We start from the raw sequence: 57,671 nt of genomic DNA on the forward strand, positions 1-57,671 counted from the left end.
ACGTTTAGCGCTTTCTGTCGGTATCGCTTCGACGGCCGCCATGGCTCAGGCACAGGACGCCGCTACCAGCAAGGACGCATCGAATACGCAGAACGCGCAGAACACACAAGGCCAGAGCACCAGCACCACCGAACAACCGAAGCAGTCCAGCGCCAAGACCCTTACCGCCGTTTCCGTCACCGGCTCGCTGATTCGCCGTGTGGATGCCGAAACAGCCAGCCCGGTCGTGACCCTTGACCGCAATGCCATCACCAACAATGGCAGCCCCACCCTCGGCAACGTGATCCAGCAATTGCCCAGCGTCTCGGGTAACGCGACCAATACGCAGAACAACAGCAACGGCGGTGGTGTGGCCAGCCCAACGCTTGAAGGTGGCGACGGCGCGGCACGCGTGTCGCTGCGCGGCCTTGGCACCGAACGTACCCTGGTGCTGATCGACGGCCAGCGCCTGGCGAATGCCGACCTCAACATGATTCCGCAGAACATGGTCGAGCGCGTGGACGTGCTGGCCAATGGCGCTTCCACGGTTTACGGCTCCGACGCCGTGGGCGGCGTGGTGAACTTCATCCTGCGCAAGGATTACAAGGGCGCGGAGCTGAGCGTCAACGACGGCATCTCCTCGCATGGTGACGGCCAGCGCAAAGGTGCCCAGTTCACCGTCGGCGCCAGCGGCGACCAGGGCAACATCGTCGCCGGCATCGATTACAACAAGCAGGACCCGGTTGTCGCCACCCGCCGCAGCTTCTCCGCCCACCAGCTGTCACTGTATAGCTCGGGCCCACAGATCTCCGGCTCTCACACCGTGCCCACCGGCAAGTTCCAGCTGCCTGCAGGCAACCAGAACCTGCCAGCGGGCTGCAGCTCCGGCCTCCTCACGCTGGCCAGCGGCAACGGTAGCAGCCCTAGCGACTACCGCTGCTTCAATGGCGCCAGCGACGTCTACAACTACAACGCCTTCAACTACATCCAGACGCAATCCGAACGCACCAACGTCTTTGTGCTTGGCAACTACAAGATCAACGACTACGTGACGTTCTTCGGCGATGCGTTCTACAACCACACGCATTCATCCGGCCAGGATGCACCTGCACCGACCAGCGGCACCGACGGCTGGTCGGTGGCCGCCAACAATCCGAACAACCCGTTCAACGTGGCGTTCGGTGATCCGGCGGTGGCCGGCAACAACCTGATCAGCACCCGCCTTACCGGCGTGGGTAATCGCGTGCACACCTTCAGCACCGACAACGCCCAGGTCAACGCAGGCCTGCGTGGCAACTTCGGCCAGAGCAGCTGGATTTGGGACGCGAGCATCGACTACGGCCGCACGCATCGCGTACAGACCGACTACAACGAAGTGAACATCCCCGCCTTCCAGGCGGCGATCAATGCGGGCGCCAACGTCTTCGACCAGGCCGACCCCAGCGTAACGGCCCAGCTCAAGAAGGGCGTCAGCAATCCGATCTACGCCATGACCAACGTCATGAAGCAATTCCAGGCCAACGCCTCCGGCGAGCTCTGGGATCTCCCAGCGGGCGCCATGCAGTTGTCCACGGGCGTGCTGTATCGCAAGAACACGATGGATTACACCGTGACCAGCGATGCACTGCTCGACGTCCAGAAGGGCACCTGCGTCGTGCTGCAGGAAGCCTGCGGTTCGCCGGCCAGCGGCAACCAGACGGTGAAGGAGGTGTATGCCGAAACGCTGATTCCGCTGCTGAGCGAACAGCCCTGGGCCTACTCGCTGAACGTCGACCTTGGCCTGCGCTATTCGGATTACAACACCTCGGGCAACACCACCAACGGCAAGTTCGCGATCGAGTATCGCCCGATCGCTGACCTGCTCGTCCGTGGCACGGTTTCGCAAGTGTTCCGCGCACCGAACCTGGATGAACTGTACGACGGCCAGACCATCACCAACCCGACCGTCAATGATCCCTGCTACGGGCTGTCGGCGGCGCAGCTGCAGCAGCACGCAACGGCATGCCAGTTCATGCCGCCGAACACCAACTACACCAGCGTCCTCAACACTCAGATTGCCGGCCACTACTCGGGTGCGGTGCCGGTGGGCGCTACGTTGAAGCCGGAAAAGGGCAAGTCGTATGACGTCGGCTTCGTCTACTCGCCGAGCTGGCTGGAGGGTGCATCAACCACGGTCGACCTGTGGCGCATCACCCTGAAGGACATGCTGACCATCATCCAGGCGCAGACGGTGCTGAACCAGTGCTTCGCCGACAACGGTAGCCCGTACTGCTCCTACATCAACCGCTACGGCAACGGCACGTCGATCCCGGGTGGCATCAACTACGTCAACACGCCGTATGTGAATCTCGGCAACTTGAGCACCAGCGGCGTCGACTTCACGCTGAACTACGCCATTCCGCACTTCAACGTGGCTGGCGTGGATCCCGGCAACTTCAAGGCCTCGCTCAACACCACCTACATCGATACGTACAAGAACGACGCCACGCCGGGTGCACCGGGCGCGGCAACCATCAACTATGCGGGCACGTATACCCAGCAGTTCGGCAACATCAGCCGCTGGCGTGGCACGATGACGTTGAACTGGTCGCTCGGCAACTGGAGCGCCCAGTGGCAGAGTCGCTACATCGACCACCTGAAGAACCTCACGGCCTACGCCGATACCGGTGCATCCGTGGCAACACCGATGGGTGCCATCACGTACCACAACATCCAGGCTGGCTACGAATGGCCGACGCTCCACACGCGCTTCGACGTGGGCATCGACAACCTCACCGGCCGCATCCCGCCGCTGGTGTACCAGAACGGCCTGAACTACAACGTCGATACGGCAACGTATGACGTGATGGGCCGCTACTACTGGGCACGTGCCACCGTGAAGTTCTAAACGCTGGAAAAGCCTGTGGCCGCATCGAACGATGCGGCCACATGGCTGATAAGATCGAGCGATGATTACGCCTGCATCGTCTTCCAAAGCACTGGTCGAGAGCATGCTCGCCGCATACAACGCGGGCGACATGACCAACGTGCAGGCCATGGGCGAATCGGTTCGCGATCTCGCTTCCGCCGACGACATGGTTCTGCTTCTGCTAGGAGCGGCGCGCCAGGCAACAGGAAGCCCCGAAAGTGCAGTGGCTCTCTTTCGCCAACTCGTGCAGCGCAAGCCACACGTCTCCGAGTACTGGAATAACCTTGGCCTTGCCGCCAGGCAAGCGGGTGACTACGCGCTCGCCGAACAGGCACTTGACCGAGCCATCGAGCTTGCGCCATTGCAAGCCGAAGTGCATTACAACCTCGGTTTGTTGTATGCGCATCAGCAACGCTGGCTGACGGCACGCGAGACGCTGCTGCAAGCCGTGGGGCTGGCGCCGGACTTCATCGAAGCTCGATTGCAGGCGGCGTACGCCTGCCACTTCTGCGGCGACACGCGTGGCGCAGAGGTCATGCTCGACGGTGCCGATACGTGGCCACCACAGGCGGCCGATCAGGCGCTGATCCTTGCCACCATTCTTTCCAGCCTGGGCTACCAGGACACGGCGTTCCGCACGCTGGCCCAGGCGATCCTGCCTGAAGGGCCGGAACGGCCATCCATGGAAAGGCGCATCGTCGCCATGCGCGCCTCCATGTTTGAACGCAGCAACCAGATCGACGAAGCCTACGCCGAGTTGAGCCAGTTGCCGCTGGACGTCCTGACGTCTCTCTCACCTGGCGAGTGGGAGCTCCGCCACGCCGGCCTGCAGGTGCACGCGAACATCGCGTCCCGCCAGGGTCAGCTGGAGCAGGCGGCGACATGGTTCGAACAACTCCAGCACGAACGCAGCGATGTCCATCTGCAGGCGAATGCGGCCTTCAGCGTGGCCTCCATTCGCAACAAGCAAGGGCGCCACGCTGAAGCCTGGCATGCGCTGGACGCCGCGCACGCCGCCCAGCTGCGGTTCGCAAGCGACTTCGTGCCCGAGCTTCTGGCCGAAGGCAGCCAGCCGCTCGACATGGTGGAGCATGCCGTTGACCGGCGCGCCTACGATGGCTGGTCGGCGCTGCGCGCCCCTCGCAGCCAGGACAGTCCGGTATTCGTCGTCGGTTTTCCACGGTCGGGCACAACGTTGCTCGAACAGATGCTGGATGCGCACCCCGCCTTTCGGTCGATGGATGAGCGCGCATTCGTCTATGAGCTGATCAAGCGCATGCAACTGGCCGGCCAATCCTATCCGGCTGATCTGGCCTCGCTCACGCAGGCCAACACCGATCAGTTGCGGGACATCTACGCCGGTGTCGTCCGACGTGTCGTTCCGGATCTCGGCAGCCGCCAACTGGTCGACAAGAATCCGCTCAACATGCTGTGCCTGCCGATGATCATGCGGCTGTTCCCGGATGCCCGCATCATCATGTGCCTGCGCCATCCCTGTGACGTGCTCCTGAGTTGCTACATGCAGCCGTTCCGCTCGCCCGCCTTCATGGTGCTGTGCTCGTCACTGGAGCGACTGGCGCGAGGCTACGTGGACGCCTTCGAGCATTGGTTCCGCCACGTGGAAGTGTTCGCCCCTCGTGTGCTCGAGTGGCGTTACGAATCGGTGGTGTCGCGTTTCGACGAACATCTCGTACGGCTCGGCGAGTTCCTGCAGCTCGACGACAGTGCGCCCATGGCGCGCTTCGCCGAACATGCGCGCAGCAAGGGCTACATCAGCACGCCGAGCTATGCGCAGGTAACAGAGGGTATCCATCGCAAGGCGGTGGGCCGATGGCAGGCTTACCGCGATAAGTTCGAACCGGTTCTGCCGATACTCCGGCCGATGATGGAGCGGCTTGGCTACTCCGAATGACGCCCTGTGCGGCAACGCGCTGGCGCAAGGCACTTACCTATCCCATGGACGAAAACCCCATGCATTTTGAAGTCCCCAAAGTGAAGATGCATTCGCTGCGCGAATTCCTGCAGCACTACCTGATGATCGTGCTCAGCATCCTCACCGCGCTGGGCCTTGAACAGTGGATTGAGCATGCGCACCAGCGGCATGCCGCGGAGCATGCCAGCGCGCAGATCGATGCCGAGCTGACCAATACGCTGCACGATATCCAGGCCACCATCGACCTGGATGAGAAGAAGCTCGAGCCATTGGTCGCGCTGGATGCCGCCATCAACGAAGACGTGCGCAAGGGCTTGCCGGATGCGGAGATCAATAAACACATCCGCGAGCAGAGCAAAGGCTTCGCGCTCGCTATCAACTGGCCGGCCTTCAATAGCCAGGCATGGGATGTCGCAGTCGCCAACCAGTCGGCGACATGGATCGACGCGGAGCGCCTGCATCGTTATGCGGTCGCTTACGCTGCGTTGCGCGACGCAGCGAGCTGGACCACGCACAACGCCACTGTTGCGTTGAACGCACCACGCATGATCGATCTACAGACGCGCATCCGGCTGGGCAAGGATGTAGACCCAGTAGAGTTCCTCAGCGTGTCCCAGCAGATGATCATCAGCTCGAAGGGCACCATCGACTACCTGAAGGACGCATCTGCACCGATCAAGGCCGCGCTTGCATCCGCAGAAAAATGATCCGCCCAGGTAGCGGGCATCCTCAACGGCATCGCACCTCCATATAGCTGGTATCGCCTGGTGATGCTGAATGCGCCGCCCCAGGCGCACTGCACTTTCGCGACAGAACACCTGGCCGCAAGCCACCGTCGTCGACACATGATCCGTCTTGCCGTCGGCAGCATGTGCAGCACCGGAAGACTTCACGAGGCAATCACAACTTCGCCATGTCGTTCGGCGCGAAATGCAAATTGCATCACAGATATTTTCACCACATAGAAAGTGCCTATTTTCAAGCACTTTTTGAACACCCACGACAGCAATGAACGAGCCTTGCATTAGACCGTCGTGATGATGATTTTCACACTCGTGCTTTTTTGCGAGCACCCTTTCGCACGAGCTCGCGCGCAATGACGAAAGCGCGGACAGATTCTCTTTGTTCTCAAGGCCTCGCGTCGGTTTGATCGATGCAACGCTATCTGTCGCGTTCCTTACATCGAGCGACGTACTATTTTTCGATTTGCAAGTGCATGACGTATGGGTTACCAAACGCTGCAGAGTGCTTGGGGGTAGCGCTTTTTTCGGGCACTCGTGATCGAGATGTGATCGCTTCACCTTCTACCGTCCAGAAGGGGCCAATGAAACCGCAAGAGATTCGCTGCAACCCACCGGTTGCTGGCGTGTAGGTGAGTTGTTGTCTGTCATCGGCCGACGGAATCCTCCGCGGTCGAAAACCAATGACCAATTACGTTCCAGGGAGAATTCAATGCGTGCACAAACCAAGATCGCTCTTCTCGCCGGCCTGATCGCCGCCGCCTGTATTCCCGCCGTCGTATCCGCCCAGACTTCGAACCGGATCGGCACGCTGGTAGAACAGGCCCAGGGCAGCTGGCGCGAGAGCATGGCGCACATCGCCACGCCTTCGGAAGGCTGCTTTGAAGCCACGTATCCCAGCGTTATCTGGCATCAGTCCGCCTGTCACGAAGTTACGCCGCGTGTTGCGCCGGTGCCGCGTTTCAAGCTGTTCCACAACGGTGCCGCGCAGACCGCCGGCAACGGCAATGACTACACGATCCAGACCAGCAGCCTGATCACGCAAGCCGTGGGTAGCTTCCCGTCGGTGACGGGCGTGACGTCGGAGACCGGCGTTGGCGTTGCTGCGTATGGCGGCGGCGGCATCCTAGGCGCGAATGAGTACTCGCTGCAGATCAACTCCAGCTTCGACGACACCACGTCGGCCTGCAAGGGCCACTCCGGTTGCACCGTGTGGCAGCAGTTCGTCTATGCCCCGGACTACGAAGTACAGGGTTCGGCCGCGGTGTTCATGCAGTACTGGTTGATCGGCTACGGTGGTTCGAGCTGCCCGAGCGGTTTTGGCAGCGACGGAGCAGGCGACTGCTACAAGAACAGCGCTGCAGCCACCGCGCCGGACGTTGCAGCTACGGCGCTTGGCAACGTGAAGCTCACGGGCACCGTGACCAGCGGCGGCAATGACACCGTGGTGTTCACCAACGGCACCAAGGCTTACAGCTCCAGCGGCAAGGATAGCGTGCTGTATCTGGCCAAGGTGTGGGAAGTTGGCGAGTTCAACGTGGTCGGCAACGCTGGCGGCTCGGAAGCCCAGTTCAACAGCGGCTCGTCCATTACCGTGAAGCTGGCTGTGACGGATGGCTCCACTGCGGTGCCGTCGTGCGTGGCCAACTCGGGTTCCACGGGTGAGAGCAACAACCTGAACCTCGGCTCCTGTACCGCAACCGGTGGCTCGACGCCGTCTATCCAGTTCACCGAATCGAACTGATCGCGGCAAAAAAAGAGCCCGGGATTCCCGGGCTCTTTCTATCGTGTCACTGCCAGCCGATTACTTTTTCTTCTTCGGCATGTACAGGTCGGTGATGGTGCCTTCGTAAACCTCGGCCGCCATGCCTACCGATTCACCCAGCGTGGGATGCGGATGGATGGTGAGGCCAATGTCGGATGCTTCCGAGCCCATCTCGATCGCCAGGCAGATCTCGCTGATGAGGTCGCCCGCATGCGGGCCGACGATGGCGCCACCGACGATGCGGTGGGTTTCTTCGTCGAAGATCAGCTTGGTGAAGCCTTCGGTGCGGTCGATGCCAATGGCACGGCCGCTGGCCACCCACGGGAATTTGCCCACGCCGACCTTGAGGCCCTTCTCCTTCGCCTCGCGCTCGGTGACGCCCACCCATGCCACTTCCGGATCGGTGAAGGCGACGGACGGGATCACGCGTGCGTCGAAGTAGCTCTTCATGCCAGCGACGACTTCCGCCGCCACACGGGCCTCATGCGTGGCCTTGTGCGCCAGCATCGGCTGGCCCACCAGGTCACCGATGGCGTAGATGTGCTTCACGTTGGTGCGCATCTGCGTATCGACGTTGATGAAGCCACGGTCAGTGACGGCCACGCCGGCCTTGTCCGCACCGATCTTATTGCCGTTGGGCGAGCGGCCCACGGCGACCAGCACGCGGTCGAACACGCTGGTTTCCGGAATGCTCTCGCCTTCGTAGCTGACCTCGATGCCCTTCTTGGTGGCCTTGGCATCCACTACCTTGGTCTTGAGATGCACGCCCTTGAGCTTCTTGTTGAGGCGCTGCGCCAATGGCTTGATCAGATCGGCATCAGCACCCGGGATGATCTGGTCCATGAACTCGACCACAGTCACTTCGCTACCGAGCGCGGAGTACACAGTGGCCATTTCCAGGCCGATGATGCCGCCGCCAACGACGAGCAGCTTCTTGGGCACTTCCTTCAGCTCAAGCGCGCCGGTGGAATCCATGATGCGATCGTCATCCCACGGGAACGCCGGCAGCTTCACCGACTGTGAGCCCGCCGCGATGATGGCGTTCTCGAAGCGGATGAGCTTGGTGCCTTCGGCCGTCTGGACTTCCATTTCGTTCGGCGAAATGAAGGTGCCCACGCCCTGCACGGTGCGCACCTTGCGCTGCTTAGCCATGCTGGACAGGCCGCCGGTGAGCTTACCGACTACCTTGGTCTTGAAGTCGCGCAGCTTGTCGATGTCAATTTTCGGCGCGCCAAAGCTCACGCCGTGCGCGGCCATCGCTTCGGCCTCGTCAATCACGGCGGCGGCATGCAGCAGCGCCTTGGACGGAATGCAGCCCACGTTGAGACATACGCCGCCTAGCGAGGCGTAGCGCTCCACCAGCACGGTATCGACGTCGAGGTCGGCGGCGCGGAACGCGGCGGTGTAGCCGCCGGGACCGGAGCCGAGCACCACGAGTTTGCATTCGATATCGGGGGTGCGACCGGACACACCGGCCGCCTTCGGCGCAGCAGCGGCAACGGGTGCTGCGGCGGGAGCGGGAGCAGGTGCCGGAGCGGCGGCCTTGGGTGCATCGACCTTGGCGGCGCCATCAGCGACTTCCAGCACGGCGATCACCGCACCTTCGGACAATTCATCGCCTACTTTGACCTTGAGCTCTTTGATCACGCCGGCGGCACTCGACGGAATTTCCATCGTGGCCTTGTCCGATTCGAGCGTGATCAGGCTTTGTTCCTTGGCGACGGTATCGCCGACCTTCACCAGTACCTCGATCACCGGCACGTTGTCGTTACCGCCGATGTCGGGGACTTTGATTTCGATGGTGCTTGCCATGGGGAATCCTTTAGTTCTTTTCGCTACGCATGTGAGGGCGACGCAAGGCCGCCCCCTCACCCCAACCCTCTCCCGCGAGGGGAGAGGGAGCAATTACAGGAGCAGGCGGCGGATATCGCCGAGCTGCTGTGCGAGGTAGGAAGCGAAGCGCGCGGCGAGCGCGCCGTCGATCACGCGGTGGTCGTAGCTGAGCGACAGCGGCAGGATCAGGCGTGGCGCGAATTCCTTGCCGTTCCACACCGGCTTGGTGGCTGCCTTGGACACACCAAGGATGGCCACTTCCGGTGCATTGACGATCGGCGTGAACGCCGTACCGCCGATGCCGCCGAGCGAGGAGATGGAGAAGCAGCCGCCCGACATTTCCTTGGGGCCGAGCTTCTTGTCGCGCGCCTTCTTGGAAATCTCGCTCAGTTCTGCAGCGAGCTCCAGCAGACCCTTCTTGTCGCAGTCGCGGATCACCGGCACCACTAGGCCATCGGGCGTGTCCACCGCGATACCGATGTGGAAATACTTCTTGAGGATCAGCTTCTCGCCGGTTTCGTCCAGCGAGGCATTGAACTGCGGGAACTTCTTCAACGCCGCGACCACCGCCTTGATCTGGAACACCAGCGGGGTGACCTTGAGATCCTTGTTCTCTTCGCCAAGCTTCTTGCGGAAGGCTTCCAGCTCGGTGATGTCGGCGTCTTCGTGCTGGGTGATGTGCGGAATCATCGCCCAGTTACGCGCCAGGTTCGCGCCCGAAATCTTCTGGATGCGCGACAGCGCCTTCTCTTCGACCTCGCCGAACTTGCTGAAGTCGACCTTCGGCCACGGCAGCAGATTGAGACCACCGCCAGCAGCGACCGGCGCACCGGCCGGACGCGCGCCCGAGGCCAGCGCATGCTTCACGTAACCGGTGACGTCCTCGCGCTGGATACGACCACCGCGACCACTGCCCTTCACCTGACGGATGTCCACGCCCAGCTCGCGCGCGAAAGCGCGGATGGCCGGGCTGGCATACGGGGCGTCGCCCGGCATGACGATCTTGGAGTCGAATGGCGCGCGCGCCGTGGGCGCCACATCGCCTTCCGGCGCGTTACCCGGCAGCACGCTACGGCCGCCAACCGGCTCGGGCTTCTCTTCGACCGTGGGTGCTTCGACCCGGGCGGCAGCAGGCGCGGGAGCCGGCGCAGCGGCGGGTGCGCCACCGGCAGCTTCGACCAGCGCAATGAGGCTGCCCTCGGACAGCTCATCGCCGAGCTTGACCTTGATCTCTTTCACCACACCGGCGAACGGGGCCGGCACTTCCATCGTGGCCTTGTCCGATTCCAGCGTGATCAGGCCCTGGTCCTTGGCGATGGTGTCGCCCACCTTCACCAGAATTTCGATGACCGGCACGTTCTCGCTGCCGATATCCGGCACCTTCACTTCCTGCACGCCACCGCCGCCAGCGGCGACCGGTGCCTGAGCGGGAGCCGGCGCGGGGGCTGCCTTGGAGGGCGCCTCTGCCTTGGCCGGCGCAGCCTGCTTGGGAGCGGGCGCGGCCGCTTCGCCATCGGCCTCGATGATGGCGATAAGAGTGCCTTCGGACACCTCGTCACCCACCTTCAGCTTGATTTCCTTCACCGTGCCCGCGAACGGGGCCGGCACTTCCATGGTCGCCTTGTCCGACTCCAGCGTGACCAGGCCCTGCTCCTTGGCCACCTTGTCGCCGGGTTTTACCAGCACTTCGATCACCGGCACGTTCTCGCTGCCGATATCGGGGACGCGTGCTTCTTTAAGGTCGGCCATGGTTTCTCCTACGGATGGCGATGGCGAGCCGGCGGGGATGACGGCCGCATACATAAGGGGTTAATCATAGCGAACGAGACCCGGTTCCGGACGCTTTTGGATCGGTTGAAGGCACCATTCGCATACGTATGCACGACTTTTGTCTTAAGGTTTCGTACGGTCCATCGCGGGGTTGCGGAATGCGTCGCCCCATCCAGGGCTTCCGGTGCATTCCACTTGGTCAGGTGGTCTGCTCCGAGACGCGCCCCTGCACAACCGTCACTTGCCGCTGCGGGAACGGGATGCTGATGCCTTCGGCATCGAAACGCTCCTTCACTGCCCGCAGGAAATCGGTCTGGGCCGCCCAGGAGTCCGCGCAGCGGGTATGGGCCCGCATCACCAGCACCACCGCGCTATCGCCCAGGCTGTCCAGCCATACACCCGGCTCGGGATCGCGCAGGATGCGCTCATCGGCCGCAAACAGCTCGCGGATAAGCCCCATCGCCTTGCCGATATCGTCCTGGTAGCCGATGCCCACCTTCAGCTCGAAACGGCGCGTACCACGGCGGTTGAAATTGATGATGGCATCGGAGCCGATCTTGGCGTTCGGCACCACGGCCTCGCGGTTATCAGGCATCACCAGCAGCGTGTACATAAGGCTGATGCCCTCCACCGTGCCCTCCACGGCGCCGGCGCGGACGTAGTCCCCCACGCGCAGCGGGCGGAACAGGATCAGCAACACGCCCCACGCCAGATTGCTCAGTGTGCCCTGCAGGGCAAGGCCAATGGCCAGGCCACCTGCGCCCAGCGCCGCCACCAGCGGCGCCGATGGCACGCCAGCCTGTTGTAGCGCCATCACGATCAGCACCGCGACCAGCACGCCGTAGATCAGGTTGCGCAGAAAGCCGACAAGGGTTTCATCCAAGTTGGCGCGCTGCATGGCGCGACGCGCGATATTGGCTAGCCGCGCCGCCAGCCACAGGCCGATCAACAGCATCAACAGCGCAAGGCTGAGATTGATCAGCATGGTGATGGTGCGCTCGGAAAGCGGCAGGCGGGCCAGAAGCTGGTGCATGGATCACGGCTCTCTCGAAGGAAAAACCGGGCGAGCCTAGCAGCACGCCAATCAAGGTTCTGTTGTTCCCGTACATGCAAAAGGGACCATGCCGGGGGAACCAGCATGGTCCGAAAGTCGTGCTGGGGAGCCCCGACGATGGATCAGTGCGCGGAGTCGCCTCTGCCGGCGCGCGCACCATCCGTGGCTGTGAACAGCTTCTTGTTGTTGTCTGTGTCGTCATCTGCGAGCAGTTGCAGCCGTGAGCCGTCCTGCAAGCGGAACTGGAATTGCTGCTGCAGTGCATCGAGCGAATCCAGCCGCGGGCATAGCGCGTCGACTCGACGATGGAGTTCGTCTGAGCGCTTGCTCATTTCGCGATCGATACTGGTGTCGAGTGTCTGGGCGCGCGCTTCCAGCGCCGCCACCTTGCCTCGGTCGCCGGAAAGCGCAGCTTCCACGGCTTCGCCGGCCACCTTGGCCACCAAGTCGGATACCGAGGTCTCGATGCTCTTTTCGACCACCCGTTCCATGTCCATGGCCTTCCAGGTGCCCTGACCGAGTCCGTTGTCAACGCGTGCCATGGCCTGGCGGTGATTCTCGTCGAGACGGCCAACCATGCGACGGCGCTCGTCGTCGTTCTCGGCGAACGTCATCAACACGGTGCGCATCGCGCCAAAACCCATGTTCACGCCCTCACGCGCCACGTCGGCCACGTCAGGGAGTAACTGGCGAACCTGTCGCTCGTAATCGCGCAGACGTGCGGCGTCCTCGCCGTTCACCGCCACCTCGCGACCATCCACGCGCAGACGACCGTCATGCATGAATACGTCGACTGGCGTGCCATTGTCGCGATGGAAGGCAATGCCGCCGGGCGTGACCTGCACGTCGTAATCCGTGGAAAATCCGCAGCGACCATCACGCATCTCGATATCGTGCGCATGAACCGCACCACCTAGGGCCAGTCCCGCCACCAGCGTGCAAGCCATCAGGGTGGTACGCATCCCGCTTCCCTCCGTGTGCAGCGTTAGGCGCGTCCGTCGCGCGTCGTCGAATGTCACGATGCAGCACAGCATGGATACCCGGCATGGGCCTGTGGTCATGCCGTGCCGTCGGTCATGGGCGACTTTTGGGCTATGACGCAGCGCGCCTAGGAATGCCCGTCCGGGCACGCTAAGTTCGGGGTTCGGGAACGCAAATCGCCACGGGGAGGCGGGGAATGCGGGACGGGTGCGATGTGGTCGTGGTGGGAGCCGGCCTCGCAGGGCTGGTGGCCGCCACAGAGCTGGCCGACGCCGGCAAGCGTGTGCTGGTACTGGAGCAGGAACCGGAGCAAAGCCTGGGGGGACAGGCGTTCTGGTCGTTCGGAGGACTGTTTTTTGTCGACTCGCCGGAACAACGGCGCATGGGTGTGCGCGATTCTCACGCACTGGCGCTGACCGACTGGATGGGTACGGCGGCCTTCGATCGCCCTGAGGACCACTGGCCGCGCCGCTGGGCCGAGGCGTATGTGGATTTCGCTGCAGGCGAGAAACGCGCGTGGCTGCATGCCATGGGCATGCGCTGGTTTCCCGTGGTGGGCTGGGCCGAACGCGGTGGCCACGGCGCCATCGGCCACGGCAATTCAGTGCCGCGCTTTCATGTGACCTGGGGCACCGGTCCAGGCGTGATCGAACCTTTCGTGCGACGTGCGCGTGCAGCGCAAGCGAAGGGCTTGTTGCAGTTTGGCTTCCGCCATCGCGTAGACGAACTCATCGTGGAAGGCGGCGCCGTCGTCGGTGTGCGCGGCAATGTACTCGCGCCCGATGGCATGGATCGCGGCAAACCAAGTTCGCGCGATGTGCTGCATGACTTCGAGCAGCGCGCGCAGGCGGTGATCGTGGCCTCGGGCGGTATCGGCGGCAATCACGCACTGGTGCGACGCAACTGGCCCGAACGTCTCGGTCCGCCACCCGCGCACATGCTGTGCGGCGTGCCGGCGCATGTGGACGGCCGCATGCTTGGCATCAGCGAAAATGCAGGTGCACGGCTGATCAATCGCGATCGCATGTGGCATTACGTCGAAGGCATCGAGAACTGGAATCCGATCTGGCCCAAGCATGCGATCCGCATTCTTCCCGGGCCGTCGTCACTCTGGTTCGACGCCGCCGGCCATCGCCTGCCCGGCCCGCTGTGGCCCGGCTTTGACACGCTGGGCACGCTGGAACACCTGCGTCGCACCGGCCACGACTACAGCTGGTTCATCCTGGATCAGCAGATCATTCGCCGTGAATTCGCGCTGTCGGGTTCGGAACAGAATCCCGATCTCACCGGCAAGAGCTGGCGCCAGGTTGCCAAGCGCGCGATCGGCAAGGGCGCACCCGCGCCGGTCGAAGCGTTCAAACAGCATGGCCGCGATTTCATCGTGCGCGACACGCTGGAAGAACTGGTCGCCGGTATGAATGCACTGGCCGGCAACACCCTGTTGGACGTCGCGCATATCCGTCGCGAAGTCGAAGCGCGCGATCTCCAGTTCGATCATCCGTTCGCCAAGGACGGTCAGGTGATGGCCATCCATAACGCGCGTCGCTATCGCGGTGACAAGCTGGTGCGCGTGGCCAAGCCGCATCGTCTGCTCGATCCGGCGAATGGTCCACTGATCGCGGTGCGACTGAATATCCTCACACGCAAGACGCTGGGCGGACTGGAAACCGATCTCGATGCGCGCGTGCTTGGCCACGACGGCCAACCCCTGCCGGGTCTTTACGCCGTGGGCGAAGCGGCGGGGTTTGGCGGCGGCGGCCTGCATGGCTATCGCGCGCTGGAAGGTAGCTTCCTGGGCGGCTGTCTTTTCTCCGGCCGCATCGCGGGCCGCGCTGCGGCAAAGGGCGTCGCATGAGTGCGCATGCGCTGCCCCGCATCGCCATCTATGGCGCGGGTAGCGTGGGCGGCTATCTTGCGGCCCGGTTGCACGAGCACGCGCGAATCACCTGCATCGGCCGTCGCCGCGTCATCGATGCGTGGCGCATCCACGGCGGACTCGACTGGAGCGATCTGCAAGGCGCCCATGAACACGTAGCCACGCGCGACCTGGAACTACAGGTGGACCCGTTCGCCGCCGCCAAGGCACACCTGGTGCTGGTGACGGTGAAATCCTCGGCCACGGAAACGGTGGCGAGGGAGCTCGCGCCCGTCATCGCGCCTGGTGTGCCGGTGGTGAGCTTCCAGAATGGCCTGCACAACGCGGCCATCTTGCGCGAGGCGCTGCCGGGCCGCCCGGTGCTCGCCGGCATGGTGCCGTTCAACGTATTGCAGCGCATTCCCGGCGATTTCCACCAGGGTTCCGGCGGCGAACTGATGGTCGAGGCGCACGATTCGCTCAAGGCGTTCCTGCCGGTGTTCGAGGCGTCTGGCCTCGCGCTCATGCCACGTACCGATATGCCTGCGGTGCTTGCTGCCAAGCTATTGCTCAACCTCAACAACGCCATCAACGCGCTGGCTAACGTACCGCTGAAGGAAGAGCTTTCGCAGCGCGATTGGCGGCGCTGCCTTGCGTTGGCGCAGCGCGAAGCGATTGCCGTGTTCGCTGCCGCGGGTATCCACCCCGCCAAGCTCACGCCGCTGCCGCCGCCATGGCTACCGCGCGTGCTGGAGATGCCAGACACCTGGTTTCGTCGCCTCGCCTCCCGACTGCTGGCGATCGATCCGGTCGCCCGCTCATCGATGTGGGAAGACCTGGAGCGTGGACGGCCGACCGAGGTCGACGCGATCAACGGCGAGGTCGTGCGCCTGGCGGAGCAACATCACGTAGCTGCCCCGGTAAACGCACGCCTCGTGGCATTACTCCACGAGGCCGAACAAGGACGGCGCTCTTGGAGCGCGCAAGAGCTGCTCGACGAACTGCAGTCGACGCCTCTCGGTTACTCTTCCGCAGCGCCGTAGAGCTCGCGCCGAACGCTTCGCAACGACAAGGTCTCCCAAGCGGCGACCACCACCAGCACCACCGTCGTTGCCATCGCCAGCGACATGATGGTCATGCTCTGCGCAGGCCATAACAGGATCGCCAGTAGCCCCAGCCCCACCAGATGGGACAAAGGCATATTGGTCCGATTGACGGCCTGCTTGAACAGCGCATTGCCAAGCAGATAGAACGCAGGCCCACCCAGCAGCACGGCGACTTGCGCCCTTTCCGCCACGGCATGCGGATGAGCCAGACTCAGTTCGTCGCCCACGGCGCTCACGATGATGCCAGCGACAATCAGCAGATGCAGGTAGGTGTAGGCGATGCGCGCCGTGCGACCGGGATCGGCCGACTGGCGAATCGAACGGCTGCCACGCTCCGCAGCGATGTCGAAGTAAATCCACCACATCGCCACGCAACCGACGAAGGCCACCACAAAGGTCAGCCAGAGATCCGCCGTGCGGGCACCCTCGGCGAAGCTGCTGCCCGTCACCACCACCGATTCGCCCAACGCGATGATCACGAACAGGCTGCAGCGTTCGGCCATGTGGCCGCCTTCCACGTCCCACTCGCTGGTGGAGGACTGCCCGAGACCGGGCACGTAGAAAAACGCCGCCGGCCCAAGGTATTCGATGCCTAAGGCCACCGCCCACCACGCCAAGCGGATATCGCCTGAAGCAAACGCGCCGATGATCCACAGCACGCCCGTCAGCGTCAGCCAGATCGTAATGCGATAGAAGTTGAAGCGCGCCGCCTGACCCGCATGGCGCAGGGCCCAGATCATGAACAGGGAGCGCCCTACCTGCATGGCGACGTAGGCCAAGGCGAACACCTTGGCGCGACCGTCGAACGCCTCGGGCAAGGCCGTCGACAACAGCAGTCCCGCGAACATCAGCACCAGTACGAGCAAGCGCACGGCCAAGCGTTCCGGATCCAGCCAGTTGGTGATCCAGCCGGTGAAGATCCACACCCACCACACGGCCAGGAATAGCACCAGCACATGCACCGCGCCGACGATGGACAAGTCGTGCAGCAACGTGTGCGACAGCTGCGTCACCGCGTAGACGAACACCAGGTCGAAGAACAACTCGATATTGGTCACCTTGCCGTGCGCTCCTGGCGCACGCATGCGCAACAGGCTCGGCGTGTGGTTCTCCACCGTAGGGGGCACGTCGGACATAAGGCGATCTCCCTGGAATCGTGCCTCTTATCGCATGAGCGGCCCAGGCCCCGCCATCTCGCTCACTGAGCGTCATCCCGGATGGCAGCCACTTTGCCGTCCGCCACGACAATGGTGACAAGGCGATTGCCTTGCCGGTATTGCCATTGCTGGCCACTGGTCGCGGATGACTTTCCGCCTTTCTTCCCGCTGCGCCCGCTACTGGCCGTCGACTTGGCCTGCGAGCGATAGGCCGGCTTGCCCAACAGTTCGGTCACCCGGGTGGCGCTATCGCCCACCACCAGCACCTGGCTACCCACGCGCAAAGTTCCTCCTCCTGCGTGGGCAGCAAACGCAAACACCAGCATGGCCAGCCCGAAACATCGACGCATCGCCCATTCCCTCTCGCTGCGCATGACGCGCGGAGAGGTCACCCTATCGTTGGGTCAAGGTGCGCGATATTCGCTCGACGCCGCGTTAGCGTGTCGGTCCTGCCCGCACGCCGGCGTCATTCGCTCAGCGCGAGCGATCGGCGATATCCGACACCCTGCCGTCGATGATGGTGATGATCACGATGCGTCCGTCATCGCGCACATACTGCCAGCGCTCGCCCTGGTAGCCGCCGAAGTCGCTCTCCACCGGCTCCTTGAAGTCAGGCTTGCCCATCAACTGCATAGCGCGTGCTGCGCTGTCGCCGACAGTGAGTACCTGGCTTCCGACGCGGTACGTGCTGCTCGCATAGGCAGTTGCACTCAAAAGCAACAAGGCGATGAGGAGATAGCGGCGCATGATGAACTCCGTGTCGTCGGTGACGCTTAGAAGCCTGTTCCCGGCGTCGCGAGATAGGCCTGCTCCGCAGGCGTATCCGGGCGGCCAAGAGCGGCGTTGCGGTGGGGAAACCTGTCGAATCGCTCTATCACATCGTGGTGACGGCGGGCGTAATCAAGGAAGCCTTCGTAACGGGAACGTACTGCGGCTGACTGGCTCGCCAAGAGCCGCTCGAACAGGCCCACGCAATGCCGCTGCAGCACCAGGCTTTCCGCGTGCTCCAGCGGCATGTAGGCAAAGACACGCTGGAGTGGCGGCAACTGCAGGTCAAACCCACGGGCGATGCCATCCAGTGCGATGACCTGCGTGCTCGGGTCATTCGACCAGGCGCGGGCATCGTCGCGGTAAAGATTGCGGCTGAACTGGTCGCGGACGATCAGCAGGGCCAGCCAACCAGCGGGGGCCTGCGCCCAATGGTTCAGATCGCCGCGCCAGACAGCCTCCAGCGTTTCGCCGAAGCGCTCGCGGATCGTGGCGTCGAACGCATCGCTACGCTCGAACCAGTGCGCCTGAGAGGCGCTGTCGAACCAGAAATCCAGGACGTCCGTGGGGGTCGCCGGCACATGCCCTCCTTGTCACTGAGACGACCGGTTAACCGTGGGTGGTTCCGGCCAAGCAGTGCATATCCTTATGGATACCGTGCAGGCGGGACAACTGGACTCTCAGCACACGCGCCGATTCGTCCGAGGCCTGCGCCATCTGTCGCTCGAAGCAGTTCAGCAGCACGCATTCGTTGCGAGCCAAGCATTGCACCCACGCCGAATCCCGGTTGGACGCCGTACTGGTCACCAACTCCGCCAGCCCGCTGCGGATGGCGCCTGCCAGGGTGCCATGACGGGCCGGCTTGCGCCCGGCGGCGTGGGCTTGCGCCTGCAGATCACCGATCAGAGCATTCAACGTTTGCAAATTCTCGGCCAGCAGCGCTTGCAGCCCTGGCTCGCGCACTTGCACCAGGGCCCGCCGGTACAGGGCCTGGTCATCGATGCCCCGTCGGATAAGGGCGTTGTAGTTTGGTACGCGCGACACGAGGTCGCCTCCTGCGGTGCGTGAAACGATAGCGATTGCCATCCTCTTCCTTCGCCACTTAGCAGAAGGTTAACCCCGGGCGAAGGCGGGACTCATGCTCAGCCCCCGTTTTACTGGCCCACCTGAAGGAGATTCAGAGGTTGGCCACCGGCGCTGCGAATGCCTTGCTGAAGTTCCGCCAGACGCTGAACCGCCGGACACAGGGCCTGTACCTGCGGCGAAAGCGCCTGCATCCGCTGCTCCAGCCGCGGGCGCAACTGGGTAGCGAGGTCCGCCGCCGTGTCACGGAGGCTGGCGGCCGCCTGCAGGTCCCCGGTCATGGCGGCATTAATGGCCTGCTGGCCCAAGTCGTTGGCCAGCAGCGGCGTCAGGTCAGAAACCAACTGGTTGGCGTACTGGTCGGCCAGGTTGCCCTGCCAATCGTGCGTACTGTTGCTGGAAGCCAAGTGCTGCTTGAGCTCGGCGGCGCGGGCGGCCACGCGTTGGTCCAATTCCGTGCGTGTGGCGGGGTCCAGTGAAAGGCGGGCTGCTTCGTCGTGCATGGCGGCAACCAGCATGTCTACGCCGTTGTATGCGACTGCCTTCGCGCGCGGCACCAGGGCACGCAGCTCGCGCTCGAACAGGGCTAGCCGGTCCTCATCGTCCGGACGCAACGATACGGCGGTGCCGTCCGTGCGCAAGGCGCCATCGCGCAATTCGACCTGACGGGGCAACGGCTGCGAGCGATCGAACAGAAGGTGATCAGGCGTTACCGTCAGGTCGTAGCTGCTGGTGGCATGGCAGGTGGTCGCCAAATCCTGCGCGCACAGCACTGTGCTGGTAAGCGGCAGGATCAGGGCAACGGCAAGGCAACGCAGGCGCATGGAAAAACCCGGAACGGACGATGCCCCAGCGATAACCCGCGCTGCGGCAACCGCACCTGAATCGGGGTCGCTCGCCGGTTCAGCGAAGTTTGCGGAACTGAGCGCGTATCTGCGGACGACCCAGCCACCAAGCCAGCCAAAGCAATGCCGGCGCGCCGGCAATCTTGGTGCCCATGGCAATGAGGAAGCTGCGGTGCATGTGGGCCAGCGCCAACTGCGACGCCGTATCGAGCGACGACTGCGCATTCGTCACCGCGACCGCCTGACTGAATTCACGCCACTGCGAAAACAGTATCAAACCGCCGACAAATCCCCAGCCAATGGCCAGCAACACGCAGGCCACCTGCAGGCTGCCACGCGCCCAGGCTTGGCGAAGGATCGCGCCGGCACAGATCACCACCAGCGCGAAAGCGATGATGAAATACAGCACGTCCCACGCCAGCATCTTCTGCAGCTGGAGGATGTCGCCCGAGTCGGAAGCCGGCAGCGGTTTCAGCGCCTGCCACAACTGCCCGGCATGGGTCATGTACTGCAGGCAGCCATAAGCGGCCAGCAACAGGATCAGCCACGCGGCGATGCGCCAGAACGCGAAGCCCTTGTCGTTACGCATGGTGAGCGGCATCAGGATGCCGCCTTCAGCGAAGCCAGGTCGGACAACACCTGCGCCGAGTTTTTTTCCGGATCCACGTCCTGGTAGACCTTGGCAATCTTGCCCTGCGGGTCGATCAGGAAGGTGGTTCGGCGCGCGTACTTAAAGCCCATCTTGGAGGCGAGCACGCCATAGGCCTGGGCCGTCTTGCTGTCGGCATCGGACAGCAGCGGGAACGGCACGTGGTACTTGGCCGCGAACTCTGCATGCGACTTCACATCGTCCAGGCTCACGCCCAGCACGTCGGCACCTTGCTGGCGCAGCTTGGCCACGTCATCGCGGAAGGTGCAGACCTCGGTGGTGCAGCCCGGCGTGAAGTCCTTCGGGTAGAAATACAGCACCACCCAGTGACCCTTGTGATCGGCCGGGGTATGCCACTTGCCGTTCTGATCCTCAAGGCGGAAATCGGGGGCCGACTGCCCTACCTGGGGCATGGCGGAAGCGGGCTCGTCGGCATGGGCCGGAACGAACACCCCAAGCAAGAGACTCAGCAAGCACAGGAACCACAAGCGACGCATGACGACACTCCAACCGGATAACCCGCAGAGTTTACGCGTACCCAAACAAAGGGCGCCATGCGGCGCCCTTTGTGTACTGCAGCAGAGCTCGGCTTATTCGCGGGTGATGGAGAACGCGCCCACTGAAATACCCAGGTTCACGCCCTCACCGCTGCCGTGCAGCGCCAGTGAGGTAGTGCCCTTGGACAACACCTGCGCCTCTCCGCTCTTGACCACACCGGCCTCGGCGCCTGCCTGCGCGTAATCGCCGAACACGTCGTCGATACTGCGCACATGGGTGATGTCACCCTTGCCGTTGTCGATACGGTACTTGCCGGCAGTGATCCCGCCGCCGTGGACGCTGATCTTCACTTTGGCCCTCTGACCGTTGCTGCACACCACCGTACCGCTGCCTTCGGCGTGCTTATAGATGAGTGACCAGCCGGAGAGGCTGAAGCTCAGGTCGCACTTCACGTCTGCGTCGGCCGCCCTGGCCGATGCCACTGGCAATGCCGTCACGGCTCCCGCACAGGCAAACACCAGAGCCGCCATACCGAACGTACGCTTGATCATCACCTTCTCCTTGTCTCGAAAGGGAACCCGGAACACCAACCGTCGCGATGGCCGGCTCGTTCCGGCCGTCTAGCGGTGAACCTCAGTGGGTCCATCCTCGGTAGTTGCCGTGAACGCCACGTGCATATCGCAGGGCGACGCGTTAACAACATCCGTTCGGCGCTAACGCTGGACTTGAAAAAATCAAGCAGGAACGGTGGGTTGCGTCTTCCTGTACCGCGCAACACGCGGGTCGCTGAGTATGCTCGTCACCGTAGCGCGAGCACCCGCCGAGGATTACGCTGAAGCTGCTTTCTGCAGGCCAGGATGTTCCGGACGGAGTCGATACAGCACGTCCGCTACCTCGCGCCTGCCCGCCAAGAGGTCATGCATGCTCAAGTACTCGCTGGTCGGTTATGACGGTTCCCCCACCTCGCAACGCGCGGTTCGTTTTGCCGTGGAATTGGCGCAGGCCACCGGCGGTCGCGTCCGCGTCGTGTCCGTGTTGCAGGTGACCGAGGGGAGCGCAGATACCTGTGCGCTGATGATGACCGACCAAGGCGGCCAGCGTTGCTCGCGATTGCTCGAGGACGTGAAGCAACTTGTACCCGGTGCGGCGTCGCTGATCGACGCCGAGGTCGTGCGGGGCAGCCCGGGAGACGTGCTGCTCGAGCAGGTGCGCCAGCACCACGTGGATCATGTCGTGATCGGCCACACCGAGCGTGGCGCCCTTGCGCGCTGGCTGCTCGGGTCGGTCTCCGGCGACGTGCTGGAGCACGCCCATGTGCCCGTCACGGTGATCCGCTGACCTGACGGAACACCCTACGCGGCCCCGGGTCGGCGCCCGTTAATCCCCTGTCGCCGTCTCTCGTCGTATGCTGTCACATGATCGTCATGCCGGGCTGGCGCCGTGTCGTGCGCCACATCAGTCCTATGGCCCCCGCACAGGAAAGACCGCGTGAGCTACACCCAATCGTTGCCCTGGACTCTGGATAGCCTGGATTTCAGTCAGATCGACATCCCCCGGGTGCGCCAGAATGAAGACTTGTTCTTCCTGCTCTGCAGCGCCTCGTTTGTCGAAAGTGGTTCGGACTTATATACGCACAACCTCGTCGACCATTTCGCTGGCGATGAAACCCTGCAGACATGGCTCAGCCAGCATTGGGAGCACGAGGAACTGCAGCACGGCCATGCCCTCGCCGCCTACGTGAAGGCCGTGTGGCCCGAGTTCGACTGGGACAAAGGCTTCGCTTCGTTCTGGGCCGAGTACGGCGCCGTGTGCACCGCCGAACAACTGGAGCCCAGCCGCGGACTGGAACTGGCAGCCCGCTGCGTGGTGGAAACCGGCACCGCCAGCCTGTATCGCGCGCTCAACGACATCACCGACGAACCCGTGCTCAAGCAACTCACCGGCCACATCAAGAGCGACGAAGTCCGCCACTACAAAAACTTCTACCATCACTTCCGCCTGTACCGCGAACGCGAAGGCTTCAGCCGCTACAAAGTGTTCCGCACCATCCTGCGCCGCGTGAACGAGATCCGCAGCGAAGACAGCGACATTGCCCTGCGCCATGTATTCAACCAGTGCTATCCGCACTTGAAAGAGAACGAAGCGGAGTTCAAGCGCATCACAGGGCGTGCACAGGATTTGTTGCGGCGGAATATTCCGGCGGAGATGACGGTGAAGATGCTGCTGAAGCCGCTGGAGTTGCCGCCGCGGTTGCAGAATGCGATGGAGAAGCCGTTGGCGAAGTTGGCGGAGAAGTTGTTTCTCAACTGATCGCAGACTGAGTCTCCCTCTCCCTTCGGGTGAGAGGGTTGAGGTGAGGGGCCAATCTCGACTCACCGTCTCGTCTATGCCGTCATCCCTGCGCAGGCAGGGATCCAGTAGCCGTGAGTATGGTCGTCGCCTCGTGCGTTAGCGCGACCTGGCCGCTTACGCAGCGGGCGTTTCGATCGTCTGCCGACCACGCGACAACCAAGCGCAAAGTCACTGGACCCCTGCCTGCGCAGGGGTGACGGTTCTTAAATGAAGCGGTGAGGCGAGATTGCCCCCCTCACTTCGCCGGCCGAGCCGTCTCCTCCACCTCACGCGGCTTACCCTGCTGCGGCGAATCAAGCTTCTTCAAATCCACCGGCCGAATCTGCTTGATGAAGCACGGCGGATCCGGCGGCCCCGTCAGCACGCGATCGAACTTCACCGACACCTCGCTGGCGCTGGACGTCAAGGCGATGTGGTTGGTGAATTCCAGGTTGCGACAGCGGCCGTCGAGATCGATCAGCCACGCCTCGTTGGAACGCGTATAGATGGCCAACTGCTCATCACTGAGTGGCTCCCACGACCACAGGCTGAAGTAGTGAAAGCTGTTGACCGGATCACCGGCCGCGGCGGCGTACGCCTGTTGGCGTGCTTCCATGCGGGAGGTGTAATCCTTGCCTACGCGTGTGCAACCGCCGAGGGCGGCGACCACAGCGACGGCGGCAAGAAGATGTTTGGCTGCCATGAATGTCATCTCCATAAGTGCTGGACGTACAAACGCATGAGCTCCGTGCGGGTGCACGTTATTTCTTTTTGGCGGGCGACTTAGCGACGGCCTGCCACTTGATCGGGTCGAAGCCGCCCGTTTCGAACACCAGCGTTTGCTTCTTCTCACCGTCCTGAAGCGTCACGTCCATGGTGATCTTCTTGGCCTTCTCCAACTGGGCGATGAAGCCCTTGTCGTCCTTGAAAAGAAGCGCGGGTTCGCCGGTGGTCGGTGCGAACGCGGCGATCGTACCCGGCTTGCCGTCGAAAGTGGCCTTGATCGAGCACACGCCCTTGCACACAAAACCGTGTGGGCCGCCATTGAACAGGAAGGCGTTCTGCCCCCACTCGGTATGACGGCGCAGCACCAGGCGCACGCGCTCCTCACCCGAAGGCTTGCTGGTGTAGATAGTGGCGGTAGATTGCGTGCCGCCTTCCATCGGCGAAACCTGGTACAGCCACAGGCCGGCCAAGCGATTCTTTTCGCTGTTTTCCTTATAACGCTGCTCGATCGCCGGCAGGCTCTGCTGCACTTCCTTGGCAGCATCGCTGTTGGGGTAGCGACTGAGGATTTCCTTGCCCATCGTCACCGCCATCTCGTCGTTGCCGATGCGCTGGAGCTGGTGATAGGTGTTGAGCTTGTCGGCTGAATCGTCAGCCGGCGCCGGCGCTTGCTGCGGCGCCTGTGCCTGATCGCCGGATTGGGAACAGCCCGCAAGCACGAGCAAGGCGCCGAGCGTGCTGGCGGCGAGATGTAGGCGCTGTTTCATGGAGGGGTTCCTGTGGCGGGTAGGCACTAAGAGTGGAACGAGGGCCAATGGAGACGCAACCTTCATGTCTCCTATCGCTAGAAGCTCACGCGCTGACGGGCGTGTCGCCGAAACGTTCGCGCAGTTGCACGCGGAAGCGGCGGCTGCATGGCAGCGTGGCGCCATCGCGCATGGTCAGTCGGGCATCGCCGGTATCCAGCGGTTCGATCTCGGTGAGGTAGTCGAGGTTCACCAGATAACTACGGTGCACGCGCACAAAGCGCGAAGGGTCGAGGCGTTCTTCGATGCCGGCCATGGTGGCGCGTAGCGGGTAATCACGGCCGCGAACGTGCATGTTCACGTAGTTACCGGAGGCTTGCAGCCATTCGATCTCGCGCGCGGCGACGAGGAATTCCTTGCCCAGCTTGCGTACGAGGAAACGCTCCGGCCGGTCGACCGGTTCCACCGGTGGCCCTTCGTCTGGCTCCGCCAGCAGGCTGGCCTCGCCTTGCAGGCGCAGGATGAGCAGGCGATAGCCGCCGATGATGGCCAGGAACAGGAAGTAGGTACGAACGTCCTTCAGGTACTCGTACCCCAGTTGCTGTGGCCAGTCGCTGCCGAAGTTGTAGTGCCAACCCAGGATGGCCCGGTAGGCGATCGTGCGCAGCAAGACCATCAGGCCTACGTGCGCAAGGCAGAACGGCACGCTGAGCGCGAGGTGGATCTTCAGGTTCTGCCGCCAGTTGTCGAAGCGCAGCGTCCAACGGCGGCTGGCCATCACCACGAAGGGCACCAGCGCCAGGATCACCAGGCTGCTGGTCGCCTCCCATATCCACGGCTCGATGCTGTCGGCCCGGTGGGTGCGATACGTGTCGTCGAACCACGCCACCACACCATTGAATACGGTGTTGATCGTCATCGAGACGACCCAGAAGCCGATCTCGAAAGGTCGGCGCCAGCGTAGAAAACGGGCGTAGTCGAAGGCCGGCTTGGTGGTCATGCCCGGATTCTACGTGGAGCGGCGACCGAACCCGTCCTTTTCGTCCCTCGCTGCTCGCCACTCATCCCTGTTTGTGGTCAATCAATCACTTAGCGGGCGACACGGGTGGGGCCGCGGCGGAGCATGCGCGGCACTTTCCCACGGAGTTCCGCTCATGAACCGCCGCCACGACATCGACGCCCTGCGCGTGCTGGCCTTCGGCCTGCTGATCCTCTACCACCTGGGCATGCTCTACGTCGGCCCGGCGGACGACTGGAAGTTCCATCTCAAGAGCTCTTACATCGGCGACTGGCTGGAGTACCCCATGCTGGCTTCCAGCTTCTGGCGCATGGATCTGCTGTTCCTGATCTCCGGCATGGCGGTGCACTTCCTTCGCGGGCGGCTGACTTTGCCGGCACTGGCATGGAAGCGCACGGTGCGCCTGCTGGTGCCGCTGCTGTTTGGCATGGCCGTGGTCATTCCCTTCCAACCCTATGTCCAGGGTGTGACGGACGGGCTGGTGGAGCCGGGCTTTGGCCACTTCCTGCTGCGCTATTACACGGGCGGCCCCTGGCCGGCCCGGGCCTTCGATGGGTGGCAGTTCGGCGTCACCTGGAACCACCTGTGGTACCTGCCGTACGTGTGGATCTACACCTTGCTGTTGATCGTGTTGCTACCGGCGCTGGAGTCGTCGACGGGGCAGCGCGTCATTGCGGCTATCCACCGCCTGCGCGGCTGGCCGCTGCTGGTGTTGCCCGCCTTGCCGCTGTTTGCTTATAACCTGCTGTTGGCGGCCCGCTTTCCCCAGAACCACGCCCTGTTCCACGACTGGTACGCCCATGCCGGTTACGCCACGATGTTCCTCTACGGTTACGCCATCGGCACACATGAGGGCCTATGGCAGGAACTGGCGCGCTTGCGGCACCGCTCGCTGGGCATCGCGCTCTTCTGCTTCTCCACTTTTGTGGTACTGGATCGCCTGGGTGATCTGATGGGCATGAGCAGTTGGTCCGTCTCCACGCACGCCGCGTTTCACTTGTGCGAGCGCGCACTGCACTTCTTCTATATGTGGAGCGCTATTGCCGCCGTGTTGGGCTGGGGTCACCAGTACCTTAACCGTCCGTTCCGCTGGTTGCCCTATGCACGCGAAGCAGTGTTTCCCTGGTACATCCTGCATCAAAGCGTGTTGCTGGCCGTCGCTTACTGGCTGATCCCGCTGAAGCTGGGTCCGGTGCTCGAACCAACACTAACCTTGCTGGGTACGGTCGGCGGCTGCGCGGTGCTGCATGAATACGTGATTCGCCGCACACGCTGGCTGCGTCCGCTCTTCGGGCTCGACGCCGTGCCACGTGCAGCGTCGCCTTCCCTCTCCTTCACCGAACAGACGCAGCGTGCATGAGCTCTCTGGGCAGCGGGGCTCAGGTCTCGCTGCCCATGGTGGAATCCCGATGCTCGATGCGGCGGATACCGGCCGCATTCGTGTGCACGCTTGGGGGCCGTCTCCACCGTAGGAGGGCAAACAGCATGGCGCGTTCACATCCATGTCAAGCAGAGGTGCTTTGCCTGGAGGCGTCAGCTGCCGATAATGGTCGGATCCCCGCAAGGATCGCCTCATGCCGCCATCCCCCGCGCAAGCTTCCGCGGACTCGCTGCGTTCACACCCCGCATTCGTGCAATTCTGGTTTGCTCGCATCTGTTCGAGCTTCGGCTTTCAGATGCTGTCGGTCGCCGTGGGCTGGCAGATCTATGCCGTCACCGGGCGCGCACTGGATCTAGGCTTGATTGGCCTCGTACAGTTCTTTCCTTCCGTGATGCTGGCCTTGCCCGCCGGACACGTGGCCGATCAGTTCGAGCGGCGCCGCATCGTGATGTTCGGGCAGATCGTGGACATGCTGGCTATTGCGGTGCTCGCGGCCATCACCCTGATGCATCTTGCGCAGGAGACGATGATCCTCGCGCTGATATTCGTTATCGGCGTGGCCAAGGCGTTCGAATTCCCGGCCATGCAATCGATGCTGCCAGCGTTGGTTCCATCGGCGATCCTGCCGCGCGCCATGGCCGCCAACGCATCAGCGGGCCAAGCCGCGATGATCATGGGCCCGGCCGTGGGCGGCCTGCTTTATGTCGCCGGCCCAGGCACGGTCTATACCGTGTGCACGGTGCTGTATCTGATCGCCGTGCTGCTGATGGGGCACCTGCGCTACGAACAGGCGCAGCCTAAGCGCGAGCCAGCCACGCTGACGACACTGTTCGCCGGCGTGCATTTCATTCGCCGCCGACCCGACGTGCTCGGCGTGATCTCACTCGATCTGTTCGCCGTGTTGCTGGGTGGCGCGACGGCACTGCTGCCCATCTTCGCCAAGGATGTCCTGCACACCGGCCCCTGGGGCCTGGGACTATTGCGCGCCGCGCCTGCCGTGGGCGCGCTGCTGATGTCGCTGTGGCTGGCCCGCCACAGCATGGAACGCCGCGTCGGCCCGATCATGTTCGCGTCCGTCGCTGGCTTCGGGCTAGCTACGCTGGTGTTCGCTGTGTCCAAGGTGTTGTGGCTTTCGCTTGCGGCATTGTTCGCACTGGGCGCGTTCGACATGGTGAGCATGGTGATCCGCGGCGCGCTCGTGCAGTTAGACACCCCTGACGACATGCGTGGGCGCGTCAGCGCAGTCAATGCCATCTTCATCAACACGTCGAATCAGTTGGGTGAATTCGAATCCGGGCTGCTTGCGGCATGGGCGGGAGCGGTCAACGCCACCCTCATCGGCGGCATCGGCACACTGGTGGTGGTGGGGCTCTGGATGGCTATGTTCCCCACCCTGCGCAAACGGCAAAGCCTGCGAACGGAACCGCAGACGATCGAACCGACGGGCGCCAGCGACACGATCTAAGATCAGGCAACTGGCATTGCAACAGGTCATGCAGGGCGCACATGTCAGCCAATGTACCGCCCTTCTTCCGCGCATGGATGGAGCACGTGATGGCGCTCCAGCGGGTGGAAGCGATATTCCGGCCCATGGCGCTCGCGGCCATCTTTGGCTGGATCGCGTGGCGGCTGTGCAGGATGTCGTGCGCCGCGAGTTCAAAGCACTCACCACGACGAACGAGGTATGGCCTGGCGCGCCTTGATACGCATCAAGGCTGCCGAAACGGCGGGCGCTAGGATGGGATAACTCCCCATCGCAACCTATGCCATGAACGTGGATATCGCGATCGTCGGCGCCGGCCCCGCCGGACTTTGCGTGGCCCGGTCACTCGCCGATACAGGCCTCAGCGTACTGGTCATCGAACAGCAGTCGCAGGATGTCTTGCGGGAACCGCCGTTCGACGGGCGCGAGATCGCACTGACACCGCGATCCGTCCGCATCCTGCGCGACCTCGGCATCTGGCAGCGGCTCGGCCCTGCCGATATCTCTCCACTACGCAGCGCGCGCGTGCTCAATGGCAGCGTGGGGCACGGCCTCCACGTCACGCCGTACCGCCAGGATGATACGGAGCTGGGCTTTCTCGTCCCCAACGACCGTATACGCCGCGCCGCGTATGCCAGCGTGGAACACGAGCCGCGCATCACACTGGCATGCGGTACGTCGGTCGAAAGCGCCGTACTGAACGACTCTATCGCGCAGCTGCACCTGTCGAACGGCAACGAGGTGAATGCGAAGCTGGTGATCGCCGCTGACAGCCGCTTCTCACGGCTGCGGCGCGACGCAGGTATTGCCGCCGACATGCACGACTTTGGCAAGACCATGCTGGTATGCCGCATGGCGCTGGAGAAACCTCATGGCGACGAAGCGCTGGAATGGTTCGGTCATGCACAAACCTTGGCCTTACTGCCCCTGCGCAACGGCGAGGCATCCACCGTGGTCACGCTACCGCCCGAGGACATGCGGCGACTCATGGACATGAACGACAACAGTTTCAACGCCGAAATGGGCCGACGTTTCAACCATCGTTTCGGCGCGATGCGGCTCATCTCGACACGCCATGCGTATCCTTTGGTCGGCGTGTACGCACGCCGCTTCGCGGCCCAACGCTTCGCTCTGATCGGAGATGCCGCGGTGGGCATGCATCCGGTCACAGCGCATGGCTTCAATCTCGGCCTGCGGAGTGTCGATACGCTGGCTTCATTGATCCAACAGGCCGTGAAGAACGGAAGGGATATCGCCTCGCCGGATCTGCTTCTGCGCTACCAGCGCATGCATCGGTGCGCCACGTGGCCGATGTACGCCGCGACCATGACCATCGTCACGGTGTACACCGATGATCGCCCTGTCGCACGTCGCGTTCGCGCGGCCTTGTTGCAGGCCAGCCAAACGCTGGCACCCGTGCGGCAGGCCATTGCACGCACGCTTGCGTCAGGCGGCCACAGTGTTTTCAGCCCTTCCCGACATCGCGGCTGAACAGTGCGCTCTATCATTTACGCACCGCTCACACCGCCGCTGGCAACGTGAGAACCCTTACTGCAAGGAGGACGCCATGAGCCGTCACTATGACCTTGAAAACACCGTCAACGGCGTCCGTGACCGCGTTCGTCACTATGCCGGCGAAGCCGCCGACCGGGCGGACGAATTGATGGAACGTAGCCGCGACGCCGGCCGCCGTTTCGGCCGCAGCCGCAACACCTACGCTCGCCGCATCGGCCATGCCGCAGAGGATTTCGCCGATGAAGCCAACTACCAATACCGCCGCCTGCGCCGCAACGTGACCCGCCACCCGGTGGCAACCACGGCCATCATTGCGGGCACCGTCGGCGCGTTTTTCCTGCTGCGTCATCTTTTCCGCAGCCGCGACGACGATTGAACAAGGCTCGTGACCGAAAGAACCCGCCGAAAGGCGGGTTTTTTATTGCTGCGCGTCATTGCCCAAGGAGAAGGCATTCCGCCATCGATGTGGCTGATTCCTCACCCAGAGTGTGAAGTCATTTCACTGCATCCGCGTTTTTGACGAGCGTCCGTCGAGCCACACTTCCTGTGCCCGCCAAACCCCGGCGGTTCATCAGGAGCATCGACATGACCCAGCAGCTTCTTTCCAGGGATGAGACCTACGCACGCGGACTGGCGTTGTTTGAACGCCTGCATGGCGGACATAGCGGCCAGCAATTGGCCGAATCGCGTGAGGACATCTGCCCTGATTTCCTGACCATGACCATGCAGTGGGCGTTCGCTGGTGTGTTGGACCGTCCCGGACTTGATCTGGCGACGCGGGAACTGGTGGTGATCGCGTGTTGCGTGACGCAAGGCTATCTCTTGCCGCAACTACGGGCGCACATCGAAGCGGCGCTGGTGGCGGGCGCATCGCGCGAGCAAATCATCGAGGCGGTCCTGCAGACGATGTTTTATGCCGGCGGTGCAGCGGTCAACAATGCATTGGGCGTTGCGGCCGAGGTTTTTGCCGCTTCTCAGTCATCGGAGTCCATGTCCGAAAAGTGATGGAGCGCGAACTCGACGAATGCCCGCAACTTGGCTGGTAGTTCCACGTCACGCGCGTAAAGCAGGTAGAAATCGCGACCACGCGCCGAATAGCCCTCGAGCAATCGGCGCAGGCGTCCCGTCTCCAGGTCGGTTTTCACCAGGCCAAGCGGCTGCAGGATAATGCCGCCGCCGGCCAGCGCAGCCTCGCGTAGCGCAGGACCGTTATCAACACGCAGCCGATAGGTAACAGGCACTTCGTGCAGGCCATCGTGCCCTTCGAATCGCCATGCGTGGCGCGGTCCCCAACGGGTATGGCCAAGGCAATCGTGCGTCAGCAGATCGTCCGGTGTTGCTGGGGTGCCGCGCCTCGCCAAATAATCTGGCGAGGCGCAGACGACCATCCGATAGTACGGCGGCAACGATCGTGCAATCAGCGACGAGTCGGCCAGCGGCCCGATGCGAAACGCCAGATCGATACCGTCGCCGACCGGATCGACGGGTGCATCCGTGAGCACTAGCTCGATATCGACACCCGGATACTTCGCTTGAAACGCCGCCATGGCGGGCGCCAGTTGCGTCACGCCAAACGAGATCGGTGCGGCAATGCGCAGTTGCCCCGAGGGATCGCCACGCAGTGCGGCTGCATCGTCATCGGCCGCCTCGACCCGATCGAGTATGTCCCGGCAACGCTCGAAATAGAGGGCGCCCGCTTCGGTCAGTTGGTGGCGGCGTGTCGTGCGATGAAGCAGTTTTGTGCCGAGGCGAGCCTCCAGCGCATTCAGGTGCTTGCCAACCATGCTTGGCGACAGGCCTAACCTTTCGGCGGTGGCTGTCAGGCTACCGGTGCGCACGATCTCAACGAACACTGCCATGCTTTCAAAGCGGTCCATGACGTAACGCCGGGCCGTGGGTGAGGAGTGCTCTATGGTGACGGAACCGTCCCGCGTTGTATCGGCTAGCCTTCCGCTTATCGACATCCCTTGGCGTGGCGTTTCGCGATACCGTCCAAGAAAAAGCCCGCCATAAGGCGGGCTTTTTCAACACATGAGCACTACCGGCTTCAGACCGTTTGCGGGTTCGGCTTGTCCGGATCCAGCTTGTAGGTCTTGATGGCGCGGGCAACATCCTTGGCGTTGACCTTGCCTTCCTTCGCAAGCGCCGCAAGAGCCGCCTGCGCGATCCAGTAACGATCGACTTCGAAGAAGCCACGCAAGTGCTCACGCGTGTCCGAACGGCCAAAGCCGTCGGTACCCAGCACGGTGTAGCGCATACCGTCCGGCATGAAGGCGCGGATCTGGTCGGCGTACTCGCGCACGTAATCGGTGGCCGCCACGGCCGGACCCTGATGGCCCTGCAGCAGACCGGTGACGTACGGCAGTCGCTGCTCGGCTTCCGGATGCAGGCGATTCCAGCGCTCGGCATCGAAACCGTCACGACGCAACTCGACGAAGCTCGGGCAGGACCAGATGTCGGCGGTGACACCGAAGTCCTTCTCCAACAGCTCGGCGGCGGCGATGACTTCGCGCAGGATGGTGCCCGAACCCAGCAGCTGCACGCGCGGCTCGCCCTTCTTCGGCTTGCCGGCATCCTTCAACAGGTACATGCCCTTGATGATGCCTTCCTCGACGCCCTGCGGCAGATCGGGGTGGCTGTAGTTCTCGTTCATCACGGTGATGTAGTAGTAGACATCTTCCTGCTCCTGCACCATGCGACGGGTGCCATCCTGCAGGATCACCGCGACTTCGTAGGAGAACGTCGGGTCATACGACTTCACGTTCGGAATCGCGCCAGCCATCAGATGCGAACTGCCGTCCTCATGCTGCAAGCCTTCGCCGTTGAGCGTGGTGCGGCCAGCGGTGCCACCGATGAGGAAGCCACGCGCGCGCATGTCGCCTGCCGCCCAGGCCAGGTCGCCGATGCGCTGGAAGCCGAACATCGAGTAGTAGATGAAGAACGGCAGCATCGCCTGGTTGCTGATGCTGTAGCTGGTGGCCGCCGCCATCCAGGCGGCCATGCCGCCAGCCTCGGAGATGCCTTCCTGCAGCACCTGGCCCTTCTGGTCTTCGCGGTAGTACAGCAGCTGGTCGGCGTCCTGCGGACGGTACTTCTGACCAAACGGCGCGTAGATGCCGATCTGGCGGAACATGCCTTCCATACCGAAGGTACGCGCTTCGTCGGCCACGATCGGCACGATGCGTTCGCCGATCTGCTTATCGCGCAGCAGCAGGTTCATGCCGCGCACCAACGCCATGGTGGTCGAAATTTCGCGCTCGCCCGTGCCCTTGGTGATCTGCTCGAACGCCTGCAGTTCTGGCGTCTTGAGCTTGGCGTCGGCGTGACGGCGACGCTGCGGCAGGAAGCCACCCAACGCGCGGCGACGCTCCATCATGTACTCCACTTCCGGCGAGTTCTTGCCCGGGTGGAAGTACGGCACATCGGCCAGTTTGTCGTCCGTCACCGGAATGTTGAAGCGGTCACGGAAGTGGCGCACGGCGTCCGCGTCCAGCTTCTTCTGCTGATGCGTCGGGTTCTGCGACTCACCGGCCGCGCCCATGCCGTAACCCTTCACCGTCTTGGCGAGGATCACCGTGGGCATGCCCTTGGTGTTCACGGCCTGGTTGTAGGCCGCGTAAACCTTGTGCGGATCATGACCACCGCGGTTGAGGCGCCAGATGTCGTCGTCCGACAGGTTGGCGACCATCTCGCGGGTTTCGGGATACTTATTGAAGAAGTGCTCACGCGTGTACGCGCCACCGAAGGCCTTGCATGCCTGGTACTCGCCGTCGACGGTTTCCATCATCAGCTTGCGCAGCACGCCCTTGGTATCGCGTGCGAGGAGCGGATCCCAGTAGCTGCCCCAGATGACCTTGATGGCATTCCAGCCTGCGCCACGGAACACGCCTTCCAGTTCCTGGATGATCTTGCCGTTACCGCGCACCGGACCGTCCAGGCGCTGCAAATTGCAGTTGATCACGAACACCAGGTTGTCCAGGCCTTCGCGGCCGGCCAACGAGATGGCGCCAAGCGACTCGGGCTCGTCGGTTTCGCCATCGCCCATGAAGCACCAGATCTTGCGGTCGGTCTTCGGCACCAAGCCGCGGTGTTCCAGGTACTTCCAGAACTGCGCCTGATAGATCGCCTGGATCGGACCCAGACCCATCGACACCGTCGGCACCTGCCAGTAATCCGGCATCAGCCACGGGTGCGGGTACGACGAGAGGCCGCGGCCGTGGCCGGCGACTTCCATGCGGAACAGGTCGAGCTGCTCCTCGGCAATGCGGCCTTCCAGGAAGGAACGCGCATAGATGCCCGGGCTGGAGTGGCCCTGATGGAATACCAGGTCACCCGGGTGGTCCGCGCTCGGCGCGCGCCAGAAATGGTTGAAGCCCACGTCGTACAGCGTGGCCGACGACGCGAAGCTAGCGATGTGGCCGCCCAGCTCGCCCGGCTTGCGGTTGGCGCGCACGACCATCGCCATCGCGTTCCAGCGAATCAGGGTGCGGATGCGCCATTCCATCGCGGCGTCGCCCGGCATCTTGGCTTCGTTGCCCGGCGAAATGGTGTTGACGTATTCGGTCGTCGGGTTGAACGGCAGGTAGCCGCCGGCCCGGCGTGTCGAATCGACCATCTTCTCCAAGAGGTAATGCGCACGCTCAGTGCCATCGTGGTTGATGACGGCGTTGAGCGATTCGACCCATTCCTGGGTTTCGGTCGGGTCGAGGTCTTGATGAAGGATGTCGTCGAGCTGATCCATGGGGAGCTTCTCTCCGCGGCGCCGGGGGCTTGGCGCGGCTATAGGTGGATCGCCTCCGGGTGAGAGGCGGGAAACCCTCCGAGTGTAGCTCCGGCGGGGTTTTTCGCCAATTGGATCGAGACAATACGGGGGCGAATGGAGATGAGGGAGTGGGTTCGACTTTGGTCGGGGTGACTATTGCTTGCGGCGTCTTTCTTATTGAGGTGCGGTATGGGATTGGTTGCTTTGCTTGATTGTGATTTCGCGACCACTTAGCTCCCTCTCCCTTTCGGGGAGAGGGTTGGGGTGAGGGGACATTCTTGCCTCAGTACTTCAAAAGAACCGTCACCCCTGCGCAGGCAGGGGTCCAGTGTCCTTTCGCTCGGTTGTGGCGTGGTCGCGATCTGGCTCGCCTGCGGCGGGCTTCCGCCCTCCTGCCGGAGGCCGAGTCACTTTCTCTTGCATGCCCAAGAGAAAGTAACCAAAGAGAAGGGCACCCCCACTTGGCGCTGGCCGGTGAAGCCGGCCAGTTCGTGAGGGGTCGCCGGGCTTTTCGACAGGGCTTCCTGCCCTGGCGAAAAGGGATCGACATCCATGCCGATCCCCCTGCGGGCCTTCTCGTCCACCCCTCACCGCCGCACAGGGGGCCCGGAGGTCAAAAGCGCCGAGCCGAAGGCTCGTGCAGCTGCGCTGCACATCGCATCGAGGCAGGTCGCGTTGCTCCTGCTCTAGGGCACAAAGCCAAGGCAGACGGACGATGCCTTTATGTAGCGAGTTCTCCACAGCGGTCGGGAAGTGTAGCGACCTTTTTACCTTGCCCCAGCGGTAGGAAAGCGTAGCGAAGCCTGCTTTAAGTCCTCTCCGCGACGGCGCGTTGCGAAGCGCTCCGAAGTAACCGCTGTGTAGAGGCGAAGGTCGCCAAGCAACAACCCGCCTCAAGCGTTCGGGCTTATCCCATCGGCATGCTGCGGGCGTTGGCCTGTCAGGCCATTTCTTTGGGCTACTTTTCTTTACTCCGGGCATCCTGCCCTTCGCCCTTCGGGCCGGCTTCGCCGTTCGCACGCGCTCCTGCGCGTGCGTGGGCCAACAAAGAAAAGTGACTCGAGCGTCCCACGGGGACTAGCTTCGCGTCGTCGGCAGACGATCGAAACACCCGCTGCGTAAGCGGCCTGATCGCAGTAGCGCACGAAGCGACAACCGACTACTACAGAAACTGGATCCCGGCCTACGCCGGGATGACGGCAAAGATGAAACGATGAGGCGAGCGCCCCCCTCCACCCCAACCCTCTCCCGAGAGGGGAGAGGGTGAAAAAAAGCAGCGAAACCGCGCTTTCGGACCACGCCCCACATATCAACAAAACAAACCGCCAAAAACAAAAACGGGGCCATCAAGGCCCCGTTCTCGCAAAACATCAATCCAGCCTGCCCTCAGCTACGACGCTCACTCTGCGCCTGGCGAATCTGCGCATCCACTGCCGCAATCGCCGTCATGTTCACCACGCGACGCGGCGTCGCCGCCGGCGTGAGGATGTGCGCGGGCTTGTTGATGCCCATCAGGATCGGACCGATGGCCACGCCATCAGTCATCACTCGCACCATGTTGTAGGTGATGTTGGCCGCGTCGAGATTCGGCATCACGAACAGGTTGGCGCGACCGGACAGCGTGGTGTTGGGGAACATGCGCAAGCGCAGTGCCTCGTCCCATGCGGTGTCGGCCTGCATTTCGCCGTCCATGTCGAGCTTGGGGCCGCGCTGCACGAGAATCTCGCGCACCTTGCGCATCTTCGCCGCGCTGGCGTTCTCGTGGCTGCCATAGTTGGAATGCGACAGCAGCGCGATCTTCGGCTCGATGCCGAACAGCTTCAGGCGATAGCTGGCCTGCAGCGTCGCCTCAGCGATCTGCTCGGCGGTGGGGTCGCACTGCACGTGCGTGTCGAGGAAGAACCACGCACCCTGGTCGTTGATCACCCCGGTCATCGCCGAGGTGCACGACACGCCCGGATCGAGGCCGAAGATGCTGCGCATGTAGCCGAGCTTCTTGTGGAAGCGACCGACCAGACCGCAGATCATCGCGTCGGCTTCGCCCCGTTCGACCATCAGTGAGGCGATGAGCGTGGGCCGTGAACGCATCAGGTTCTTCGCCGCCGCTGGCGACACGCCGCGGCGCTCGGTGAGTGCGTGGTACTGCTGCCAGTACTCGTTGAAGCGCGGATCGTCGTCGATGTTGGTGATTTCGAAATCCACGCCCTTGCGCATACGTAGACCAAGGCGATCGATACGTGTATCGATCACACTCGGGCGACCGATCAGGATCGGGAACGCAAGGCGCTCGTCGATGACCGTCTGTACTGCGCGCAGCACGGTCTCTTCCTCGCCCTCGGCGTACACCACACGCTTGATGTCCGCGCGCGCTCGCTCGTACACCGGCTTCATCAGCAGGCCGGTGCGATAGATGAACTGGCCGAGCTTCTCCTTGTACGCGTCCATATCCACGATGGGACGCATAGCGACACCCGAATCCATCGCGGCCTGCGCCACCGCCGGCGCCAGCATCACCAGCAAGCGCGGATCGAACGGACGCGGGATGAGGTACTCAGGACCGAAGGTCGGGATGTCACCGCCGTAGGCGCTGGCGAGGTCACCGGCTTCCATGCGAGCCAGCTCGGCGATGGCGCGCACGCAGGCGGTCTTCATCGCTTCGTTGATGCCCGTGGCGCCAACGTCCAGCGCGCCGCGGAAAATGTACGGGAAGCACAGCGCGTTATTGACCTGGTTCGGGTAGTCCGAACGGCCCGTGGCGATGATGCAGTCCGGGCGCACCTTCTTGGCGTCTTCCGGCGAAATCTCGGGATTGGGGTTGGCCAGCGCCAGGATGACCGGCTTGTCGCCCATGGTGGCGACCATTTCCGGCTTGAGGATGCCGCCAGCGGACAGGCCAAGGAACACGTCCGCGCCCGCGACGATCTCGGCCAAGGTGCGCTTGTCGGTATCGCGCGCATAGCGCTGCTTGTCCGGATCCATCTGGTCGCGGCCGGTATACAGCACGCCTTCGCGATCGAACGCCAGGATGTTCTCGGGCTTCAGGCCCAGCGCCACCAGCATGTCCAAGCACGCGATGCCCGCGGCGCCCACGCCGGTAGTGGCGAGCTTGACGTCCTCGATCTTCTTGCCGACCACTTCCAGCGCGTTGACGATGGCCGCGCCCACGATGATGGCGGTGCCATGCTGGTCATCGTGGAATACCGGGATCTTCATGCGCTCGCGCAGCTTGCGCTCGACGATGAAGCACTCCGGCGCCTTGATGTCCTCAAGGTTGATGCCGCCGAAGGTCGGTTCGAGCGAGGCAATGATGTCGACCAGCTTGTCCGGGTCGCGCTCGTTGATCTCGATGTCGAACACATCGATGCCGGCGAACTTCTGGAACAGCACGCCCTTGCCTTCCATCACCGGCTTGCCGGCGAGTGGACCGATGTCGCCCAGACCTAGCACGGCGGTGCCGTTGGTGATCACCGCGACGAGATTGCCACGCGCGGTCATCTCACTGGCGGCGTTCGGATCTTCAACGATGGCCTCGCAGGCATAGGCCACGCCGGGCGAGTACGCCAGCGCCAGATCACGCTGCGTGACCATGGGCTTGGTGGCGGCGATCTTGATCTTGCCGGGGCGCGGAAGGCGGTGGTACTCGAGAGCGGCGAGGCGCAGTTCTTCGGTAAGGGCCATGGGATAGAGGATCGAATGTGATGGGGAATCGGGGCCGCAACAGCGGTATCGGGCAATGGTATCACCGGCGACACCTCTCTCCCGACCGTGCGGTGCAGCATGGTGACGCAATGATTCACACAACTGGTATGCAACGATGCCTTCACGGTGCGAGCGCGCACAGAGTGCGCTCGCACCGTTTGAAACCTACAGGCTCAGCGACAACGTCTCCGCCTGCACCTTGCCCATGTGTATGCGATTGACGAACAAGGAGAAGGCCAGCTTGCCCGCCAGTCCGTGAGCATGTTGCATCCACGGCGGCAGCCATCGCGGCGCAGCAATCGCGCCGGACTCGAAATACGGTTGCAGGCTAATGACATCGTGCAGCGCCAGTTTGCCGGCGAAAAGGTTCCGCAACATGTCCATGCGGCGCTGCTTGAGCGCCCAGCGGAAGAAGGTGTGCACGGTGAGCAGGCCGGACAGGTAGACGTTGTCCTTCGCGAACGCCGCGCCGCCGGTGAGTGGAACACCGCGGAACACACGCTGCGCCGAGTGGAAGCTGTCCGCCGGGTTTTGCCCGCACTCGCTGAAGAACCGGTAGACCTCGACGAAATCCGCGCCGCCCAGCGCCATGTCGATCGCCAGGATGCGCAGACTGATGCGCTTGAGCCGCGAAATATCGATGGCGCCGGAGATCAGTTCGGCGAACACAGCCAGCCCCTCCTGGGTAGCGGTGACGCGGGGCGAAGTACGCCCAAACGAGGCGAGCAGCGGCTGCGCGCGCCCATTGAGCGCGGTCAGCGAATGGACGAGAGCCTCGTGCGCCAGCAACTGGTGCCGGTCGTAATCAGTGAAACGCGTACCGCCGCGCAGGCGGATGCGGGTGGCGCCAGCGGCGGCCTTGGCGGTGAGTTCCGGATCCACTTCCACGGAAATCAACGGCTCGCCGAAGAAATCATCCAGCGTCTTGCTCAAGTCCGCGCGCAGTTCGTCGGCGGAAATCGCCACGTTCACGTCGTCCGCGATCAGGTCCGAACCCAGTTCGTCCGATAGCTCAACGAAGTAGCGCGCCGCATCGAGGTTGCTGCGGTCACTGCCGGGAATCACGTCGCCGGGGCGGCCATACAGCACGATGGACGGCGCCGTCACTTGATCAGTGCCCACCGCTTCGAGCATTTCAGCCGCGATGCGCCATGACTCGGCGGTGCGGCACAGGTACTCGCCCAGCGGGTCGTCATAGCCCGCCTCACGCTCGATCGCAGCCAGTTCGGCGCGCTCGGCCGAGAGGTCAGGCACGTGGTAGTTCACCTCCGGCAGGGTGAACTGGCCTTTGGCATAGGCCGCGATCATGCGGTCTTCCAGCGAGGCCGGCCATGCCACCGTGGGCAGGATACGGATGCCTTTCACCGCCGCCAGCAGGCGCTGGTCGAGGTCGGCGTAGCGTTGCAGTTCGGGGGGGAAGGCCGCGCCGTGGTGATTCATGCAGACCTCTGCGCAGATGCGGCCGCGATGCGCTGGAGCAGTTCGGCAACAACCGGATCCGCTTCGAAGGGGCTGAAATATCCGCCCTCACCACGGGGAACGAAGTGAATGCACTGGCCTAACCGCGCGGACTCCCGTCTAAGCTGAAGGGCCACGGTCGGCGGTGACTTCGCGCCGGTACTGAGTTCCGCCTTGACCACATTGGCTATCGGCACAAGCAACTGTCCACCCTTGGTCCACACCCGCAATTGATCCCCATCCAACCACACATCATCCATATGACTGACGAACACCTCGTACTTTGCCAACACGATGCTGATCAGGACCATGAATGCGGGGAAAGCCAAGGCCAGCAGTACTGCCGGCTGGCGCGTCGATATCGCATGGTTGGCGACAAGAAGCCCCGACAACAACAAAAACCCGTACCAGCATGCGGGAAACACCTTGTTATAGAAGGCCGTCATGACCTGCGACGAAAGTCGCTGCATTCCCAAGTCCCCGATGAAAGTGCCGAGTGGTTGTTCGCGAGGCTCTCCAGTCATTCCCGATCACGCGAATGGCGATTGGCATGTGGCTTGGCTGCCGGCCGCCCACCGCGCTGCCTGCGCAGCTTGGCTTCCAGCGTAGTCGCCTGCTCTTCGCGCTCGTCGCGCAGTTTCAGGTAGTTGCGCCAGCGCTCGGCGGACAGGTCGCCACTGTCCAGCGCCGCCTGCACGGCGCAGCCCGGCTCGCTGCCATGGCCGCAGTCGGCGAACCGGCATTGCTCGGCCAGTTGGTCGATGTCGGCAAACAGATCCAGGTTTTCCTCGCCGGTGAGCTTGAGCTCGCGCATGCCGGGGGTGTCGATCAGACAGCCGCCGCTAGGTAGCTGCAGCAGCGCCCGGTACGTGGTGGTGTGACGGCCACGGCTGTCGTGACCGCGCACGGCGCTGGTCGCCATCCTCTCGGTGCCGAGCAACGTATTGGTAAGTGTGGATTTGCCCGCGCCGGACGAACCCACCAGCACGGCGCTGTCGCCAGGCTGCAGGTAGGGCAGCAGCACGTCGATGCTGGCCGGGTCCTTGCCATTGATGGCGTGGATCGGTGTGCCCTGCGGCAGGCGTGCTTGCAGCGCCGCCAGCAGTTCAACTGCATCCTCGCGGGTGTCGAGCTTGCTCAGCAGCACCACGGGCTGGGCGCCCGAGCCTTCGGTAAGCGACAGGTAGCGCTCGATGCGCGCCGGATTGAAGTCACCATCCAGGCCGGTTAGCACCAGCACGTAGTCGATGTTGGTGGCGATGATCTGGCGCTCGTAACGCTCGCCGGCCGCCGCCCGGGAAAGGACGGTCCGCCGCGGCTGCACCTGCACGATGTGCGGGGGCTTGCCGGCCTCGATTTCCACGAAGTCGCCCACCGATGGCCGATCGGCCGGGTCCAGGCTGCGCTTGAGGAAGTGACCGGCCGGCTGGGCGCCGAACAGGTGTTCGCCATCGTGCAGTTCGTAGCCTGCGCGGTGTTGGGCGACCACGCGGGCCAACTGCCTGCCCTCGGAGGGAAGGGTCTCGCCACGCCAGCCGATGCGGCGCAGTCGTTCGATGATTTCGGGGGCCATCATGGGCACTCATTATGCCTTGGGATGCTCTGTTTCATTCCACATTGATGATGCAAAACACCCCCAGGGATGTCCGGCCCCAAAAAAGCCCGACAAACGGAGCTTTTTGACTCCCACCCCACGCGGGGACGCTGTTAGCATCGGGTTGACGGCCGCTTTCTTGCGCCGCAACAACATCAAGACGAAGGACGCTTGCGTTGGCCTCGATCAAACCCAGTGCGCACCTGGCGGACGTGCGCTATGAAATCCGCGGCGCCCTTACCCGGCGATCCCGTGAGCTGGAGGCCGCTGGCCTGCCGATTATCAAGCTCAATATCGGCAACCCCGGCCGCTACGGTTTCGAAACCCCGGCCCACCTGCGCGAAGCCATTGCCCGCCACCTGCACGACAGTGAAGCCTACGGCCACGAGCAGGGCCTGGAAGAAGCCCGCGAGGCCATCGCCGCCCAGCAACGCCAGCGTGGCGCGCGCGGCGTGGAAGTGGAACGCATCTTCGTGGGCAACGGCGTCAGCGAGCTGATCGACCTGAGCCTGCGCGCCCTGCTGCAACCGGGTGACGAGGTGCTGCTGCCCAGCCCGGACTATCCGCTGTGGAGCGCCGCCACCATCCTCAACGACGGCAAGCCACGCTATTACCGCTGCCTGGCGGAAAACGGCCATCTGCCCGACCCGGAAGAAATCGAATCGCTGATCACCCCGCGCACCCGCGCCCTGGTGCTGATCAACCCGAACAATCCGACCGGCGCGGTGTATCCGCGCGAGCTGCTGGAACGCATTGTCGAGATCGCCGCACGTCACCGTCTGCTGTTGCTCAGCGACGAGATCTACGACGAGATCCTCTACGACGGCACCACCTTCCAGCCGCTGGCATCTGTCGCCGGCGACGTGCCCTGCGTGAGCTTCGGCGGCCTGAGCAAGGTGCATCGCGCCTGCGGTTACCGCGTGGGCTGGATGAGCCTCTCGGGCGATCCTTCGCGCACCGCGGACTATCGCGACGCCCTGCAGTTGCTGGCCGCGCTGCGCCTGTGCGCCAACGTCACCGCGCAATGGGCCGTGCGCCCCGCGCTGGAATCCGCGCCGACCATCAACGCGCTCACCGCGCCGGGCGGCCGCCTGCACGAGGCGCGCCGCGCCGTGCTGGACGGTGTCGCGGCCAGCCAGTTCCTCGATCTGGTGTCGCCAGCGGGTGCGCTGTATGCGTTCCCCCGGGTGCGCGCCGATCGCATCGCCGATTTCGACGACAACGCCTTCGCGCTGCGCCTGCTGGAGGAGGAATCCGTGCTGGTGGTGCCTGGCAGCAGCTTCAACGTGCCGCACAGCCGCCACCTGCGCCTGACCCTGCTGCCACCGCCGGAGCAGTTGCGCGAAGTGTTCGAACGCATCGAGCGCGTGCTTTCCGGTATGGCCCGGACGCAGAAGCCGCGCGCGGCTGCGGTTGCCTGACGCGTGCGGCGCTATCTCGCACTAGGCGATTCGTATTCCATCGGCGAAGGGGTACCCGAAGCCGGTCGCTGGCCGGTGCAGTTGGCCGTGCGCCTGCGCCGCGAAAAGGTGGCGCTGGACGACCCGACCATCGTCGCCACCACCGGCTGGACCACGGACGAGCTGTCTGCCGCCATGGACACCGCCACGTTCACGCCACCCTACGATCTGGTCAGCCTGCTGATCGGCGTGAACAACCAGTACCGCGGGCGCAGCGCCGACGACTATCGCGACGAGTTCCGGCGCATGCTCGACCGCGCCATCAGCCTGGCCGGTCAGCGTGCTGAGCGCGTGTTGGTGCTGTCCATTCCCGACTGGGGCGTTACGCCGTTTGCCCACGGCAGCGGCCGCGACGTGCTGCGCATCGCCGACGAACTGGACGTCTATAACACTATCGCCCGCGACGAAACGGAGCGCCATGGCGCGTACTTCGTCGACATCACCGGCATTTCCCGCCAGCACCCCGCACTGTTGGCGGACGATGGCTTGCACCCATCCGCCGCGCAGTACGCGTTGTGGACAGAAGCGGCGGTGCCGACCGCCCTGGCGATGCTCGCCGACTGACGTATCGCTCCCATAGGGAAAATCGCGGGGCTTGCGCGGAAACCACACTGCAATCTTCCCGCCATCCCACGGTGACGTAGACACGGCATTCTGGCATCCCGGTAACCACCGGGAGAGACTGTCATGGCGACCTTTCACTGCCGCAGCGCCTTCATCTCTGACGTGCATCTGGGCACGCCCGACTGCAAGGCTCGATACCTGCTCGACTTCCTACGCAAACTGCGTTGCGAAAAGCTGTACCTCGTCGGCGACATCATCGACATGGAAGCACTGGCGCGACGCACCTGGTGGCACGCCGACCACGGCGCGGTCATCGCGGAAGTGCTGGACCTTGCCCGCCGAGGCGTCGAGGTCATCTACATCCCCGGCAACCATGACGCACCGGTGCGCGGATTAGCCGGCCAGAGTTTCGGCGGCGTAAAGATCCAGCTGGATGCGGTGCACGAAGGCGCCGACGGCCGTCGCTACCACGTCAGCCACGGCGACGAATTCGATCCGGAGCAAGTCGGGCGCACATGGATGGTGCACTTGGGGGAAGTGATGCATCGCTTCATCTGCTGGACCAATCGACGGGTCCACGCGATGCGCAGCCGCCTGGAGCTGCCCTATCTGCCGCTATCGATCATCGTGAAATCGCATATCGGCAAAGCCCTGGCCTATATCCGCGCCTACGAGGAACGCGTGGCAAACGACGCCCGCGAGCGCGGTTTCGACGGCCATATCTGCGGCCACATCCACTTCGGCCACGTGCGCGATATGGATGGCGTGTTGTACCTCAACGACGGCGACTGGGTAGAACATTGCACCGTACTGGTGGAAGACCACACCGGCGCGATGGAGCTGATCCATTGGAGCGAGCAGTACGCGCCGCTGGGGCGCGCTAGTCGTGAACTGGTGTTGCCCTCGCCTGCCGCGGCGCTGGCGCTGGCGCCGCTTACGCGAGCGAAGCTGGATTTGACGGAGTTGAGGCCGGCGGCGTAGGGCTTGGAGGGGTGAGATTTTGGTTTCGCAACCTGGCGCACTCCGCAATAGCGGTAATAGCCGGAAGTAATTTGAAGCGGCGGAGCTAGTCGTACTTTGGTGTCAGTGGTTAGTGGTCGCCTCGTGCGTTACTGCGACCTGGCCGCTTACGCAGCGGGCGTTTCGACCTCCTGCCGGAGGCCGAGTCACTTTTCTTTGCTTGCCCAAAGAAAAGTAACCCAAAGAAAGGGCGCCCCGGATGAGTTGCCTATCGGGCTAAAGCCCTCCAGGTACGCGTGCGGGTTCCGGGCTTTTCGACGGGGCTCCTGCCCCGACGAAAAGGAATCGGCATCCATGCCGATTCCCCTGCGGGCCTTTTCTCCACCCGCCCGCCGCCTCATACGGGGCCCTGGACGGTCAAAAGCTGTAAGTAGACGGCTCGTGCAGCGAAGCTGCACATCGCATCGCGGCAGAACGGTTCGCTCCTGCTCTAAGGCACATAGTCAAAGCAGAAGAGAAAGGTCATGCCGTTAGGTTGCGAGCGCTCCACATCGGTCGGGAAGCGTAGCGCGCGCTTTATCTAGCCCCAGCGATCGGAAAGCGAAACCCGCTTCAAGTCCTCTCCGCATCGGCGATGTGCAGCTTTAGCTGCACGAGCCATCTGCTTACAGCTTTTGATCTACCAGGCCCCCTGTGCGGCGGTGAGGGGTGGACGATCAGGCCCGCAGGGGGATCGGCATGGATGCCGATCCCTTTTCGCCAGGGCAGGAGCCCTGTCGAAAAGCCCGGCCACCCCTCACGAACTGGCCGGTTTCACCGGCCAGCGCCAAGTGGGGGTGCCCTTTCTTTGGGTTACTTTTCTTTGGGCATGCAAAGAAAAGTGACTCGCCCTCCGGCAGGAGGGCGAAAGCCCGCCGCAGGCGAGCCAGTTCGCGATATCGCGACAACCGAGCCACATCTGGACGACGGCAAAGAAGAAACAGCGAGGCGAGCACCCACCCCTCACCCCAACCCTCTCCCCAAAGCAGCGAGGGACAAGAACTGAGACACCCCTAACCAATAATCGCCAACACCGCCGCCAACCAAATCACCACCACCCCACCCGCAAACGCCCGCCGCGCCGCCCCAATGCGCTCCCCGCTCTCCTCACTCACCGGCGTAGTCACAATCCACGGCACCGACGCCAGCAACCCAAACCCAACAAAGGCCAACACGATCACCGCCACATCCAGCCCCCGCCACGGCACCGGCTCGTGTACGCCCCAATAGCCCAGAAAAGCCATCCCCATCGCGCACAAGGTGGCCGATGCGGAACACAACCCGACGACTGAACCTGCTGGTGCACGCATGGCAGCTGTCTCCGGCAAGGAATGCGCAGAGCCTACCGCAGCCGGAAAAAAGGAATGTCGAAATCCGGCGACCCCGTTCGTCATGAGGATATGCGCGCCAAAAAAAGGCGCCCGTTTCCCCGCCCAAGGAGTTGACGATGTCCCTGCCCGACCGCACGCCCACCGCCCCCGCCAGCGCTCTGCTGCTCCTGCTCGCCGCTGGTACGGCACATGCCGCTGCCGCCACCTATGTCATCGACCCCGCACATACCTATCCCAGTTTCGAGGCTGACCACTTCGGCGGGCTATCCACCTGGCGCGGCAAGTTCGACCGTACTTCCGGCAAAGTCGCGCTCGCTGCGCCCACCCACTGAGCACGGAATACGACCATGTCACTCACGCTCTACATGCATCCGCTGGCAGCCTATTGCCACAAGGCGCTGATCGCGCTGTACGAGAACGACACACCCTTCGATTCCCACTTGGTGGATCTCGCAGACGACACGCAACGCGCCGCGTTCTACGCGCTGTGGCCGATCGGCAAATTTCCCGTGCTCAACGACCACACGCGGGGCTGCCTGGTGCCAGAGTCCAGCATCATCATCGAATATCTTGCGCGGCATTATCCCGGCAAGGTCGCGCTAGTTCCCGAGGATCCCGACGAGGCGCGTGAAGTGCGCTTCCGCGACCGCTTCTACGACCAGTATGTCGCCGAGCCGATGCAGAAGGTGATCACCGACCGGCTACGTCCCGATGGTCAGCACGATCACTACGGCGTAGCGCAGGCACGAGAGAAGCTGCGCTCTGCGCTGGACTTGATCGAACGCGAGTTCGAGCGCGATGACGGCAAGCGCCAGTGGGGCGCCGGCGAGCACTACAGCATGGCCGATTGCGCGGCGTCGCCCGCGCTGTTCTATGCCAACTTCGTGATACCGCTGGAAGACGAGCACCCGCTCACGGCGGCCTACCTGCTTCGCTTGATGCAGCGCCCATCGTATGCACGTGTGCTACGTGAGGCCGCGCCCTACCTGCACATGGTTCCTTCCGAACCCGTCGAAGCCTGACATTTCAACCACCGCCATCGCATCAAGGAAACAGACGATGTTCATCGCACTCATCATTATCGTGGCCGTCATCGCCGTTGTGCTGATCGTGGCCGCCATGCGCCCGGATCAATTCCGCATCGAACGCTCGGCCACCATCCAGGCAACGCCCGAACGCATCTTTCCGCTCATCAACGATTTGCATCGCTGGCAGTCATGGTCGCCGTACGAGAAAAAGGACCCCGACATGCAGCGCAGCTTTGAGGGACCGTCGTCAGGCCCCGGCGCCGCCTATGGCTGGAACGGCAACAAGAACATCGGCAGTGGGCGCATGGAGATCAGCCAATCCACGCCATCCTCGCACGTGCGCCTACAGCTGGAATTCTTCACCCCGTTCAAGGCAAGCAACATCGCCGATTTCGTGCTCGACCCACAGGGCGCCGCAACGCGTATCACCTGGTCCATGCAAGGCCGCGCCAACTTCATGAGCAAGCTGATGGGCCTGGTATTCAACATCGACAAGATGGTCGGCAAAGACTTTGAGGACGGCCTGGTCAACTTGCGTAGGCTGACCGAAGAACCGGCCTGATTCCGCAGTGCAACAACACGCATGCGGGTGCGTATTTTTCAAATGCGTAACAGCAGGCTTACGCCAAGCCTAAGCAAGCTCGCTTGCGGCTGAATGGATTCGACAACGCGCACCGCATGCGTCAACCGCCTTGCGGGCGCCTCGTTCTCCGGCATGAGTCATCCATCCACCGGATGACCTACAGGGGTCACACACACCACATGCAGTGGGCGCAAGCCCAGGGGTTGTGACACCTATTAAAAACCTGTCGGAACAATGAGGACCGAAGCCCATGAAGAACCTTATGACGTCACGTTTCAGCCTGATCGCTTTCGGCATGGTCGCCGCCCTCGCCAGCGCCGGAGCCATGGCGCAGGCCACCAACCCCAACGACATTCCGGGTCATCCCCGCGTCAGCGAAGTGAACCAGCGCCTGGATAATCAGCAGAACCGCGTCCAGGCCGGCGTGGCCGATGGCCAGCTCAACGCCAAGCAAGCCGCCCGTGACGAAAAGCAGGATTCCAACATCGCCGCCCGTGAAAGCCGTGACGAAGCCGAACACGGCGGCCACCTGACCAAGCAGGAAGATAAGAACCTCAACAAATCGCTGAATCAGGACAGCAAGCGCATCCACAAGCAGCGCACCAAGTAATCGCTCACGCGATAACGCCCGAACGGCCCGGCCCTGCCGGGCCGTTCGCGTTTGTTGCGGGCACAACTTCCAGCACTGTCCCCTCCCCGCCAGCGTGCCAGTATCCGGGGACCATCATTCGGGCGGGAGGGTCGTATGGTCAGCAGGATTCTGGCAGCGGCATGCGCGTGTGCGCTGGCGTTCGGCACGGCCCATGCGGCCGACGCATCGACGGGCAAGCCGCACTATGGCGCGTGGGGCTTCGACCAGGCGGGCGGCGATACCTCGGTCAAACCCGGCAACGACTTCTTCCGCTACGCCAACGGCACCTGGCTGGACCACACGCCGATTCCCGCCGACAAACCGGCCGTCAGCTTGCGACTGGCGATGACCGATCTCACCGAGCAACGGCTGCATGACCTGATGGAAGCAGCGGCACAGGGCAAGGCCGGCGACGCGACGCTCCAAAGCAAAGTCGGGATGTTCTACCACTCTTTCATGGACCAGACCCACCTCGACGCGCTGGGCGCAAAACCGATCGCCCCACAACTCGATGCAGTGAAACAAGCTGCCACGCGCGATGCGCAAGCCGCGCTGATGGGCCGTACCAACACCGATTTCGACGGTTCTCTGTTCAACATCAGCATCGATGTCGACCTGAAGGACATCAACCAATACGCCGTTTATGTGTCGCAGGCCGGCCTGGGTATGCCGGACCGTGACTACTATCTCAAGCCGGAATTCGCGAAACAGAAGGCTGCCTACCAAGCTTATGTCACGCGCCTTCTCACGCTGGCCGGCTGGCCGCAACCCGATGCCGCGGCGAAGGACGTGGTGGCGTTCGAGACGGCCATCGCGCAGGCGAGCATCAGCAAAGTCGAGCAGCGCGATCCGGTGGCCATGTACAACCCGATGAGCGTCAGTGATCTGCAAAAGCTCGCGCCCGGGTTCGCCTGGAGCGATTTCTTCAAGGCGGCGCAACTCGGAAAGCAGGCGCACGTGGTCGTGATGGAGAAGACCGCCTTCCCGAAGTTGACCGCGCTGTATGCGAAGACGCCCGTCACGACGATCCAGGCCTGGCAGGCCACGCGCATCGCGGACAACGCCGCCTATTACCTCTCGGATCCGTTCCAGCAAGCGTACTTCGAGATGCACAACAAAACGCTGGCCGGCCAACAGCAGATCGAAGCGCGCTGGAAGCGCGGTGTGCATGCCGTGTCGGGAGGCGATTGCGAGGTAGGCGAACGCCTTTATTGCTTCGGTAATCTCGGCTGGGCGGTGGGCCAGCTCTACACAGACACGTATTTCCCTGCCGCGTCCAAGGTGAAGATCGAGCAACTCGTCGGCAACCTGAAGGCGGCCTATCACGTACGCATCGAGAAGCTCGACTGGATGGGACCGGAAACACGCAAAGAAGCGCTGAAGAAGCTCGACACCTACACCATCAAAGTCGGCTACCCCGACCATCCACGTGACTACACCGACGTCGCCATCCAAGGTGACGACCTAGCCGGCAACGTGCTGCGCGCGGCGCAAGCCGACTGGTCGTTCTACGTGAATCGTCTGGACAAGCCGGTCGACCGCAGCGACTGGAGCATGACGCCGCAGACCAACGATGCCTATAACGGCACGCTGCGCGACATCGTCTTTCCTGCCGCCATCCTGCAACCCCCGATCTTCGATCCCAACGCTGACCCCGCCATCAACTATGGCGCTATCGGCGGCTTCATTGGTCACGAGCTCACGCACGGCTTCGACGACGAAGGCCGCAAGATCGACGCGAGCGGTGCGCTGCGCGACTGGTGGACGCCCGCCGATGCAAAGGCCTTCGAGGAGCGCGCGAAGAAACTCGGCGCGCAGTACGACGCTTTCGAGCCGCTGCCCGGCGTGCACATCAACGGCAACCTGTCCATGGGCGAGAACATCGCCGACCTCGGTGGACTCACCCTCGCGCTCGACGCCTACCATGCCTCACTGCATGGCAAGCCCGCACCGGTGATCGACGGCCTGACCGGCGACCAGCGTGTGTTCCTGGGCTGGGCGCAGGCGTGGCGCGGCAAACTCACCGACGACGCCATCCGCCGCCAGGTGACCAGCGACCCGCACTCGCCGCGAGCATTCCGCGTCAACGGACCGGTGCGCAACATCGATGCGTGGTATCAGGCGTTCGACGTACAGTCGGGCGACAAGCTGTACCTCGATCCGAAGGATCGGGTGCGGATCTGGTAACCACTACCTAGCGACGGCGCTCGACAGCCACTAACGGTGAGCTGACGGCCAGGCGATGCGGTTGGTCAGCGATTTGACGCAACCGCCGTTCCGTGTCGCGGCCGCCCGTACGATGCCATCACCATCGGCGTCGTCATCATCGTAGTCACGATGGCCATCACCAGCAGGATGGTGAACATCGCGGTGTTGATGACGCCGGCATCAAGGCCCACCTTGATGACAATCAGCTCCATCATCCCGCGCGCATTCATCAGCGAGCCGATGGTGAAACTGTCGCGCCAGCTCTGCCCGGCGATGCGCGCTCCCGCCGTGCCGCCCAGCAGCTTGCCCAAAACGGCAACAGCGAGCACCAGGAGCAACGCCACACCTGCGCCGCCCGTGAGCACCTGCGCACTGGTGCTCAGGCCCGCCAGCACGAAGAACACAGGCACCAGCGTCGCCACTGTCACGTGCTCCACGCGCTCGATCAGCTTGTGCAGCAAGCGGTCGTCGCGCGGCAGGCACACGCCGAACAGGAAGGCACCGAACACGGCGTGCAAGTTGAGCCACTCAGTGATGGCCGCGCAACCAAAGGCTCCCGCCAGAAGGAAAGCGAGCACCGCAGCGTTCGCATTGCCTTCTGGGGCGTGACGCGTCAGCAACCGCGCGCATAGCGGACGCAGCACAAACCACGTCAACACGAGCAGCAGTACCAGACCCATCACGGTGCGCCAGAACGGTGCCCAGTCACCGTGCGCGCTGATCAATGCCACCACACAGGCCAACATGATCCACGCAAGCACATCGACCACGGCGGCCGCGGCAATGCCCAATCGCCCCGGCAGACTGTCGGTGAGGCCGCGCTCCTTCACGATGCGCGCCATCACCGGCAACGCGGTGATGGCGCAGGCAGTAGCGAAGAACAGCGCGAAGGCCGTCTTAGTGATGCCTGGCGGCGCGTAGTCCGCATACAGCAGCGGTGCGATACCCAGGGCGAGCGCCATCGGCAGCACGACCGAGATGCCGCCGATCCATGCGGCCGGCCGCAGCAAACCGCCGCGTGCACTAGCCGGCACACGCAACTCCGCACCGACTACCACCATAAAAAGGACCAGGCCCAGCGTACTCAGGCTCTGCAGGTTGCCCAGGCTGTCCGCCGGAAACAGTCGCTGCTGCCACGTGGGCGCGATGGCGCCAAACACGATGGGGCCGAGCGCCAGCCCCGCCAGCATCTCGCCCACCACGGCCGGCTGACCGAAGCGACGGGCGATGGCCGCAACCAGCCGCGCCGCCACGATGATCACAACAAGCTGGACGAGCAACAGCGGGTGCCCCATAGCCTCTGGCCTCGATTTGTCTGGTAGCCGGATGGCGAGCCGGGAGCTTGCCTTGCGGATTGGAAGATCCGCAACATGCTTCGCTGCATCAGGGCCGTACCGAACCATCGTCCATCGATTCTCACTGACCCTTGAGACCACCTGCCACTCACCGCAGACGCCACGTGCCATTAGGTGTTCTTCACCCCCTGCGGCAACCCACGGTCGCCTGAAAATTTCCTAGCATTTCCTAACTCCGCCCCCCTCCTGAAGTTTTCCGGCTTATCCACGCTCAATCCACAATCTATTGGGTTGACCGGCCCGAGGTAGCCCGATATGTTGTGCCTCGTCGGTGCCAATCTCAGACCTATGGTCGGACTGGTTTAAAAGGGAATCCGGTGGAAATCCGGGACTGCCCCGCAGCGGTAAGTGGAAACGAAAGCCAACAACGCACTGGCCCTCAGCGGCTGGGAAGCGGGAGCGAGTAGGCGGGTCGAAAGACCCATGTCCACGAGTCCGAAGACCTGCCGACAGCCGTGGCCACGCACCACGGTGAAGGGTGACGGCTTCCGCGGGGAAGTGCGTCGATGCGCGGGGCGCCTGCCCTGCCGCTCGACCGTCCGCGAGACTTCACCTTCATTTACTCAGCCCTGCGCGCGCGAGCAGGCAGTTGATGACCAAGCTTGGAGCGAAGTCGCCATGCAACCTATTGATACCACTGGCCGCGAGCGTGAAGACGAGCGCGCCGACACCTCTGCTTTCTCTGCCGACACCGCCGTGGCCGAAGCGCCGCGCACGGATACCCCCTTTGCCCTGACCCCACCCCACAACCCCGGCCAGATGCGCGTGACCAAGCGCAACGGCCGCCAGGAAGTGGTGGACGTGAACAAGATCGTCCGCGCCGTTACCCGTAGCGCGGAAGGTCTGCATGCGGTCGACCCGATGCGCGTGGCGCTCAAGACCATCGGCGGCCTGTACGACGGCGCCACCACGCTGGAACTGGATCAGCTGTCCATCCGCACCTCGGCCGCCCTCACCGCCGAGGAACCCGAGTACGGCCAGCTCGCCGCGCGCCTGCTGGGCGCGTTTGTCGACAAGGAAGTGAGCGGCCAGGAAATCCAGAGCTTCTCGCAGTCCATCGCGCGCGGCTCGGAACTGGGCATCCTCAACGAACGCCTGCGCGACTTCGTTTCCGCCAATTCGCGCAAGCTCAACGACGCGATCGATCCGCTCGCCACGCGCCGCTTCGAGTACTTCGGCCTGCGCACCGTCTATGACCGCTACCTGCTGCGCCATCCGCAGCTGCGCAAGGTCATCGAGACGCCCCAGCATTTCTTCATGCGCATTGCCTGCGCGCTCGGCGGCAACGAGATCGGCGAAACGCTGGAGCTGTACCGCCTGCTGTCCTCGCTGGAGTACATCGCCAGCTCGCCGACTCTGTTCAACGCGGGTACCGCGCACGAACAGCTCAGCTCGTGCTTCCTGCTCGACTCGCCGGCCGACTCGCTGGAGTCGATCTACGAGAAGTACGGCGACGTGGCCAAGCTCAGCAAGTTCGCTGGCGGCATCGGCCTGGCGTACTCGCGCGTGCGTTCGCGCGGCTCGCTGATCAAGGGCACCAACGGCCACTCCAACGGCCTGGTGCCGTGGCTGAAGACGCTGGACGCCTCCGTGGCGGCGGTGAACCAGGGCGGCAAGCGCAAGGGCGCTGCCTGCGTGTACCTGGAGCCGTGGCACGGCGATATCGAAGAGTTCCTCGAGCTGCGCGACAACACGGGCGACGATGCCCGCCGCACGCACAACCTCAACCTGGCCAACTGGATCCCAGACGAGTTCATGCGCCGCGTGGAGACCGACGGCGAGTGGTCGCTGTTCGATCCCAAGGTCGTGCCGCACTTTGTCGACAGCTGGGGCGAGACGTTCGAGAAGGCCTACCGTGAAGCGGAGGCCGCAGGCCTCGCCACCAAGAAGGTCAAGGCGCGCGAGCTGTACGCCCGCATGCTGCGCACGCTGGCGCAGACCGGTAACGGTTGGATGACCTTCAAGGACCGCAGCAACGCCACCAGCAACCAGACGGCGAAGCCGGAAAACGTCATCCACCTGTCGAACCTGTGCACTGAAATCCTGGAAGTCACTAATGCCGATGAAACGGCAGTGTGCAACCTGGGCTCGGTGAATCTGTCGCGCCACGTAGTGGACGGCCAGTTCGATTTCGACAAGCTCGCCGCCACGGTGCGTACCGCCGTGCGCCAGCTTGATCGCGTCATCGATCTCAACTTCTACCCGATCGACACCGCCAAGGTCGCCAACAACAAGTGGCGTCCGGTGGGCCTGGGCGTGATGGGCATGCAGGATGTGTTCTTCAAACTGCGCCTGCCGTTCGATTCGGCTGAAGCGTTGATGCTTTCTACGCGCATCGCCGAAGAGATCTATTACAACGCGCTGTGGCAGTCGAACGAGCTGGCCGCGGAGAACGGTGCACACCCGGGCTTTGCCGAAAGCCGCGCGGCCAACGGTGAGCTGCAGTTCGATTATTGGTCGAATGCCACGCCCACCGACAAGGCACGCTGGGACGAACTGCGTGAGTCGATCAAGGACAAGGGCCTGCGCAACTCGCTACTGATTGCCATCGCACCGACGGCGACCATCGCGTCGATTGCCGGTTGCTACGAATGCATCGAGCCGCAGGTGAGCAACCTGTTCAAGCGCGAAACGCTGTCGGGCGACTTCCTCGTAGTGAACCGCTACCTGGTGGAAGAGCTGAAGACGCTGGGCCTGTGGACCGCCGACGTGCGCGATGCCATCAAGCTGGCCGAAGGTTCCATCCAGGGCATCAGTGCGATTCCGGAGCGCCTGCGCACCATCTACCGCACCGTGTGGGAACTGCCGCAGAAGGCACTGATCGATCTGGGCGCCGCGCGCGGTGCGTACATCGACCAGAGCCAGTCGCTGAACCTGTTCATGGAAAACCCGAACATCGGGCAGCTCAGCTCCATGTACATGTACGCGTGGAAGTCAGGCATCAAGACCACGTACTACTTGCGTTCGCGCCCGGCCACCAAGATCGCCAAGACCACGGTCTCGGCAGCACCGGTCGCGAAGCCTGCGCCTGTTGCAGATCAGGAAGAGGCCACGGCAGCCGTGTTCTGCTCGCTGGAGAACCCGGAATACTGCGAGGCCTGCCAGTAAGGCGTCATGTCGTCCACACGCTCCATCATCTTCGCCGCGGACCGATCCCTCGTGATCGGTTCGCGGCAGGATATCTCCGACGTCCTCGCCGCGAGCTTCGGCTCCGGCGGATTGGTACTCACGGAGCAAGACGTGTCACCGGACTTCTTCCGGCTCGCCACGGGCCTGGCCGGTGAACTCTTCCAGAAGTTCACCAACTACCAGATTCCCGTGGCCCTGGTCATCCAGGATTTTTCATCGTACGGCGAACGCTTCGCGGAATTGGCTCGCGAGCACGCCCATCACACTGCGATCCGTTTCGTGCATTCCGTGGACGAAGCGACTGACTGGTTGAACGCGCGGCCGGCAAACTGACCGCTCCCCGTACCAGATCGCACCATCACCTATAACAATTAATCGGGAAATCCCATGTCCGCCCAACCCGAACGTGCCCAGCACATCCTTGATCCCGGCTTTGAACTCACCCTGCGCCCCATGCGCTATCCCGAGTTCTACGAGATGTACCGCAACGCGATCAAGAACACCTGGACGGTCGAGGAAGTGGATTTCTCGCTGGACACGACAGACCTCAAGTCCAAGATGTCCGACGCGGACCGCCACCTGATCCATCGTCTCGTGGCCTTCTTTGCCACCGGCGACACCATCGTGGCGAACAACCTGGTGCTGAACCTGTATCAGCACATCAATGCGCCCGAAGCGCGCATGTACCTCTCGCGCCAGCTGTACGAAGAAGCGCTGCACGTGCAGTTCTACCTCACCTTGCTGGACACCTATATTCCCGATCCGACCGAGCGCAACAAGGCGTTCGACGCGATCCAGAACATCCCGTCGATCCGTCAGAAGGGCGAGTTCTGCTTCAAGTGGATCGATTCCATCCAAGGCCTGCAGAAGCTGGAAACGCGCGAGCACCGCCGCCAATTCCTGCTGAACCTAATCTGCTTCGCCGCGTGCATCGAAGGCCTGTTCTTCTTCGCTGCGTTCGCCTACGTGTACTTCCTGCGCTCGCGCGGCCTGCTGCACGGTTTGGCCTCGGGCACCAACTGGGTGTTCCGCGACGAGAGCTGCCACATGGCGTTCGCGTTCGACGTGGTGCGCACGGTGCGCGCCGAAGAGCCGGATCTGTTCGACGAGCAGATGCGCACGCAGATTGAAGAGATGCTGGAAGACGCTATCGCCTGCGAAACCCAGTTCGCCGAGGATGTGCTTTCTGGTGGTGTGGCTGGTCTGTCGGTGAAGGACATGCGCCAGTACTTGGAGTACTGCGCGGACCAGCGCTTGGTCCAGCTTGATCTGCCGAAGAAGTACGGTGCGAAGAACCCGTTCGACTTCATGGATCTGCAGGATGTGCAGGAAGTGACGAACTTCTTCGAGCGTCGGGTTTCGGCTTATCAGGTGGGTGTGCAGGGTGATGTGGCGTTTGATATGTCGTTCTGATGTGACGCTGTTGTCGCTGTAGTTGGTGTGTTGTCGCGATCTGGCTCGCCTGCGGCGGGCTTTCGGCCTCCTACCGGAGGCCGAGTCACTTTTCTTTGCTTGCCCAAAGAAAAGTAACCCAAAGAAAGGGCACCCCGGATGAGGCGCCTTCCGGGCTTCGCCCTCCAGGTACGCGGTCGGGTTCCGGGCTTTTCGACGGGGCTCCTGCCCCGACGAAAAGGAATCGGCATCCCTGCCGATTCCCCTGCGGGCCTTTTCTCCACCCGCCCGCCGCCTCATACGGGGCCCTGGAAGATCAAAAGCCGCAAGCAGACGGCTCGTGCAGCTGCGCTGCACATCGCATCACGACAGGTCGTGTTACTCCTGCCCTGGAGCAGAGAGCCGGTACACAAAGCCAGGGCAATGGACGGAGACGATGCCGTTATGTGGTGAGTTCTCCACACCGGTCGGGAAGCCTAGCGTCCACTTCCCTAGCCTCTGCGATCGGGATGCATAGCGACACCTGCTTTAAGCCCTCTTGGCGACGGCGCGTTGCGAAGCGCTTCGGTGTACCCGCTGTGTAGAGGCGGAGGTTGCCCAACCTCACGATTCCTCAGCCGTTCGGGCTTATCCCCACGCAATGCAGAGCTCCTCAGTGCACCGGTGCGTTGCGGTGTAGCCGTATCGTCCAATAAGGAGAACGCCCGGTACCGAGTACCTCAAGCCCCAAGGCTTGTATCCAACACGATGCTACCGGAGCTCTAAAGGCCATTTTCTTTGGGTTACTTTTCTTTTGGGCCAGCAAAAGAAAAGTGACTCGGCCTTCGGCAGAAGGTCGAAACGCCCGCTGCGTAAGCGGCCAGGTCGCGATAAGGCATGAGGCGATAACCGTACCTACGGCTACTGGATGACCAGCCATTCGGCTGTTGAAAGGCGCCTCCTGCCTACGCAGGGATGACGGCATCAATGAAACGCTAAGGCGAGCACCCGACCTTTACCCCCTTTTCGGGGCTCACCCCAACCCTCTCCCCCAAAGGGGAGAGGGGGAAAGAGCCACCATCACTTAGCCGCCGACACACTCCCAAGATTCACAAAGGGCACCGCACTACTTCCCGTATACGTCGGCAAATGCCCATCCCATTTCTCAATCGCCGACATCTGCACGATATTCGGGTTCGACCGCAACGCCTCACCCTTCAGCTCAATGGCTTTCGCCTCCGCCTCCGCAATGGTGATCTGAGCCTGGGCACGGCCCTGCGCTTCAGCCTCCACCTTTTCCGCTTCAGCCCTCGCCTGCGCCACTTCGTTCTGGCGTTGCTCCGCCATCTGCGTCGCCTGGATCTTGGCGTTGATC

At 63.1% G+C, this 57,671-nt stretch carries 49 protein-coding genes and 1 riboswitch (2 of these 50 cut by a window edge); of the genes, 24 read left to right on the forward strand and 25 right to left on the reverse strand.

Annotation, left to right across the window (positions count from 1 at the left end; translation table 11 throughout):
- The 4 genes from DyAD56_RS03715 to DyAD56_RS03730 form a co-directional block, all read left to right on the forward strand.
- Positions 1 to 2,866 carry the 3' portion of a TonB-dependent receptor gene (locus DyAD56_RS03715; RefSeq protein ID WP_102301401.1) on the forward strand. 35 nt of this gene lie to the left of the window's left edge, so only the last 2,866 of its 2,901 coding nucleotides appear in the window; its start codon lies off the left edge, out of view; the stop codon is at positions 2,864 to 2,866.
- A 61-nt stretch (positions 2,867 to 2,927) separates the two neighbouring features.
- Positions 2,928 to 4,799 carry a sulfotransferase gene (locus DyAD56_RS03720; protein ID WP_102301402.1) on the forward strand — a complete coding sequence of 624 codons (1,872 nt, stop codon included), beginning with the start codon at positions 2,928 to 2,930 and terminating at the stop codon, positions 4,797 to 4,799.
- A gap of 59 nt (positions 4,800 to 4,858) precedes the next feature.
- Positions 4,859 to 5,527, forward strand: a complete 669-nt coding sequence (locus DyAD56_RS03725) for a hypothetical protein (protein ID WP_146010431.1) — start codon at positions 4,859 to 4,861, stop codon at positions 5,525 to 5,527.
- A gap of 745 nt (positions 5,528 to 6,272) precedes the next feature.
- Positions 6,273 to 7,304: a hypothetical protein gene (locus tag DyAD56_RS03730; protein ID WP_102301404.1), complete on the forward strand. Its 1,032-nt coding sequence runs from the start codon at positions 6,273 to 6,275 to the stop codon at positions 7,302 to 7,304.
- A 60-nt stretch (positions 7,305 to 7,364) separates the two neighbouring features.
- Here the strand turns inward: DyAD56_RS03730 and lpdA are convergent, their stop codons facing one another.
- From lpdA to DyAD56_RS03750, 4 genes are all read right to left on the reverse strand, one after another.
- Complete coding sequence (lpdA, locus tag DyAD56_RS03735; protein ID WP_102301405.1) at positions 7,365 to 9,137, reverse strand: dihydrolipoyl dehydrogenase; 1,773 nt, start codon at positions 9,135 to 9,137, stop codon at positions 7,365 to 7,367.
- Positions 9,138 to 9,230: 93 nt separating this feature from the next.
- Positions 9,231 to 10,907, reverse strand: a complete 1,677-nt coding sequence (gene aceF, locus DyAD56_RS03740) for a dihydrolipoyllysine-residue acetyltransferase (RefSeq protein WP_102301406.1) — start codon at positions 10,905 to 10,907, stop codon at positions 9,231 to 9,233.
- A gap of 220 nt (positions 10,908 to 11,127) precedes the next feature.
- Positions 11,128 to 11,961, reverse strand: a complete 834-nt coding sequence (locus DyAD56_RS03745; RefSeq protein ID WP_102301407.1) for a mechanosensitive ion channel domain-containing protein — start codon at positions 11,959 to 11,961, stop codon at positions 11,128 to 11,130.
- A gap of 143 nt (positions 11,962 to 12,104) precedes the next feature.
- On the reverse strand, positions 12,105 to 12,944 hold the full coding sequence (locus DyAD56_RS03750) for a DUF2884 family protein (RefSeq protein WP_158241248.1): 840 nt from the start codon (positions 12,942 to 12,944) through the stop codon (positions 12,105 to 12,107).
- 215 nt (positions 12,945 to 13,159) lie between these two features.
- Between DyAD56_RS03750 and DyAD56_RS03755 the strand changes: the two genes are divergently transcribed.
- The gene (locus DyAD56_RS03755) at positions 13,160 to 14,818 is read left to right on the forward strand and encodes an FAD-binding dehydrogenase (protein ID WP_102301409.1); all 1,659 of its coding nucleotides are present in this window, start codon (positions 13,160 to 13,162) and stop codon (positions 14,816 to 14,818) included.
- Positions 14,815 to 15,861 (forward strand): 2-dehydropantoate 2-reductase, encoded by a 1,047-nt coding sequence (locus tag DyAD56_RS03760; RefSeq protein WP_102301410.1) that lies wholly within the window; start codon positions 14,815 to 14,817, stop codon positions 15,859 to 15,861. The genes DyAD56_RS03755 and DyAD56_RS03760 overlap by 4 nt, the downstream gene beginning before the upstream one ends.
- On the opposite strand, the gene DyAD56_RS03765 is transcribed toward DyAD56_RS03760, so the two are convergent.
- From DyAD56_RS03765 to DyAD56_RS03805, 9 genes are all read right to left on the reverse strand, one after another.
- Positions 15,840 to 17,060 (reverse strand): low temperature requirement protein A, encoded by a 1,221-nt coding sequence (locus DyAD56_RS03765; protein ID WP_102301411.1) that lies wholly within the window; start codon positions 17,058 to 17,060, stop codon positions 15,840 to 15,842. The two genes, DyAD56_RS03760 and DyAD56_RS03765, sit on opposite strands and share 22 nt — an antisense overlap.
- A 62-nt stretch (positions 17,061 to 17,122) precedes the next feature.
- Positions 17,123 to 17,431, reverse strand: a complete 309-nt coding sequence (locus tag DyAD56_RS03770) for a DUF2845 domain-containing protein (protein WP_158241249.1) — start codon at positions 17,429 to 17,431, stop codon at positions 17,123 to 17,125.
- Positions 17,432 to 17,555: 124 nt separating this feature from the next.
- A complete protein-coding gene (locus DyAD56_RS03775; protein ID WP_102301413.1) occupies positions 17,556 to 17,828 on the reverse strand; it encodes a DUF2845 domain-containing protein in 273 nt (90 codons plus the stop codon).
- A gap of 26 nt (positions 17,829 to 17,854) precedes the next feature.
- A complete protein-coding gene (locus DyAD56_RS03780; protein ID WP_102301414.1) occupies positions 17,855 to 18,430 on the reverse strand; it encodes a DUF924 family protein in 576 nt (191 codons plus the stop codon).
- A gap of 28 nt (positions 18,431 to 18,458) precedes the next feature.
- The gene (locus DyAD56_RS03785) at positions 18,459 to 18,893 is read right to left on the reverse strand and encodes a PA2169 family four-helix-bundle protein (RefSeq protein ID WP_233202272.1); all 435 of its coding nucleotides are present in this window, start codon (positions 18,891 to 18,893) and stop codon (positions 18,459 to 18,461) included.
- A 110-nt stretch (positions 18,894 to 19,003) separates the two neighbouring features.
- Positions 19,004 to 19,756 carry a DUF2884 family protein gene (locus tag DyAD56_RS03790; RefSeq protein ID WP_102301416.1) on the reverse strand — a complete coding sequence of 251 codons (753 nt, stop codon included), beginning with the start codon at positions 19,754 to 19,756 and terminating at the stop codon, positions 19,004 to 19,006.
- Positions 19,757 to 19,835: 79 nt separating this feature from the next.
- Positions 19,836 to 20,378: a hypothetical protein gene (locus DyAD56_RS03795; protein WP_102301417.1), complete on the reverse strand. Its 543-nt coding sequence runs from the start codon at positions 20,376 to 20,378 to the stop codon at positions 19,836 to 19,838.
- Positions 20,378 to 20,923, reverse strand: coding sequence for a peroxiredoxin (locus DyAD56_RS03800; protein WP_102301418.1), 546 nt, complete (start codon positions 20,921 to 20,923; stop codon positions 20,378 to 20,380). The genes DyAD56_RS03795 and DyAD56_RS03800 overlap by 1 nt, the downstream gene beginning before the upstream one ends.
- A 93-nt stretch (positions 20,924 to 21,016) precedes the next feature.
- On the reverse strand, positions 21,017 to 21,475 hold the full coding sequence (locus tag DyAD56_RS03805; protein ID WP_102301419.1) for a hypothetical protein: 459 nt from the start codon (positions 21,473 to 21,475) through the stop codon (positions 21,017 to 21,019).
- 370 nt (positions 21,476 to 21,845) lie between these two features.
- Between DyAD56_RS03805 and DyAD56_RS03810 the strand changes: the two genes are divergently transcribed.
- Positions 21,846 to 22,262: a universal stress protein gene (locus tag DyAD56_RS03810; RefSeq protein WP_102301420.1), complete on the forward strand. Its 417-nt coding sequence runs from the start codon at positions 21,846 to 21,848 to the stop codon at positions 22,260 to 22,262.
- Positions 22,263 to 22,412: 150 nt separating this feature from the next.
- The gene (locus DyAD56_RS03815; protein WP_102301421.1) at positions 22,413 to 23,234 is read left to right on the forward strand and encodes a ferritin-like domain-containing protein; all 822 of its coding nucleotides are present in this window, start codon (positions 22,413 to 22,415) and stop codon (positions 23,232 to 23,234) included.
- Positions 23,235 to 23,511: 277 nt separating this feature from the next.
- Here DyAD56_RS03815 and DyAD56_RS03820 read toward each other — a convergent pair whose 3' ends face one another.
- The 3 genes from DyAD56_RS03820 to DyAD56_RS03830 form a co-directional block, all read right to left on the reverse strand.
- Positions 23,512 to 23,958 carry a DUF6491 family protein gene (locus DyAD56_RS03820; RefSeq protein WP_102301541.1) on the reverse strand — a complete coding sequence of 149 codons (447 nt, stop codon included), beginning with the start codon at positions 23,956 to 23,958 and terminating at the stop codon, positions 23,512 to 23,514.
- 58 nt (positions 23,959 to 24,016) lie between these two features.
- Positions 24,017 to 24,748 carry a hypothetical protein gene (locus DyAD56_RS03825; protein WP_102301422.1) on the reverse strand — a complete coding sequence of 244 codons (732 nt, stop codon included), beginning with the start codon at positions 24,746 to 24,748 and terminating at the stop codon, positions 24,017 to 24,019.
- A gap of 85 nt (positions 24,749 to 24,833) precedes the next feature.
- Positions 24,834 to 25,727, reverse strand: a complete 894-nt coding sequence (locus tag DyAD56_RS03830) for a LytTR family DNA-binding domain-containing protein (RefSeq protein WP_102301423.1) — start codon at positions 25,725 to 25,727, stop codon at positions 24,834 to 24,836.
- 154 nt (positions 25,728 to 25,881) lie between these two features.
- Between DyAD56_RS03830 and DyAD56_RS03835 the strand changes: the two genes are divergently transcribed.
- From DyAD56_RS03835 to DyAD56_RS03860, 5 genes are all read left to right on the forward strand, one after another.
- Positions 25,882 to 27,105 (forward strand): acyltransferase, encoded by a 1,224-nt coding sequence (locus DyAD56_RS03835; protein ID WP_102301424.1) that lies wholly within the window; start codon positions 25,882 to 25,884, stop codon positions 27,103 to 27,105.
- A gap of 214 nt (positions 27,106 to 27,319) precedes the next feature.
- Positions 27,320 to 28,591, forward strand: a complete 1,272-nt coding sequence (locus tag DyAD56_RS03840) for an MFS transporter (RefSeq protein WP_102301425.1) — start codon at positions 27,320 to 27,322, stop codon at positions 28,589 to 28,591.
- A 303-nt stretch (positions 28,592 to 28,894) separates the two neighbouring features.
- Entirely contained in the window at positions 28,895 to 30,100 is a 1,206-nt protein-coding gene (ubiM, locus tag DyAD56_RS03850; RefSeq protein WP_102301427.1) for a 5-demethoxyubiquinol-8 5-hydroxylase UbiM, read from the forward strand.
- 76 nt (positions 30,101 to 30,176) lie between these two features.
- Positions 30,177 to 30,500, forward strand: a complete 324-nt coding sequence (locus DyAD56_RS03855; protein WP_102301428.1) for a hypothetical protein — start codon at positions 30,177 to 30,179, stop codon at positions 30,498 to 30,500.
- Between the two features lie 209 nt (positions 30,501 to 30,709).
- A complete protein-coding gene (locus tag DyAD56_RS03860) occupies positions 30,710 to 31,129 on the forward strand; it encodes a carboxymuconolactone decarboxylase family protein (RefSeq protein WP_102301429.1) in 420 nt (139 codons plus the stop codon).
- Here the strand turns inward: DyAD56_RS03860 and DyAD56_RS03865 are convergent.
- The 6 genes from DyAD56_RS03865 to rsgA form a co-directional block, all read right to left on the reverse strand.
- Positions 31,099 to 32,001: a LysR family transcriptional regulator gene (locus DyAD56_RS03865; protein ID WP_102301430.1), complete on the reverse strand. Its 903-nt coding sequence runs from the start codon at positions 31,999 to 32,001 to the stop codon at positions 31,099 to 31,101. The genes DyAD56_RS03860 and DyAD56_RS03865 overlap by 31 nt on opposite strands.
- Positions 32,002 to 32,171: 170 nt before the next feature.
- A complete protein-coding gene (gene aceE, locus DyAD56_RS03870; protein WP_102301431.1) occupies positions 32,172 to 34,865 on the reverse strand; it encodes a pyruvate dehydrogenase (acetyl-transferring), homodimeric type in 2,694 nt (897 codons plus the stop codon).
- Between the two features lie 1,407 nt (positions 34,866 to 36,272).
- Complete coding sequence (locus DyAD56_RS03875; protein WP_102301432.1) at positions 36,273 to 38,564, reverse strand: NADP-dependent malic enzyme; 2,292 nt, start codon at positions 38,562 to 38,564, stop codon at positions 36,273 to 36,275.
- A gap of 186 nt (positions 38,565 to 38,750) precedes the next feature.
- Positions 38,751 to 40,025: a flavohemoglobin expression-modulating QEGLA motif protein gene (locus DyAD56_RS03880; RefSeq protein WP_102301433.1), complete on the reverse strand. Its 1,275-nt coding sequence runs from the start codon at positions 40,023 to 40,025 to the stop codon at positions 38,751 to 38,753.
- Positions 40,022 to 40,513 carry a hypothetical protein gene (locus tag DyAD56_RS03885; RefSeq protein ID WP_146010433.1) on the reverse strand — a complete coding sequence of 164 codons (492 nt, stop codon included), beginning with the start codon at positions 40,511 to 40,513 and terminating at the stop codon, positions 40,022 to 40,024. Before DyAD56_RS03885 ends, DyAD56_RS03880 begins: the two co-directional genes overlap by 4 nt.
- A 50-nt stretch (positions 40,514 to 40,563) precedes the next feature.
- Complete coding sequence (gene rsgA / locus DyAD56_RS03890) at positions 40,564 to 41,619, reverse strand: ribosome small subunit-dependent GTPase A (protein WP_102301435.1); 1,056 nt, start codon at positions 41,617 to 41,619, stop codon at positions 40,564 to 40,566.
- Positions 41,620 to 41,813: 194 nt separating this feature from the next.
- Between rsgA and DyAD56_RS03895 the strand changes: the two genes are divergently transcribed.
- From DyAD56_RS03895 to DyAD56_RS03905, 3 genes are all read left to right on the forward strand, one after another.
- Positions 41,814 to 43,058 (forward strand): aminotransferase class I/II-fold pyridoxal phosphate-dependent enzyme, encoded by a 1,245-nt coding sequence (locus tag DyAD56_RS03895; RefSeq protein ID WP_102301436.1) that lies wholly within the window; start codon positions 41,814 to 41,816, stop codon positions 43,056 to 43,058.
- 3 nt (positions 43,059 to 43,061) lie between these two features.
- The gene (locus DyAD56_RS03900; RefSeq protein ID WP_102301437.1) at positions 43,062 to 43,661 is read left to right on the forward strand and encodes an SGNH/GDSL hydrolase family protein; all 600 of its coding nucleotides are present in this window, start codon (positions 43,062 to 43,064) and stop codon (positions 43,659 to 43,661) included.
- Positions 43,662 to 43,784: 123 nt separating this feature from the next.
- Positions 43,785 to 44,642 (forward strand): UDP-2,3-diacylglucosamine diphosphatase, encoded by an 858-nt coding sequence (locus tag DyAD56_RS03905; RefSeq protein ID WP_102301438.1) that lies wholly within the window; start codon positions 43,785 to 43,787, stop codon positions 44,640 to 44,642.
- 1,031 nt (positions 44,643 to 45,673) lie between these two features.
- Here DyAD56_RS03905 and DyAD56_RS03910 read toward each other — a convergent pair.
- Positions 45,674 to 45,970, reverse strand: coding sequence for a hypothetical protein (locus DyAD56_RS03910; RefSeq protein WP_102301439.1), 297 nt, complete (start codon positions 45,968 to 45,970; stop codon positions 45,674 to 45,676).
- A 137-nt stretch (positions 45,971 to 46,107) separates the two neighbouring features.
- Between DyAD56_RS03910 and DyAD56_RS03915 the strand changes: the two genes are divergently transcribed.
- The 5 genes from DyAD56_RS03915 (at position 46,108) to DyAD56_RS03935 (ending at position 50,420) form a co-directional block, all read left to right on the forward strand.
- Positions 46,108 to 46,323 (forward strand): YceI family protein, encoded by a 216-nt coding sequence (locus tag DyAD56_RS03915; RefSeq protein ID WP_343125288.1) that lies wholly within the window; start codon positions 46,108 to 46,110, stop codon positions 46,321 to 46,323.
- A 15-nt stretch (positions 46,324 to 46,338) separates the two neighbouring features.
- Positions 46,339 to 47,013 carry a glutathione S-transferase family protein gene (locus DyAD56_RS03920; protein WP_102301440.1) on the forward strand — a complete coding sequence of 225 codons (675 nt, stop codon included), beginning with the start codon at positions 46,339 to 46,341 and terminating at the stop codon, positions 47,011 to 47,013.
- Between the two features lie 37 nt (positions 47,014 to 47,050).
- Entirely contained in the window at positions 47,051 to 47,581 is a 531-nt protein-coding gene (locus tag DyAD56_RS03925; protein ID WP_102301441.1) for an SRPBCC family protein, read from the forward strand.
- A 271-nt stretch (positions 47,582 to 47,852) separates the two neighbouring features.
- Positions 47,853 to 48,212 (forward strand): hypothetical protein, encoded by a 360-nt coding sequence (locus tag DyAD56_RS03930; RefSeq protein WP_233202273.1) that lies wholly within the window; start codon positions 47,853 to 47,855, stop codon positions 48,210 to 48,212.
- A 135-nt stretch (positions 48,213 to 48,347) separates the two neighbouring features.
- On the forward strand, positions 48,348 to 50,420 hold the full coding sequence (locus DyAD56_RS03935; protein WP_102301442.1) for a M13 family metallopeptidase: 2,073 nt from the start codon (positions 48,348 to 48,350) through the stop codon (positions 50,418 to 50,420).
- A 65-nt stretch (positions 50,421 to 50,485) separates the two neighbouring features.
- Here the strand turns inward: DyAD56_RS03935 and DyAD56_RS03940 are convergent, their stop codons facing one another.
- The gene (locus DyAD56_RS03940; protein WP_102301443.1) at positions 50,486 to 51,736 is read right to left on the reverse strand and encodes a cation:proton antiporter; all 1,251 of its coding nucleotides are present in this window, start codon (positions 51,734 to 51,736) and stop codon (positions 50,486 to 50,488) included.
- A gap of 312 nt (positions 51,737 to 52,048) precedes the next feature.
- Positions 52,049 to 52,262, forward strand: a riboswitch (cobalamin riboswitch).
- Positions 52,263 to 52,414: 152 nt separating this feature from the next.
- Here DyAD56_RS03940 and DyAD56_RS03945 point away from each other — a divergent pair.
- Genes DyAD56_RS03945 through DyAD56_RS03955 form a run of 3 tightly spaced genes read left to right on the forward strand, consistent with a single transcriptional unit; the run spans position 52,415 to position 56,338 of the window.
- Positions 52,415 to 54,904 (forward strand): ribonucleoside-diphosphate reductase subunit alpha, encoded by a 2,490-nt coding sequence (locus DyAD56_RS03945; RefSeq protein WP_102301444.1) that lies wholly within the window; start codon positions 52,415 to 52,417, stop codon positions 54,902 to 54,904.
- A gap of 6 nt (positions 54,905 to 54,910) precedes the next feature.
- The gene (locus tag DyAD56_RS03950) at positions 54,911 to 55,258 is read left to right on the forward strand and encodes a DUF4180 domain-containing protein (RefSeq protein WP_102301445.1); all 348 of its coding nucleotides are present in this window, start codon (positions 54,911 to 54,913) and stop codon (positions 55,256 to 55,258) included.
- A gap of 54 nt (positions 55,259 to 55,312) precedes the next feature.
- Positions 55,313 to 56,338 (forward strand): ribonucleotide-diphosphate reductase subunit beta, encoded by a 1,026-nt coding sequence (locus DyAD56_RS03955; RefSeq protein WP_102301446.1) that lies wholly within the window; start codon positions 55,313 to 55,315, stop codon positions 56,336 to 56,338.
- 1,038 nt (positions 56,339 to 57,376) lie between these two features.
- Here the strand turns inward: DyAD56_RS03955 and DyAD56_RS03960 are convergent.
- A protein-coding gene (locus DyAD56_RS03960) for an SPFH domain-containing protein (protein ID WP_102301447.1) crosses the window boundary here: on the reverse strand, positions 57,377 to 57,671 show its 3' end. The gene runs 569 nt beyond the window's last position; the window shows 295 of its 864 coding nt (coding positions 570-864); its start codon lies off the right edge, out of view; it ends in the stop codon at positions 57,377 to 57,379.

Origin of the sequence: Dyella sp. AD56 (assembly GCF_002878475.1) — a bacterium.
Lineage (GTDB): Bacteria > Pseudomonadota > Gammaproteobacteria > Xanthomonadales > Rhodanobacteraceae > Dyella.

Excerpts from the sequence above, each read along its gene's own strand:
- DyAD56_RS03720 (WP_102301402.1), top strand. The coding sequence starts at position 2,928 with ATGATTACGCCTGCATCGTCTTCCAAAGCACTGGTCGAGAGCATGCTC.
- DyAD56_RS03725 (WP_146010431.1), top strand. The coding sequence starts at position 4,859 with ATGCATTTTGAAGTCCCCAAAGTGAAGATGCATTCGCTGCGCGAATTC.
- DyAD56_RS03730 (WP_102301404.1), top strand. The coding sequence starts at position 6,273 with ATGCGTGCACAAACCAAGATCGCTCTTCTCGCCGGCCTGATCGCCGCC.
- lpdA (WP_102301405.1), bottom strand. The coding sequence starts at position 9,137 with ATGGCAAGCACCATCGAAATCAAAGTCCCCGACATCGGCGGTAACGAC.
- aceF (WP_102301406.1), bottom strand. The coding sequence starts at position 10,907 with ATGGCCGACCTTAAAGAAGCACGCGTCCCCGATATCGGCAGCGAGAAC.
- DyAD56_RS03745 (WP_102301407.1), bottom strand. The coding sequence starts at position 11,961 with ATGCACCAGCTTCTGGCCCGCCTGCCGCTTTCCGAGCGCACCATCACC.
- DyAD56_RS03750 (WP_158241248.1), bottom strand. The coding sequence starts at position 12,944 with ATGCGTACCACCCTGATGGCTTGCACGCTGGTGGCGGGACTGGCCCTA.
- DyAD56_RS03755 (WP_102301409.1), top strand. The coding sequence starts at position 13,160 with ATGCGGGACGGGTGCGATGTGGTCGTGGTGGGAGCCGGCCTCGCAGGG.
- DyAD56_RS03760 (WP_102301410.1), top strand. The coding sequence starts at position 14,815 with ATGAGTGCGCATGCGCTGCCCCGCATCGCCATCTATGGCGCGGGTAGC.
- DyAD56_RS03765 (WP_102301411.1), bottom strand. The coding sequence starts at position 17,060 with ATGTCCGACGTGCCCCCTACGGTGGAGAACCACACGCCGAGCCTGTTG.
- DyAD56_RS03770 (WP_158241249.1), bottom strand. The coding sequence starts at position 17,431 with ATGCGTCGATGTTTCGGGCTGGCCATGCTGGTGTTTGCGTTTGCTGCC.
- DyAD56_RS03775 (WP_102301413.1), bottom strand. The coding sequence starts at position 17,828 with ATGCGCCGCTATCTCCTCATCGCCTTGTTGCTTTTGAGTGCAACTGCC.
- DyAD56_RS03790 (WP_102301416.1), bottom strand. The coding sequence starts at position 19,756 with ATGCGCCTGCGTTGCCTTGCCGTTGCCCTGATCCTGCCGCTTACCAGC.
- DyAD56_RS03795 (WP_102301417.1), bottom strand. The coding sequence starts at position 20,378 with ATGCCGCTCACCATGCGTAACGACAAGGGCTTCGCGTTCTGGCGCATC.
- DyAD56_RS03800 (WP_102301418.1), bottom strand. The coding sequence starts at position 20,923 with ATGCGTCGCTTGTGGTTCCTGTGCTTGCTGAGTCTCTTGCTTGGGGTG.
- DyAD56_RS03805 (WP_102301419.1), bottom strand. The coding sequence starts at position 21,475 with ATGATCAAGCGTACGTTCGGTATGGCGGCTCTGGTGTTTGCCTGTGCG.
- DyAD56_RS03810 (WP_102301420.1), top strand. The coding sequence starts at position 21,846 with ATGCTCAAGTACTCGCTGGTCGGTTATGACGGTTCCCCCACCTCGCAA.
- DyAD56_RS03820 (WP_102301541.1), bottom strand. The coding sequence starts at position 23,958 with ATGGCAGCCAAACATCTTCTTGCCGCCGTCGCTGTGGTCGCCGCCCTC.
- DyAD56_RS03825 (WP_102301422.1), bottom strand. The coding sequence starts at position 24,748 with ATGAAACAGCGCCTACATCTCGCCGCCAGCACGCTCGGCGCCTTGCTC.
- DyAD56_RS03830 (WP_102301423.1), bottom strand. The coding sequence starts at position 25,727 with ATGACCACCAAGCCGGCCTTCGACTACGCCCGTTTTCTACGCTGGCGC.
- DyAD56_RS03835 (WP_102301424.1), top strand. The coding sequence starts at position 25,882 with ATGAACCGCCGCCACGACATCGACGCCCTGCGCGTGCTGGCCTTCGGC.
- DyAD56_RS03840 (WP_102301425.1), top strand. The coding sequence starts at position 27,320 with ATGCCGCCATCCCCCGCGCAAGCTTCCGCGGACTCGCTGCGTTCACAC.
- ubiM (WP_102301427.1), top strand. The coding sequence starts at position 28,895 with ATGAACGTGGATATCGCGATCGTCGGCGCCGGCCCCGCCGGACTTTGC.
- DyAD56_RS03855 (WP_102301428.1), top strand. The coding sequence starts at position 30,177 with ATGAGCCGTCACTATGACCTTGAAAACACCGTCAACGGCGTCCGTGAC.
- DyAD56_RS03860 (WP_102301429.1), top strand. The coding sequence starts at position 30,710 with ATGACCCAGCAGCTTCTTTCCAGGGATGAGACCTACGCACGCGGACTG.
- DyAD56_RS03865 (WP_102301430.1), bottom strand. The coding sequence starts at position 32,001 with ATGGACCGCTTTGAAAGCATGGCAGTGTTCGTTGAGATCGTGCGCACC.
- aceE (WP_102301431.1), bottom strand. The coding sequence starts at position 34,865 with ATGGATCAGCTCGACGACATCCTTCATCAAGACCTCGACCCGACCGAA.
- DyAD56_RS03875 (WP_102301432.1), bottom strand. The coding sequence starts at position 38,564 with ATGGCCCTTACCGAAGAACTGCGCCTCGCCGCTCTCGAGTACCACCGC.
- DyAD56_RS03880 (WP_102301433.1), bottom strand. The coding sequence starts at position 40,025 with ATGAATCACCACGGCGCGGCCTTCCCCCCCGAACTGCAACGCTACGCC.
- DyAD56_RS03885 (WP_146010433.1), bottom strand. The coding sequence starts at position 40,513 with ATGCAGCGACTTTCGTCGCAGGTCATGACGGCCTTCTATAACAAGGTG.
- rsgA (WP_102301435.1), bottom strand. The coding sequence starts at position 41,619 with ATGATGGCCCCCGAAATCATCGAACGACTGCGCCGCATCGGCTGGCGT.
- DyAD56_RS03905 (WP_102301438.1), top strand. The coding sequence starts at position 43,785 with ATGGCGACCTTTCACTGCCGCAGCGCCTTCATCTCTGACGTGCATCTG.
- DyAD56_RS03910 (WP_102301439.1), bottom strand. The coding sequence starts at position 45,970 with ATGCGTGCACCAGCAGGTTCAGTCGTCGGGTTGTGTTCCGCATCGGCC.
- DyAD56_RS03915 (WP_343125288.1), top strand. The coding sequence starts at position 46,108 with ATGTCCCTGCCCGACCGCACGCCCACCGCCCCCGCCAGCGCTCTGCTG.
- DyAD56_RS03920 (WP_102301440.1), top strand. The coding sequence starts at position 46,339 with ATGTCACTCACGCTCTACATGCATCCGCTGGCAGCCTATTGCCACAAG.
- DyAD56_RS03925 (WP_102301441.1), top strand. The coding sequence starts at position 47,051 with ATGTTCATCGCACTCATCATTATCGTGGCCGTCATCGCCGTTGTGCTG.
- DyAD56_RS03930 (WP_233202273.1), top strand. The coding sequence starts at position 47,853 with ATGAAGAACCTTATGACGTCACGTTTCAGCCTGATCGCTTTCGGCATG.
- DyAD56_RS03935 (WP_102301442.1), top strand. The coding sequence starts at position 48,348 with ATGGTCAGCAGGATTCTGGCAGCGGCATGCGCGTGTGCGCTGGCGTTC.
- DyAD56_RS03940 (WP_102301443.1), bottom strand. The coding sequence starts at position 51,736 with ATGGGGCACCCGCTGTTGCTCGTCCAGCTTGTTGTGATCATCGTGGCG.
- DyAD56_RS03945 (WP_102301444.1), top strand. The coding sequence starts at position 52,415 with ATGCAACCTATTGATACCACTGGCCGCGAGCGTGAAGACGAGCGCGCC.
- DyAD56_RS03950 (WP_102301445.1), top strand. The coding sequence starts at position 54,911 with ATGTCGTCCACACGCTCCATCATCTTCGCCGCGGACCGATCCCTCGTG.
- DyAD56_RS03955 (WP_102301446.1), top strand. The coding sequence starts at position 55,313 with ATGTCCGCCCAACCCGAACGTGCCCAGCACATCCTTGATCCCGGCTTT.